This window comes from Ureibacillus terrenus, assembly GCF_006569205.1.
In the GTDB taxonomy this organism is placed as follows: domain Bacteria; phylum Bacillota; class Bacilli; order Bacillales_A; family Planococcaceae; genus Ureibacillus; species Ureibacillus terrenus.
In genome coordinates, this window is sequence record NZ_VIGD01000005.1 from 1 (window position 1) to 57671 (window position 57671).

The window sequence follows — 57671 nt, forward strand, 5'->3', positions numbered from 1 at the left end:
ATGGGGATTGCCTTAATGGCCGTGAATTTACGGAAATACACGGCCAACAAAGATCAACTGACCAAAAATAATGGAGAGAAATGGAAAAAGGAGAATTTGAGTTGGCTCAAATTCTCCTTTTTCCTATTTTGAAGCTAGTTTTGTCCCAGCCTCTTTTTATTACGATTTCAATAAGATAAATCTTTTATGGATAACCCCAATTTTTTCAACAATTCAATGGCGGTTTCCTTTTCTTCCGGAGTCAAAGCGCTCATCAATTCATGCAAGTTCTTTTCATGTTCGGGGAAAATCTTCTCCATAAACGCCGCGCCCTCTTCCGTAATTTCGGCATAAGTCACACGGCGGTCCGTCGGGCAAGAAACCCGCTTAATCAATCCCCTTTTTTCCAGTTTATCGACCACATAGGTAATGGAACCGCTCGCCAACAAAATTTTGCTTCCTATTTTTTGCAACGGCTGCCTTCCCTTATGATATAACAATTCCAGAACCGCAAATTCCGTAGGATTTAAGCCGTTTTGTTGAAAAAACTGGTTTGTCACTTCATTGATTGCTTTATTTGCCCGTGACAGCACTATATACAATTTTAGCGATTGTTTAATATCGTTATTTGGCGACAAGACAAATCATCCTCTTTATACTATATCTATAAAGCATTATAGCGATTTGGGAAAAGATTTGTCAAAGTCGCTCTATAACGGGCCGCGCCAAATCCCCTTTAAGCTGTTTATTTTCCTCAGTCGATTCAGCAATTCTCAATTTACTTGAATAGAATTATATTTTTGGGCATTCAGCCATTTTTTCAATTGATTGTCATCGTAATAAAACCTAGTATAATTCTCAGTATAACTATAAAATTCTAAAATAAAGGTAGAACCAACATCGACCTTGCTTTCTACTGCAATTTTTCCATGATGTTCGTCTACCACTTTTTTTACAAGCGAGAGTCCCAATCCTGTTCCGTCGTCTTTTGTCGTAAAAAATGGCGTAAATAATTTGTTTAAATATTCTTTTGGAATTCCGCTTCCTTCATCTTGTACGGAAACCTGGATCTTGTTATGGCGATGTTTGAGCTCTATTGTAATTGTTCCACCATTTGGCATGACTTCAATCGCATTTTTTACTAAATTGATGAACATCTGTTTTAAATGATTGACGCTGCCGATCATCGCATAATCGCAGTTTTCATCTGCAATCAACCGAATGGCAATATCATTTGAATCGGCTTGTGGCCGCATGATTTGAATGACTTCCTTTACCACATGGAGCAGCGAAATTTTTTCGTGGTACGTTTTTGACGGTTTCGCCAAATACAAGATTTCTGAAAGGGTGGATTCCATTCTTTCCATCTCATTTTCGATAATTTGGACATATCTTTTTCCGTCATCCGTTGTATTTCCTTTCAATAGTTCCATAAAACCCTTCAATGAAGTCACGACATTCCGGATTTCATGGGTAATGGTTGCCGACAATTTTCCGATTTCGCTAAGATGCTCCATTTCTTTCACTTTTTGCCGCAGCTTGACCGTTTCAGTTTTGTCGATGATGGATACGACCGTCAAATCCATATAATAAAAATACTTGCAATCCAATGATAAAAACTTGTCTTTATTTTCACGGTTCATTCGAGCAATTTCAAAAGATGCATGTCCGAATGTTTTTAATTCCGATATGAATTGCAACTTTTTAAAGCTATTATCAAAATATTGGGAAAGAAAAGCATCAAAGGATAGATGGAAAATGTTTTCCAAATCAAGGTTTAATAATTCAATCGCTTGCGAATTGATTTCAATGATTGAATTTCCTTTGAAAAATATGATGCCGCATGGCAAATCGTTCAGAAAACTTCTCCCATCCAATTGAAGCTTGCAATCAAAAGCTTCGTTCAATATTTTCAGGAAAATCAAATTCTTCTTTTTTATCAACATTCCGAATACTTTGATTTCTTTGTACCGTGAATCTTTTCCTTTGATGTTCAGTGAAGTAAAGGAATATTTTTCTTGCTGCACCCTTTTCAAAAATGAATGCCAACGGGACCGGGACAACTCGTCCATAGGAAGCGGCTTCCCGATTTCTTCATCCAAGTTGAGGATATTGGCGGCTTTATGATTGATGGACTCAATAATACCCGAAGAATTCAGTATTAAAAAAGGTTCTTCATATTGGAACAGTTCTTCCAACAGAGGTATGATTGTAGCGTTGCTCATCTTGAAACACCCACCCTTCCCCATTCACTCATCTCATTCTCATTTTCTCTCTATCTACAATCTATTCATTCAATTCCAACTTTACGAAATTTTCTTAATTTAGGTTTTGTACAAAAATTATTTCATAAAATAATTAAGAATAAAATAAGTATAATATACTGATTTTCAAATTTTGGACATTTTTTAATATCATTTATTTTATTTTCTATATATTTTTTTGATAATTATAGAACCAATGGTCTATGTAAAAATTACCTTTTATTAATTAATTGCAGAAACAGCTATAATACCTTTGAATCATTTTCATTTCAATCCATCTTCAAATCTTCACCTTATTAATTTACTTAAATTATTTTATTATAAAAAATTTTTCCTGCACAACATTATGACATAAGGCACAAAAGTATTCATATTCGCAAGAAAACTTTCAGATTATTCTAATAATGCGGTATCAGAATACAGGAAATACTGGCATGCTTGTATTTTATGTAAGTAATCATTGCGATTATAACTTTGGCCATTTATTATGGAAAAATTTTTTCTTGCGAGTATGCCATAAAAAAATCATCCAACCCATGATTGGATGATCGTTTTTGAATTTGCTCCATTTCCATTGCAATCTATTATCCCTTTATTTATGGATATTTTTTGCATGCACCATTAAGGTCTTAAGACTCAGATAGTTCATCCCAACTTATCCACTGACTTATCCACAAAAAATCCACAATCGGGCATTCTTTTTTCTTTCTACAGAAATATCAAATTTTTACAATCCTACAAAAAGAAACCCTACCTTCATCATCCCCTCGGATAAGCCGATGTTCCTTCTTCTAGCCAATAATGATACGTTCTCTCGGATATCGATACTTCGGTTTTTGAGCTTTCCCTCCCAAAGTGTATAGGAATGAAATCAAACCGACCCTTCCAATAAACATTAGCGCCATGATGATCAACTTTCCGGCGCCCGATAAATTTTCCGTAATTCCAAGGCTCATCCCGCAAGTACCGAAGGCGGATGTGATTTCAAAAATGATTTCCGTTGTTGTCGCATATGGCTCCGTCATTACCAATACCATAGTGGCCATCAACACCATGAAGGCGGCCAAAATGATCACCACAAACGACCGCAATATGTCATCCAGGCAGATTTCCCTGCCAAAAACCTGGATTTCTTTTCTTCCATTGGCAAAATTGATCAAAAACAACATGGCAATCGCAAAAGTGGTTGTCCGAATCCCGCCGCCTACAGAACTGGGAGATGAACCGATAAACATTAGAAAGCTCAAAAAAATGTCCGTCGCTTCATTGAACAATTCCACGTCTATCGTCGTCAAACCCGCAGATCTTGTAGAAACCGATTGGAACATCGCAGCAAAGAGTCTTTCATGCCACGGCAGGCCTCTCATTGAATAAAACGATTCGCTGATGAGAATCACAACGGCCCCTACCACAAACAATACGCCATATGTCGCCGTCGTAATTTTCGTGAATAAACTGAAGCGGAAGGCCGGATCTTTCTTCGTCAAATAATGCTTCACTTCGACAAGCACCGGAAACCCGATTGCCCCAAGCACAATTAAAATCATTGATATAAATTGGACAAAATAGTCATAGTAGAAAGGCTTATAACTTTCACCGGTAATGTCAAATCCGCTGTTTGTCGTTGCGGAAATCGCGGCAAACAAACCATGTTTAAAGGCTTCCGGCCAAGTATCGAAGTATCTCAAAAAATGGATGCTTAAAATCAGCGTGCCGACGGTTTCGATCAAAAACAAAATTTTGATGATTTCTTTCAAGAGCCGGACGACACCGGCAAGCTGAGGCTGATTAAAATCGATCATGATCAATTGTCTTTCCCTCAAACCGATCCGTTTGCCGATGAGCAGCCAGATAAAGGTGCCAAAAGACATTACACCGATCGCACCCAATTGCACGATGATCAATAATACAAGCACCCCAAAATTTGTAAACGTATCCGCTACATTAAAAACGGTCAGTCCCGTTACACTGATGGCGCTCACCGCCGTAAAAAGCGAATCAAGGGCCGATACTTCCTTTCCCTCCTGATAGACTGCCGGAATGCGCAATAACAAGAAGGAGAACAGTATGGCAAGAAAATAAAATGCCACCAGCAGCTGAAAAGGCGTTATTTGCTTAGTTTTTATGGACTTGGTTGCCATTGGTTTCGCCCTCTTTATCCTCAAAGATACATTTTAGTAGTATAAGTAGTATAAGAAAAAAATTACAGAAAATAAAGAGGGACAGCTGCTACAGCTGTCCCTCTCCTGATTTCGCCCCTTCTTTTTTATGCTTTTTTTTCTTGGCAACGCTCGTAATCCATCCCCCAAGAGCGATGGAAACTAAAACGACCCAGAATGTAATTTCCCAAGGAGCTGAATGTGGAAAATCATGGGGCAATACGCCGACTTTTTGATGGGATAATGTCAAAACAACCAGTTTAATGCCGACCCATCCCACAATCAAGAAAGCCGCCGTTTCCAACTCCGGATAGTTGTTCAACAATTTGACAAACCATTGCGCTGCAAAACGCATTAAAACCATCCCGATGATGCCGCCAAGAAACATCACTGTAAATTGCCCCGCATTGATTCCACCGATATGGAAATCCCCCACTTTCGGCAATGTAACTGCGATGGCTACGGCAGCAAGCATGGAATCCACCGCAAATGCGATGTCCGCAAACTCCACTTTTAAAACGGTCGCCCATAAGCCTTTCCCTTTTTGCAGATGTTGGTCAATCGCCTTTTCTTGTTCTTCTTTCTTGAATTTCTTTTCGTAAATATTTTTAACGGCAATAAACAACAAATAAGCGGCACCAATTGCCTGAATTTCCCAATAATTTACCAATACTGTAATTAAGAATAGCGCCACAAAGCGGAAAATAAATGCCCCAAACAGTCCATAAAACAGCGCTTTTCTTTGCTGGTCCTGCGGCAAATGTTTCACCATGACAGCCATGACCACTGCGTTATCCGCTGCCAATAACCCTTCCAGCATCACAAGAACAACCAAGACCCACAAATATTCCAAAATGATTGCTTCCACAGAATACTCCTCCTTAATGTTTGTATGCCCAACCGAATTCACTTCTACTTATTTTAGGAAGAAAGCATTTTTAGGCAAAAGAAAAAACCTTTGCCTAATAGGCAAAGGTCTTGCTAAGCAAATTTCAATCAATTTGCTTTCATATCCGATGGCAAACTGCCATGTAATGACGAATATGAAGTAAGTATTTAGACAGGCTAAATACTTATAGCTACTCCCCTTTGACAGTGTCAATGGCAATATTCGATTTTCCGTAAAACAAGTATACCAGCCGAAAAATCCAATTGCAATTGATTTTATTTGATGGGAATTTGAAATTGTGTATTGTGTTTATGTTCTTTGTAAAACCGCACCATTGCAGGTATTATTTTCAAAAAATCAGGGCATGTAATATTTCCTTTTGATAACAATGCCAAGGCAATCGAACAATCGAAATCCGCATGCCAAGTCAGGTAGTCGATCGTTTCTTTTTCCACTCCGAGCATCGTCCGAACGGATTTCATTTGCAGACCTGCTCTAGCGAATGAAAGCGGGATTCTTCCTTTCGGAAATTTTCCTGTCATTTCTTTTACCATCGTCCTGTATACTTCCTGTACCGGATGCGGATTCGGATCCGTCAAATGAACCGTTTTTCCGCTCGCTTCTTCATTTTGGCAAAGGTAAATGGCCGCTTTTGCAACATAATCGACAGGCACGACGTTAATCCTCGCCGTGGATTTCCCGATGTAAGGAATAAAGGGAAGGAAGCTGATACGATCGATCAAGTTTAAAAAGAAATATGGACCGTCAAATTTGTTTGTTTCCCCTGTAACCGAATGCCCGATTACAATGCCCGGCCGGATGATGGTCAACGGAATTTCATCCACCAAGTCATTCACCAACAGCTCCGCTTCAAATTTCGTTTCTTCATAATGGTTCTTAAAGGAATCGGGACGAATCAGCTCCGTTTCAAGAATAACCCCTTCCCTTCTCCCGGCCACATAAGCGGTGCTGAAATACATATACCGTTTCAAACGGGGCAGTGTTTTTACGAAATCATTCACATTGGAGGTTCCATGGACATTGATTTTCCATGCCACATCCCGTGGGACCGCCAAATCGTAAATCGCCGCCAAATGCCAGAAATATTGCGTTTCCTGAACAATTTTTTCTATCGCTTCTTCATTCAAATCCAAATTGGGCAATGTGATATCGCCTTCAAAAATTTCAATGGTCCGTCCGGGATATTCTTCCAATAGCTGCCTCCGCACCTCTTCCGCTTTTTCCCTTTCCGTTTTTAACACCAATACATAAACGGAGTCCGCCACATTTGCTGAAAACATTTCACGAACCAACTGTCTTGTTATAAAGCCGGGAAAACCTGTGAAAAAATGAACCGCCATCGCCGCATCCTCCATCACCTTTTTCTAGTAACTATATATTCTCTGAAATGTTTCCATTTTCCTTTTATTCTTCATTGTATTTTATATTTGTCAATAAATTTGAGATTGTTTATTTTCATCAGAAATAAGAGTGCAAGTTCACAATAAATCTTTACCCTTTGTCTTCAACTTTATTAGTCTATCCATAAAAAAAGGCGGATGGAAAAGGAATATTTCCACATCCGCTCTTTTTTATGAATAGAAAATACCGCTTGCTTATAACAAGCTATATAATTGGATATGCTCGTTTTTCTCGGAAAACCAGCGCAACGCAAAATCGTTTTCGAACAAAAAGACCAGTTTGCCGAAACGGTCTTTCACTAGCATGGAACGGGAAGAAGACATCGATTCTTTTACATCTTCCTCGTTTTTGATCCAACGGGCAATTTTGGATCCGATTGGCTGCATGACCACTTCCACGTTGTATTCATTCTTCATTCTGTGCTCAAACACTTCAAACTGCAATTGCCCTACCGCGCCAAGAATGATTTCTTCCGTATGAAGAGTTTTATAATACTGGATCGCTCCCTCTTGCACAAGCTGCAAGATTCCCTTATGGAACTGTTTCGATTTCATGACGTTTTTCGGACTGACTTTCACAAAAAGTTCCGGCGTAAACTGCGGCAATTTTTCAAATTGGAAAATTTTCTTGCCGCCAACGACCGTATCGCCAATTTGATATGTTCCCGTATCGTAAAGGCCGATGATGTCCCCCGCCACCGCTTCATCCACCGTCTCGCGGGTTTCCGCCAAAAATTGCGTGGATTGGGTCACTTTAAATGTCTTCCCGGTGCGGGCCAACGTAACGTTCATACCGCGTTCAAACTTTCCGGATACGATTCGGACAAAAGCAATCCGGTCACGATGGGCCGGGTTCATATTGGCCTGAATCTTAAAAATAAATCCGGAAAAATCTTCATGCTCCATCGGATCAATCAACTGTTCCTCATCCGTCGATCTCGGCTGCGGAGCAGGGGCAAACTGCAAGTAAGTTTCCAGGAAAGTTTGCACACCAAAGTTGGTCAAGGCGGAACCGAAAAATACCGGCGTCAACTCGCCGCGGAGAATATCTTCTTCTGAAAAAGGATTTCCCGCTTCGTCCAGCAGGCGGATATCATCCATTGCCTGTGTGTAATAGGAAGTTTCCTTCATCGGATGATCGACTGCCAATTCCCCATTTTCATCCAATGGCAAAAACCGGTCGCTTTCATCGGCGCGGAATTGTTCAATCCGCTGATGGAAGCGGTCATAAATGCCATAAAACTCTTTCTCCATCCCGATCGGCCAGTTCATTGGATAGGCTTGGATTTCAAGAACTTCCTCGATTTCTTCAATCAATTCAAGCGGTTCTTTCCCTTGGCGGTCCAATTTATTGATGAATGTGAAAATCGGGATTCCGCGCATGCGGCAAACTTTGAACAATTTAATCGTTTGCGATTCAATCCCCTTTGCCGCGTCAATCACCATGACCGCACTGTCCACCGCCATGAGCGTGCGGTATGTATCCTCCGAAAAGTCCTGGTGCCCAGGCGTATCCAAAATATTGACCCGATAACCGTCATAATCGAATTGCAGCACGGAGGATGTGACGGAAATTCCCCGTTGCTTTTCAATTTCCATCCAGTCACTTTTAGCAAATTTTCCGGTCTTTTTTCCTTTGACCGTTCCCGCGGCACGGATTGCTCCTCCAAAAAGCAGGAGCTTTTCCGTCAACGTCGTTTTTCCGGCATCCGGGTGGGAAATGATTGCAAAAGTTCTGCGTTTTAAAATTTCTTGTTTTACATCTGAGTTCATCTTTCTGCGTCTCCTTTTTTCATACGTAAACAATAATAAAAGAACGGCCCTGTTTCGACAACCTTTTTCTGCTTTCAGGGGTGAAAAACCCGGTTTGTGAATTGGATGTTATTTAGTTTTGGATGTTCACCATAATTTTAGCCGCCTCAATCTTTTTGAGACGGCTGGAAAGGGATTCTTTATCCTTTAACAAATTTTAATTTTGCTGCTTCCAATGCGATTTCCGCATCGCTGTGAGGATATTTTTTGTTGCCGATAATTTGGTAATCTTCGTGTCCTTTCCCTGCGAAAATGATGACATCTCCCGGTTCGGCAACGGAGATGGCATGGCGTACAGCCTCCGCCCGGTCGCCGATGCAGGCATAATTGTTGTGGAGCATTCCTTTTGCCAAATCCCCTGTAATACTGTCATAATCTTCAAAACGCGGGTCATCGGTTGTCAATACGACATAATCCGCTCTGGATGCCTTTTCAGCCATGGCAGGACGTTTCGATTTATCCCGGTTTCCGCCGGTTCCTACAAGGAAAATTAATTTATTTCCGGGCTTCTTATACGGCATGGCCGCATCGATGGCTTTTTCAATGGCATCAGGCGTATGCGCGTAATCGATAAATATATGTAGAGGCAAATCGGTCTTGATTTTTTGCATTCTTCCCCGTACCGGCTCCAGCACTTCAATTTGTTCAATGATTGCATCGATCGGATAACCGCGGGAATATAAGACAGCCGTGGCAGCCAACACGTTGTAGACATTAAATTCGCCCAACAATTGCATCGACACCGGGAATCTTCCTTCCGGCGTAATCATATCAAAGGTTGTGAGCCCATCTTTATATTCGCAGTTTTCCGAGCGGAAGTTCGCTTCGTTCTTCAATCCATACGTCCAAATCGGATAAGGCGTCATGGCCGCATATTTTTTGGACCACGGATCGTCCGCGTTTAACACCGCCGCTTTATTTTTCGTTAAATCTTGTCCCAATTGAGAGAATAACAAGCCTTTGGCATACCCGTACTCTTCCATGGTGCCATGGAAATCCAAATGATCGTGGGTCAAATTGGTAAATACGGCCACATCGAAATCAACTCCAGCAAGTCTTCCCAATGATAGACCATGGGAAGACACTTCCATGACCATGGAATAGCAGCCTTCCATCTTTGCCCGGAAAATCATCTGCTGCGTGCTCAACGCGTCGCTTGTCGTATTGGCCGTTTCATACAGAACGCCGTTTAAATTAAAACCGATCGTCCCTGACAAAGCGGATTTTTCCCCCAATCCGACATACATCTGGTGGATGATGTTCGAAACGCTCGTCTTGCCGTTTGTTCCCGTTACCCCGATCATCGTCAAATCTTTGGAGGGATAATCAAAAAATTTGGCGGATATAAGCCCCAATGCGCGATTGGTATCCGGTACAATCACCTGAGCCACGCTGCCTTCCAATTGCAGCGGTCTTTCGGCAAGCACCACCGTTGCCCCTTGGTTTACCGCATCTTGCGCAAAATCATGGCCGTCCACTGTATAACCTTTTATACAAACGAACAAACTTTTTGGTTGTACGCTTCTTGAATCGTTCGAAATATCTTTAATCGTATTCGGCAATTGTCCGATTACATGTTTTATTGGGATGACGCTCAATAATTCTTCTGTGATCATCTTTCTTCCTCCGTATTGACCAAATGCTTAGTTTGGATAAAAATCACTGTTAATTGAACCATGTACTTCCACTGTTCTTTTTAAAAAATATTATTTAATGTTAATTATCATATCAAAAATGGGGAATATCCGACAAAAGGAAAACGTCTAAAAAAACGAATTTTTTCGAAATATGTCGAATTGCGTTTGATTCCTTCCGTTTTTTTGGAATTTTCAATCAATATATTTTATAATATCCCGTTTTCCAGCACAATAGCTGCCCAATATTCCAATTATTTCAACACTTTTCTTACCAGCTTTACTTTTTGATTATAAGGCGGATATAATAAATCATTGGCGAATTTGGAGGAACGCTTCATGATGGATTTTGCATGGGTGAATGTTTCGAAACTTGCCTTTCCATGATATCGGTTGATTCCGGATGGGCCGACGCCGCCAAAAGGCAAATGGATGTTGGCGACATGAGTGACTGTATCATTGATGCAACCGCCGCCAAATGGCAACTCCCGGATAAAATAATCGATATGCCGTCCATTTTCCGAGAAGAGATAGGCTGCCAGCGGCTTGGGAAGCTTTCGGATGCGGCCAATCGCCGCTGCCAAATCTTCATATTGAATAACCGGCAAAAGAGGTCCAAAGATTTCATCCTCCATGATTGGGCTATCCCAACGGATATTCTTAAAAATGGTCGGCTCCATATATAAATCACTCCGGTCTGCTCTCCCTCCGAAAACGATATTATGTTTCTCCGATTGGAGCAATTTTGCAAGCCGGTCAAAATGGCGCTCATTAATAATCCGTCCATAATCTTTGCTTTTTTGGGGATCCTTTCCGTAAAAGCGGACAATGGTTTTCTTCAATCTTTGGATAAAGCGATCATGAATGGAAGAATGAACAAGCACATAATCCGGCGCCACACATGTCTGCCCGGCATTATTAAATTTTCCCCAAACAATTCTTTTTGCCGCAACGTCCAAATCGGCACTTTCATCCACAATCGCAGGGCTTTTTCCTCCCAGCTCAAGGGTGACGGGCGTCAAATTTTCCGCGGCGGCGCGCATCACAATTTTTCCGACGGACACACTACCGGTAAAGAAAATATAATCAAAAGGCGCATGAATCAAAAGGTTGACTTCCTCTTCCCCCCCTTCGACAACCCGCACGTAACGGGATTCGAAAGTATCTTCAATGATTTTTTTGATGATTTCCGTTGTATGAATGGCCGCTTCGGAAGGTTTAACGATTGCCGTATTTCCACCGATGAGGGCTCCAATCAACGGCTCCATGACCAACTGAAAAGGATAATTGTATGGGCCGATGATCAATACGGCGCCATAAGGTTCTCTGACAATGAAGCTTTTGGCCGGCTGAAAATGGAAAGGGGTTCTGACATCCACCGGTTTCGCCCACTCATCGATGTTATTGAGCATATGCCGGATGCTGTTGAGGACAAACCCCACTTCATTGGAATATGCTTCAAATTCGCTTTTTCCTAAATCCAGATTCAATGCTTTCAGTATTTCTTTTTCATGTTCTTGAATCGCCCTTTTCAGTTTCGCTAATTGCTTTTTTCGAAATTCAATCTCCTTCGTCTGCCCGGAATAAAAAAATTCTTTTTGCTCCTCAATCATCTTCTCTACTTCATGTGCATCGAGTTTCATGATTTCCCTCCAAAAATACATAAAAAAAATTTTTTTGCCCATACTGATTACTACAAGTTATATTACTACAACTTGCTGAAGAACTACCAGTTGACAAACAAGCATACTTCACAAGAACTTCCATGAAGAGGGGGCAAATGATGATGGTCACGACAAAATATTGGTGGGAAGACGTGTTTACAGGACCCTTGGCAATCGGTATCAATGAAGAAAAAATCCATCAGCTGGAGGACGAATCCTTTTTGTATTTCAAAGGGCAATCGACGAATGAAGATGAAGAAAATGATACAAATTTGGAAATGGCCAATTAAATATTGAAATAAATGGACAGGCTGGGCATCAAAACCCAGCCTGTTTTGCTGATCAAGGTTCATCATCGACCGGCAGCATTTCCCCTTCAGGTCCCAACTCATGCGGAGGAACGCTTTTGAAGGTTTCCCCCTCTTCTTCCAAGTCCCTCAATTTATGGGCAATCCGGCTTGCGGCACAAGCCGCGATGCTCGCCACCAGGTCATCCAAGAATGTATGGACTCCATTGCCGGATTTCGTGTCCAGCTTTTTAATAATGCCGATTTTATTTTTATCCAAATGGCCATAGGTAGTTAACGCAATACTGCCATACGTCAGTACAGAACTCAAGGCAATCGTTTCATCCACGCCAAAGAGCCCTTCATCGCTTTCCACGATGGATTGCAGCGGTTGGGAAAGCATCTTTTTCTCCGCCAGTTGATCCAATTCCACCCCAACCAGAATCGCATGCTGCACTTCCCGTTTTAAAAGAACCCGCTCAACGGATTTGATGCAATGTTCCAGCGTCAAGCCATCGTTATATGGATATTGCATTTCATAAACGATTTCCGCAATGTCTTCAATTTTTACTCCTCTTCTCAGCAATGCTTCCTTTGCTGCTTTCGTCACATCGTGAGAATGAACCCTTCTATTATTGTTTTTTTTCATATTTGAATCCCCGCTTCTTATTGGATTTTTCTATTTGTAATGTAAAAATATTCGCTTATTTCATAATACATGATATTTTCAAGTTGTGATACAATAATGAACTGGATTTAAAGGAGGACTAATGGTGGAAACAGGGACTATACAAAAAATTTCGCTACACAGCTTTCATCTTGATGAAACATTTGATTTATTCATATATATTCCGGCAAATTATACTCCATTCAATAAATACAACACTTTGATCGCGTCAGATGGAAAAGACTATTTCCAATTGGGGGGAATTTCCCATATCGCCGACGAATTAATTGAAGATTATGAAATCGAAAACCTGATTATTGTGGGAATTCCTTATAAGAATGCGCAAGATCGCAAACGGAAATACATCCCAACGGGAGATCAGCATGAAGCATATTTGAATTTTTTGGCCCATGAACTAGTGCCGTTCATCGACAAGGAATTTTCGACAGCAGGTACCGCAGCAAGCAGAGGGTTGATCGGAGATTCCATGGCCGCAACCGTTTCGCTTCTGGCCGCTTTAAAATATCCGAATATTTTTGGAAAAGTCATCTTGCAATCTCCCTATGTAGATGATTCGGTATTAAAAATTGTCGAAGAAACACCGACAAGGGACTCTTTGATTATTTATCATACGGTCGGAAAGCAAGAAGACGAAGCCGTCACTTTTTACAAAGACATCAAAGATTTCCTTACACCGAACCGGAAATTGCATCAATTGCTGGTATCCAAAAATTATCGGCATATGATTTATGAAGAGCTGGAAGGAAATCATACGTGGAAAACGTGGAAACCGGAACTAAGAAAAGCCCTCAGCAATACTTTTGGAATATAAAAATCGTGCATCTTCCGAGCATATTTTGCTATACTTAAGTAAAATTTGCATTTCAGGGAGGAAAGCGGATGAAGTTGAGCGTTGTGGCTTTTCCATCTAAAAAATTGCAGGATTTGGCGAATACTTACCGGAAGCGATACGATTCCCATTATACAAAAATCACGCCCTATATCACGTTGAAAGAGCCTTTTGATGTGGAAGAATCGCAAATCGAAGAAATTTCCAATAAAATCAAATCCATCGCCGATCAATATGGTCCGCTCGAAATTCACGCTTCGAAAGTCAGTTCGTTTTTCCCGGCGACAAACGTGATTTATTTTAAAATCGAACTGACAGAGCAATTGCAAAAAATTCACGAAGATTTATATAACAAGATTAATATCGGCAAACCAAAACATGTCTTCATTCCCCACATCACCATCGCCAGAGATTTGACCGAAACGGAACATGATGACATTTTTCCGCAATTGCGCATGATCGGCATCAACGAAAAAGAAGAAATTGACCGGATACATCTCATCTATCAATTGGAAGACGGATCCTGGACGACATATGAAACCTATAAATTAACCGGAGAATCATGATGAAAACCTGCGAACTCCAACCCGGCCGCCGGAAATCGCCCATTTATTCAAATTATAATGGAGAAAATGAACTGCACCCCGACAATCAGGGTGCAGTTTTTCAATTCTCCATCCGGGAATGTTGCGTCGGAGCAAAATTTTGCTCCCCTGCGCAGAAGAGGGGAGCTTTTTCCTTTAGTTTTAGTATATCAAATCGGATATTCGCGGTAGCCGCTTTGAACTCCGATCCATTTTGTTGTCGTGAATTTATCAATTGCCCACTCACCGTTGAAGCGTCCAATGCCCGAATCTTTCTCCCCGCCGAATGCGACATGGGCCTCGTCATTGACCGACTGATCATTGATGTGGACCATTCCTGTCTTCATTTTTTTGCCCACTTCCACGCCCCGGTGGATATCGGCTGTAAATACCGAGCCGCTTAAACCATAAGGAGTATCATTTGCAATCCTGATCGCGTCCTCTTCATCTTTCGCTTTAATGATGCAAGCAACAGGACCGAAAATTTCATTTTTTGCAATCGGCATATCATTTGTCACGTTTGTCAGCACGATTGGCGACATAACCAGATTTTTCACCGGCCCGTCCAATACAATCATTGCCCCTTGCGCTACGCTGTCCCGCACGTCCTTTTGAATGCGCTCGATTTGCTGCTGATTGATCAGCGGACCAATAAAAGTCGTTTTTTCCACCGGATTGCCCGCCCGGAGCTTCTTGACGATGTCAACAAATTTTTCAACGAATTCATCATGGACGGACTCGTCTACGATAATGCGGTTCAAAGCCATACAAATCTGGCCCTGATGCATAAATTTCCCGAAAGCCGCTGCCTTTGCCGCCTTTTCAATATTCGCATCATCCAGTACAATCATGGCGTTATTCCCGCCCAGTTCAAGCGCCACATCCTTCAAATACTTGCCTGCCAGCTCACCTACCCGGCGGCCCACTTCCGTCGAGCCGGTAAATGATATCATCGATGGGATTGGATGGGATACAAAAGCGTCTCCGACTTCAGAGCCCCGGCCAACGATCACATTGACAAGCCCTTCCGGAAAACCTGCCTGCTCAAATATTACGCCAAACATCAATCCCGATGTGACAGGCGTATCTGAAGCGGGTTTAATGACCACGCTGTTTCCGACAGCTATCGCAGGCGCAACGGAACGCATCGTCAATAAGAACGGAAAGTTCCAGGGGCCGATCACGCCAATAACGCCTTTGGCCGTGCGGTAAACCCGGTTTTCTTTATTAGGAATATGGGAAGGCAGAATTTCGCCTTTTATGCGCGTCAAAAAACTTGCGGATTCCTTCACCATCCTTAAGGAAGATTCAAATTCGGACGTCGCTTTCAACAAAGTGCTGCCCGATTCCTGAATCAGCCATTGGATAATTTCTTCCCTTTTTTCCTGCAGCACATCGATTAAACGTTCAAACAGCCGTTTTTTTTCGATTAACGGCATCGACTCCCAGATGGGCTGAGCCTTTTGCGCCGCACTGTATGCATCGTCCAAATCAGCATGGTTTGCCCCTTTGATGGTCAAAAGTTCCTCACCTGTGTAAGGGTTGATATTTTTTATGATGCCGCTGCTTCCCCCTTCCCTCCACTGGCCATTAATATATTGTCTTGTGAAATTTTGCACCGTTATTGTCATTCTTTCTCCCCCATCCCGCTTGTTTTTTAAACGGCTTGAGCCGCTATACTTTCACTTGTTGTTTCCATTTTTGAATTATGCTTCTGAAAATCCCTCTTTTTCGGTAAAGTTCAATTTCATGTTTCGTATCCAAACGCAAAACGGCCTGGAAGACCCGCTTCGAGCCATCCTGTTTCACCGCTTCCACTTCCACTTTTTTGAATGGAGCGAGCGGCTCCTCCAAACCGTAAATGTTATACAGTTCTTCACCGGTCAACTGCAGGGATTCAGCGTTTTCACCCGGCATAAATTGAACGGGAAGAACGCCCATCATGACCAGATTGCTCCGGTGAATGCGCTCGAAGCTTTCCGCAATCACCGCTTTGACACCGAGTAAATACGTTCCTTTCGCCGCCCAGTCGCGGGCGCTTCCTGTGCCGTATTCTTGTCCTGCAATGATGATCAACGGAATATTGTCCTTTTTGTACAATTGGGCTGCCGTATAAACATCCATTTCTTTCCCGCTCGGAAAATGGCGGGTATAGCCGCCCGTCCTGCTGCTGAGAGCATTTTTCAGCCGTATATTTGAAAACGTTCCCCGGACAAGCACTTCATGATTTCCTCTCCTGGAACCGAAAGTGTTGAATTCGGATGCCGCAACCCCTTGTTCCAATAAATATTTTCCGGCAATGCTGTCTTTTGGGATGCTGCCTACAGGGGAAATATGATCCGTTGTAATCGAATCGCCTAGCACCAATAACACACGGGCATCGGCAATATTGCCGGCCCTTTCTCCTTCCGCATCGCCGAAAAACGGGGATGGCTTAAAGTAGGAGGATCGTTCATCCCATTCAAACACCGGCTGTTCTTTGTACGGAAGGGCCTGCCATTTTTCATTTCCGGCGAAGATATTCCGATAAGCCGTTTGGAACAAATCCGATGATATGGATTGGCCGATCAGGCGGATGATTTCTTCGGATTTCGGCCAAATATCCTTCAAATATACATCTTCGCCATTTTTTCCTTTTCCGATGGGCTCGCTTGTCAAATCGATATTCATCGTTCCGGCTATCGCATATGCAATGACGAGCGGCGGGGAAGCCAAATAATTCGCTTTGACAAGGGGGTGGATGCGCCCTTCAAAATTGCGGTTACCGCTCAGCACGGCCGCGACGGTCAAATCCGATTGCTGAACAGCGTGTTCAACGGCAGGATCCAGGCTTCCCGTATTTCCGACGCAAACCGAACAACCGTAACCGGTCAAATGAAATCCCAATTTTTCTAAATACGGCATCAATCCCGTCTTTTCCAAATAACCCGTCACCACTTTGGAACCGGGCGATAGGCTGGTCTGAATCGCCGAAGAAACCGACAATCCCCGTTCAACCGCCTTTTTGGCCAGCAATCCCGCCCCAATCATATTGAAAGGATTGGATGTGTTCGTGCAGCTCGTGATCGCCGCGATAACAATCGATCCGTCTTCAAGCGTCACCCCATTGACGATTGCCTTTTTCCCGCTTCCCGAAGATAGGGGAACGGGAAACGAATCTTTTGTCAATTGCAGCGGAATCCGGTCTTGCGGACGTTTCGGCCCGGCAACGCTCGGCTCAACCATTCCCAAGTCAAAATCCAAAACGTCGTCATATTGTTTATTTCGGGAATTTTCCCCTGTATAGAACAATCCCTGGGCTTTGCAATAGTGTTCGACGCGGGCCACATCCTCTTCCGGTTTGCCCGTCAAGCGCAAATATTTTAATGTTTCCTCATCCACCGGGAAGAAACCGCAAGTCGCCCCATATTCGGGAGCCATATTCGAAATGGTCGCGCGATCGGGAACCGAAAGTTCTTTTAATCCGGGACCAAAAAATTCCACAAATTTTCCGACTACGTTGCGCTTGCGAAGCATCTGCGTCAACGTCAAAGCAATGTCCGTTGCGGTTACTCCCTCCTTGGGCCGTCCCTTTATTTCAACGCCTATCACTTCCGGCATTGCGATGCTGATCGGAAGCCCCAGCATCGCGGCCTCCGCTTCAATGCCCCCGACTCCCCAGCCGAGAACCCCCAAAGCATTGACCATTGTCGTATGGGAATCAGTACCGATGATCAATTCCGGATAAGCCATATTGGTTTTTGAATCCAGTTCAATAATTTTCGTCAAATACTCCAAATTTACCTGATGGATGATTCCGTTTCCAGGAGGGACGACGGATAAACCTTTGAAGGCGTTTTGGGCCCATTTCAATAACCCGTAGCGTTCCTTGTTGCGTGCGTATTCAAGGTTCAAGTTTCTCTCAAAGGACCCTTCAGATCCGTAATCATCCACTTGGACGGAGTGATCGATCACCAGGGCGACCGGTATTTCCGGATGGACATGTGAGGGATCCATCCCCCAATCCCTCACTTTCCCCCTCAATGAAACCAGATCGACCAAAGCGGGAATCCCCGAAGCGTCCTGCATTATCACCCTCGTCGGAACAAACGGGATATCCATCCTTTTTTTCTCCGCTGCAGATTTCAATATTTCTTCCAGCTCTTCCTCGCCAATCCCGGTCTTTTCCCGGTTCCGGATGATGGATTCCAGCAAAATCAGAACTGTATAGGGCAGCTCCGAAAATGAGGCGGAACTTCCCAACCGGCGAAGACTATTGATTTGGAAGCTTTCAAATTCCGTCACAATGGTTTCCTTGTTCATTCATTTCCCCCCAATTTACACGCCCACTTTTTTCTGCCCTTTCGGTTTTGCGGACAGATCGGAGCATTTCCCTGCTTTCAAAAGGAAGCTGTCCACCGCATGTGGGAGCAATTGTTGAATATATTTCGCCGCGTCCAGCACCTTATCAATCGATACATTCGTCCTGATGCCCATCTCTTCGAATCCGTGGATCAAATCTTCGGAGGCGATATTGCCGCTTGCTCCAGGGGCGTATGGACAGCCGCCCAAGCCTCCCGCCGAGCTGTCAAAGTGGATGATTCCCTCCTCATAGCCTGCAACCGCATTGGCGAAGGCCATGCCGCGCGTATTGTGCAAATGCAATGAAAACGTAAAATCCGGAAAAGACTCTTTTAACCGGCGTACGGTGTTTTTAATTTTTGCCGGGTTCGCCATGCCCGTTGTATCCGCAAGGGATACTTCGGTGACGCCGAATGATTCGTACCGCTCACAAATCATGGTTAAGCGTTCAATCGGCACTTCCCCTTCAAAAGGGCAGCCAAAAGCCACCGAGATGGATCCCGAAACGTCCATCTTCTTTTCCTTGGCCAGTTCAATGAGGGGGGTAAATCGTTCCAGCGCCTGTTCCGTGGTGCAGTTTGCATTGCTCAGACTGTGGGAATCCGAAGCGGACAGCATGAGCTTCACTTTATCCACACCGGCGGCGATGGCCCTTTCCAATCCCCGGACATTCGGGACGAGCGCACGCAGCTTCACATTCTTTGAACGTTTAATCCGTTTCAATACTTCATCCGCATCCTGCAATTGGGGAATTGCCTTTGGATGAACAAATGACGTCACCTCTATTTGCCGGTAACCGCAGTCGATCAGCCGATTGATAATTTCCACTTTTGTCCCGGTCGGAATCCATTCTTTGACGCTTTGGAAACCGTCGCGGGGACAGACTTCCGTAATGATGACATCCCGTTTATAATCCAACTGCACCACTCCTCTAAATCACATTTTTTTCTTTCAATCTTTCAATCGTTTCATCATCAAGTTCCAATAGATTTTTTAAAATGTCTTCCGTATGTTCGCCCAAATCCGGGGCGATTTGCCGGATGGCTCCAGGCGTTTCCGAAAATTTCGGTACAACGCCAGGAATTTTTACCTTGCCCAGCCGAGGATGATCCACTTCCACGATGTTTTCCCGCGCTTTGTAATGCGGATCTTCAAAAATATCCTTAATGCTGTAAATCGGGCTCATTGGAACCCCGTACTCATCCAACAGTTTCTGCAATTCTTCTTTTGTTTTCGTTTTGACCCAGTCCGCCACGATGCCGTTGACTTCATCAAAACGTTTCAACCGTTCGGAATTTGTATAATATCTTTCGTCCGTGAGCATGTCTTCCCGTCCCATCGCCTTTGCCAGCCGCTCGAATGTCTTATCGGAGCTTGTGACCAAAATGACCCAGCTTCCGTCTTTCGTTAAAAAATTCCCTGCCGGCGCGGAATGTCCGCTCAATCCCGGCGTCCGTTCTTTAATATTTCCGGTCACATCATAATCCGCGACCAAAAATTCCATCATTCTGAACATAGATTCATATAGGCTGACATCTATATATTGGCCTGTGCCATCTTCATGGCAATCGCGATGATACAGCGCCATCACCGCCGAGAACGCCACATAAATTCCCGTCACATAATCCGTCAATGAAAATGACGGGCTGATTGGCGGACGATCCGGATAGCCGTGCAGATAGGTGAATCCGCTGAACGCAGTGGCCGGCGTACCGAAGCCGGCCTTATAAGCATACGGCCCCGTTTGACCATATCCGGTAACCCGGATCATGATCAGGTCGGGATTGATTTTTTTCAAATCTTGATAGCCGATCCCCCATTTTTCGAGGGTGCCGGTCCGGAAGTTTTCGATGAGGATGTCCGTTTTTTTGACAAGTTTGCGCAAAATTTCTTTTCCTTCCTCATGGTGCAAATCCAGCGTCAAGGATTTTTTATTGCGGGAAAGCCCTGGCCAACGCAGCCCTTCACCGTTGTAATAAGGCCCCAAATTTCGAAGCGGATCCCCTTTTTTGGGCATCTCCACCTTAATGACATCAGCTCCAAAATCCGCCAGAAGTGTTGCACCAAAAGGAGCGGCAATGACCGTCGATAAATCAATCACGCGCACCCCTTCTAATGGACCTTTCCTTGTTCTTCCCATATTGATTCCCCTTTGTTGATAATCATTGTTTTATAATAAGCGCCTTCATTTCCATGGCAGGACCGCTTTTTATGTAAAATATGGGTCCTTGCAATTTCCGGAACAATTTTTACTTCCATTTGCCGCAAATGGGACGCCTAAATCCCTTTAAGACGCCCCATCCTTCAATTCCGTGTATTCATTATTAAACCGATGCCAATTTCCGGTCTTTGTACAGCCATTCCAAATATGTGTAATCGTCCGGCGTGCGGTTCAACATGATCGTATCCCGCAGCAATCTTGCATGATCTTCTTTTGCATGTTTGATTTTTCCCCACATCCGCGCGCCCCGTTGGACCTGGGAAGCTCTCGGAATTCGCTCTTTTTGATATTCATCCAATGCTTTCGCCAAATCCGCTTCATGTTCTTTCAATTTTTCCACCAGGCAAACGGTGTCTTCCAATGCCTGGCAGGCACCTTGCGCTAAATATTGCAACATGGCATGGGCGCTGTCGCCCAATAGGGTTACACGCTTTGTTGACCATTTTTCCAATGGATTGATGTCATGCAACTTTGAAACAAAGCCTCTCTCGGCAAATTTGATGGACTCTTTCACCGTCGGACAGCAATCTTTGAACATGTCATAGAGTTCATCGATTGTTCCCCAATCATCGTTTTCCTCGTTATAGTTTTGGCTTTCGAATACCGCAACCTGGTTGATGACGCTCTTATGGCGCACCGGGTACTGTACAAGGTGGATGCCGGGGCCGATCCAAGTAAGTTTTTCATCCCAATCGATATTAATGGTCATTTCGGACATCGGTACCGTGAAACGGTATGCCACATAACGGGCAGGCACCGGCTTGGAATTGCGGTTGATCAGTTTCTGCCGGACAACGGAGCGGATGCCGTCCGCGCCAATCACCAATTTTCCCTTCAAGGTTGCCCCGTTTTCACACCGCAGTTCCACATAATCGTCAAATTCTTCGACCGATTCGAGCCGATGATTTGTCAAAAATCGGATATTATTCAACTTTTCGCATGCTTTCAATAAGACGCTGTGCAAATCGGACCGGTGAATCACAATATATGGATAGCCAAATGTTTTTTCAAAAGCCTCCCCGAATTGCACGGAGGATAATTCTTTTCCGCTTAATGCATCCATGAATACATGGCGCCGAGGGAAGACGGCATGTTGATACACTTCATCCAAAACGCCCAAGGCATCCAATGCGCGCAGCCCGTTTGGTCCAAGCTGCAATCCCGCGCCGACTTCACCAAATGCAGGTGCCTGCTCGATCACCGTCACTTTTTTTCCCAATTTGCCGATGCCATATGCAGCCGCCAACCCGCCTATGCCTCCGCCGACAACAATTACCTCTTCAATGTTTCCCATTCACACCACTCCTTTAAATGTTTTCATTTTATATAAACTGAATTTTTCGAATATTCAGGAACGAATTCGGACTTGATTTCCTGATGCCCTCCGTTTTCTGTATACGCCTCTTCCCGTTCAAACCCGAACGCTTCCATAATCGGCAAATCATTGGCGGAGAACAGCACGGCATCCTCGGTCCCGGATGTGTTGACATGCTCATGCCATGTCCATGCCGGCAATACGAAGATGTCTCCCGCTTTCCAGTCAAAACGGACGCCGTTCATCACCGTATAGCCCGATCCCTTGTAAACGTTATACACGACGCTATGGGTGTGGCGGTGCGCTTTCCCTTTGAATTTTGGAGGCAATTTTTGCATCCGCGCGCCGATGCGTCCGTTCGCGTCTTTTCCGTTCGATGGGTTGATGTATTCCACGATATATGCATCGAACGGATCCGGTTCCAATTCTTTCAGACCATCGATTGCCTGTATTGTTAAATCATATTTATAGCGTCCAAGGGGAGCCGGAGACGGACGGCGGTCGGAAATCGGGCGCACCATTCCCCCGGCATAGCGCTTTGTGCCAAAATCCACCGGATGCTCAACCGGCTGCCTGCTTTCCGGATACATTTCCAAAAACGAACTTGTCAACGCAGAAGTAAACGGAATATCCAAAACGTCCATCCAAAATACCGTTTCGTTGCCCTCATTGACATGGTCATGCCAGCACCATTCCGGCGTAATGACAAAGTCTCCCGGTTCAAAAGTGTATTTCACGCCGTTGACAACCCCTGACGCCCCTTTGCCTTTCATAATGAAGCGCATGGCGGATGTCATGTGGCGGTGCGGTGGTGCGAGCTCCCCGGGATTCAATGCCTGCACAGCCGCATAGAGTGTTTGCGTCGCTCCTCCCCAACCATGGGGCTCCAAATGCTTCATCCCGGGATTGATGAGATACACCGCCCGCCGGTCAATGGAACCTACCCCGACTTTCAACAATTCTTTCGCTTTTTCAAGCATTTCCAAAATCAATTCGCCTTTCCACAAATACGGTACCGCTCTCGGCTTTGGCTCCGGGGCGCTGAATACGGAAGCCCATAACGGCCCCATATTTTTATCCCCCAGTTCTTTGTGGAATTCGGCCAATTCCGGCGTCCATTGTTGTTTTTTGATTTCTGCCATCATAACCCCCGCTTTCAGATTTTTTATTGATTTAGTTGCAACTGAACATTGCAACCCTTGAGACCAGGCAAATAGAAACATGGATGATCGGGTTTATACACCCGGTTTGTATTCCACTTGAACCGAAAACTCTCCGATTCGTTCGATTTGGATGCGCACCGTGTCTCCCTCAGTGATTGGACCTACGCCTTCCGGGGTGCCGGTTGTAACGATGTCGCCCGGAAGCAATGTCATAACGCTGGATGCCGCTTCCAAAAACTTGTAGCAATCATAGATCAGGTCCCTTGTGTTCGCGTTTTGACGCAATTCATCATTGACCCACAACTTCAATTGGACTTCATTCGGATTACCGATTTCATCTCCTGTGACAATCCATGGCCCGATTGGCGTAAATGTATCAAAGGATTTGCGCCAAGGACGATCTTCTTTTCCCCTCACCGTGATATCCATTAATGCGAGATAGCCGAAAATGTAATTTGGCGCGTCTTCCGCTTTTACATCTTTTGCTTTTTTTCCGATGACAAAGGCGATTTCCGCCTCATGATCGATCCGGCGGTCCCTGAACGGCAATAATACCTTTTCGTTCGGACCGATAATGGATGAAGGCGCTTTCAGGAAGAAACCGAGGCGATCGACCGTCAAAGCGGCATTCATTTCCTCCTGGTGCAAAAGATAATTGACCGGAGCCGCGACAATTTTGCCAGGATTGGGAACCGGAGCGCGCAACGCCACTTCTTCCAATGGACGGGAAGGGCACGAATCCAGGTTTGCTTCAATTTTGGATTTTAAGTGCCCATAATCTTCCATGAATTTCACCAATGAAGCCTGAGGATCCGTATGATCCCACTCCACGATATCCGAGACGTCATAAATCTTTTCACCGACTACAACTCCGACTTGATGATCATTGAACAACGCAATTTTCATTTCATACTCTTCCCCTTCTTTTCCCTGAATGTTTAAACCGATTGTCCGGCTTTGCAGTCAGACAACTTTTCTTGCATTTCATGCAACCACCCGCCAAAATGGGTATATCCTTCCAATTTCAAACCGTTTTCATAAATTTCATTTGCCGCAGCTTCGATTTCCTCCGATTCCGTTCCGATAAAAAAGGCGACGCAGCTGCTCCATTTTTCCCGATGTTCTTCATCGCTCAACGGAATCTCGATCGAACCCGGAGGATGCTGAACGGATGTTTCGAAAACTTTTCCATCCTTCGTTCTGATTTGGATTTCAACCGGCAAACGCCGGTTGAGTTTCCAGTCTTCCACCGTTTCCTCCAGCTTTGACACCCGGACTTTCGGAAGGCGGCTTTGAATTTCCGGACGCTGCACACGGGCATCCGTAAAACTGGATAAACGGACATAGCCGTCCAATAATGCGGCCAGTACTGTATATTCGGCGCTGAATTTTGCCTCAAGCCCCGTCTTTGGCCTTGAATGGATCAGCGGCAGCAAACTTCTTTCTTGTGCCTTCAAAATAATTTCATCTATCTGATCGATTTGAAGATGGTGTTCATTCTTTAATAGCAACGCACCATGAATAAACCGGTGCGTGGCGAAACAGCACGGGTACTTTTTCACCGACAAGCCCGTCGGCAAATCGAAAGGCCGGCCGAACTGAACAGCCTGTTTTCGACTGCGGATTTCATCATCGTCCAAATCGCTGAATGCATGGAAAAATCCCCGTTCCTCAAAAATTTCATGATTGCCTGTAAAATCCTGGCCGGCAAGTCGGACAGCCTGTATGGCGCCTGCCGCTGCCAAGCCGACATGGAGCGGCTTCACCATCGAACCGAAATTCTTTTGAAGCCCTCCGGCAAGGGAAGCGGCGATGGCAATCGCATTTTTGCACTGCTCCCCGTTCAGGCGTTGCAAATATGCGCAGGCGCTGGCAGCACCAATCACGCCAAGGGTGCTTGTCGCATGCCAGCCGCTGTGATAATGCCGGATGCCCATCACTTCTCCGGTGCGTACCATTGCTTCTGTCCCGATTGCATAGGCGGTGATCACTTCTTTCCCGGAACTTTTCAGATGTTCGGCAATCGGCGTAATCGCTGCAAGGATCGGCGCGCTCGGGTGGATGATTACGCCCGGAGAAGCATCATCATAATCCAATACATGGGATGCGGTTCCGTTGATGATCGCCGCACGCTCCAACTCCGCTTTGGTGCGCTCTCCCCAAAGGGAAGCGTCCCCTTGCTGATCTTTATAGATGCTCTTCACTTTTTCCACCGCAGGTTCATGCCATCCCGCCAAGGAGACGCCGATTGTGTCGATGATTGCCTGTTTCGCCAGCACTTTTAAGTTTTCCGGGAGCTCTTCATAGGCGGTTTCTTGAATGAACGCCACCAGTTTATCCAGAAAATCTTTACCGGTTTTTCCATTTCGGTTTGCGCTTCTCATTAAAGGCAGCCACCCCTTCTAACCGGTCTTCAGAAGTAACCAACAAATTGTAGGCCGCAATATCCAGTGCATAAGCTGTATGGAAGTCCGTATCCGAACCTTTATTGATCGACACTTTGGCCGCCCGGACCGCCATTGGGGCGCTTTCCGTGATTTCCTTGGCAATTTCGATCGCCGTCTCCAGCGCTTTGCCTTTTGGGACCACCCGGTTCACCATCCCCCATTCATAGGCCAAAGCCGCATTGATTTTGCGTCCGGTATAAATCAATTCTTTCGCTCTCCGGATTCCGATGGCGCGAGACAAATTCTGCAATCCGCCGCCGCCCGGCAAAATTCCGCGCAATGCTTCGGACAATCCGAAGACGGCCGTTTCGGAGGCGATGATGAAATCAGCCGACAAAGCCAATTCACAGCCTCCTGCAAGGGCATATCCTTCCACAGCCGCGATTACGGGAACCGGAAAATCCCGGGTCAACAGCACCAATTCTTCGATGATTTGATGCTGCCTTCTCCAATTTGAGTTGCTCATGCCATTCCGCTCTTTTAAATCGCCGCCTGTACTGAACGCTTTGTCTCCCGCTCCCGTAATGACCACGCAGCGCAACGACTCGTTATAGGCCTGTTCCCTGAACAATTCGAGCCTTTCTTCCAAAAGCTGCGTATTCATGGCATTCAATACTTCCGGACGGTTTAAAGTGACGACCAAAATTTCATCGTTTTCACCGAGAAACTCCACTTTCAACATTTCGTACTTTGTATCCACTTTCACCGGCTGCGCCTCCTTCCTTAAAAAGAACGCGGCATTTTCAACACATGTTGGCCCACGTAACTTAAGATCAGATTTGAAGAAATTGGGGCAATTTTCATCATTCTGGTTTGCATCCATTTGCGGTTAATATGGTATTCATTTGCCGCCGCATAGCCTCCGAAAGTCTGCATGCATGCTTCCGCCGCGTTGTACGCCGCTTCGGAGCATAAGTATTTTGCCATGTTCGCGTCCGCTCCGGCCGTCGGATCTTTTTCGTCGAATTTTCTTGCGGCTTCATACAGCAATGCTTCCGCGGCGCGGAGTTCCATGTATGCTTTGGCAATCGGGAACTGGATGCCCTGGTTCTGCGTAATCGGACGGTCGAAAACGATTCGCTGGTTTCCATAATTAACCGCCTGATCAATGAAATATTTTCCATTTCCCAATGCCGAACCGGATACCAAAATCCGTTCGGCAACCATGCCGTCCATGACGCAATATAAACCGCGACCTTCTTCGCCGATCAAGTTTTCCGCCGGCACTTCAAGATCATTGAAGAACAATTGGTTCGTATCTCCTCCCAGCATTGTATCGATCGGTGTCGCCTCGATCTGCCCTTCCGGAACTTCGCGTTTATCGACAAGGAACAAGCTGATTCCGTGGGTTTTCTTTTGCACCTGGTCAAGCGGCGTCGTACGCGCCAAAAGCAGCAGCAAATCCGTATTATTGAAGCGTGAAATAAAGATTTTTTGCCCGTTGATGATGTATTTGTCGCCTTTTTTTACGGCTCTCGTTTTAATCTTTGTCGTATCTGTGCCCGCATCCGGCTCCGTTACCGCAAATGTCTGAAGGCGAAGCTCTCCGCTTGCAATTTGAGGCAGATATCTGCGTTTCAATTCTTCGCTTCCGTGGCGAAGCAATGCGCCCATTGTATACAATTGGGCGTGCACCTGGTTGGCATTGCCGCCGGAACGGTTGATTTCCTCCAAAATGATTGCGCCTTCAAGAAAACCTAAACCGGATCCTCCGTACTCTTCCGGAATCAATGCGCCCAGCCAGCCGGCATCGCTCATGGCTTTTACAAATTCTGTCGGATAACGGTGCTCCTCATGCGATTTTCTCCAATAATCCTGGTCGAAGCGCGAACAAATTTCGCGCACTCCTTCACGAATGTCCTGATGTAAATCAGTTAATGCTACACCCATTGCGATTTCCCCCATCCTTTTGTTTTTGAGTTTTTATGATCCTTGCACTGCCATCCAAGATTTTGGACGAATTTCCGGCAGTACTCCGCCTTTTGCCAGGTGTCCGGGCAATTGGCGGCCTACAATTTGTTCGGCCAATTTAGCGCATTCCACCAATGCTTCAAGATTCAACCCTGTTTCGATGCCCATTTCTTCGCATAAAAAGGCGACATCCTCTGTTGCGACATTGCCCGGCGCCCCTTTTACGGCGGCAAATGGACATCCGCCAAGGCCGCCAATGGCCGTATCAAATTCCCAAATTCCTTCCTGCAATGCCGCATACACATTGGCCAAGCCGAGACCGCGAGTATCGTGCAAATGCAAATGAATGTTCAAATCCGGCCACTTATCCTGGATTGTGCGTATTGTGCGTTTGATTTGTTCGGGATTTGCCCACCCCATCGTATCCGCCAATTTCACTTTTTCGATATTTTCTCCGTAGCTGGCAGCGAGATTGATGACATCTTCCATGAGCCGGATTAAATGATCCAGATAAATGTAGCCTTCAAAGTTGCATCCAAAGGCTGCCATAAATCCCATCTGCTTTACCCGGATATTCGCGGCCTTGTATGCTTCAATCCATTCCGGCAACGTTTCAAACATTTCATCCGTGGTTTTGTTCATGTTCCGTTTTGAAAACGTATTGCTCGCGGACAGCACGAGGCTGCCGTCCAGCGTGACGCCGCTTTGAATCGCCCGTTCAAGTCCCTTCAGATTCAAAAAGGCTGCCCTATATGCCACTCCAGGCACACGGTCAATTCCTGAGAGCACTTGTTCCGCATCCGCCATTTGGGGAACCCATTTGGGACTGACAAACGAAGTGACTTCAATATGTCTGAGGCCTGCACCGCTTAAGGCGTTGACAAATTTGATTTTAGCTTCCGTTGAAATGGGGTTCGTTTCCGATTGAAAACCTTCCCTCGGTCCAACCTCATATAATTCCACATGCCGGGGCAAACCCATGTCCCTTCACCTCCTAACCGACGACACTCGCGCTTTTCAATTGTTCAAGCTCGTCTTCTGTCATGTTCAATGAAGCTAATACTTCTTCGGTATGCTCGCCAAGCAGCGGCGGCAATGATTGCAATTGTCCGCGTTCATCATTGATCCGGAACGGCAGGTCGATGATCCGGAAATCTTTCACGCGGAAGCCTTCAATTTTCTTGATGATTTCAAGGGCATTTACCTGCTCGTCATTTAACACCCTGTCCAGGGTGTTGATCGGACAGCACGGCACGCTATGTTTCTCCATCAGATCCACAAGCTCATCCAATTCGTATCGGACAGTGCGTTCTTCAATCAGCTTCCGCAGCTCATCCCTGTGCCGAACCCGGTCCGCATTCGTTTCAAAGCGGGGATCCTCCACTAGCTCCGGCATTTGGAGAGCAGTACACAGGTTTTTAAATAAGCGATTGTTTCCGGCCGCAATGATCGCCCATTGCCCTCCCTTCGTTTTGAAGGCCTGATATGGCACGGTCGTCGACATACCGGTTCCCCATTTTCTGGGCAATTTGCCGGATGCGAGGTAAGTGGACATTTGCAACGTCACCCATGCGATGCCTGTTTCAAGGAGGCTGCTTGAGACTTTGCTGCCCTTGCCGGTTTTGTTCCTCTCATGCAATGCGCTTAAAATGCCGATCAGACACCACATGCCCGTAGCCATATCCACGATGGACACTCCTACCCGGACCGGATCTTCCCCTTCATGCCCAGTCAAGCTCATGATGCCGCTGTATGCCTGAATCAACGGGTCGTAACCCGGCTTATGTTTCATCTTTCCTTTATCGCCGAATGCGCTGATGGACGCATAAATCAAAGAAGGGTTGATCTCCTTCAGCGTTTCATAATCCAAGTTCCTGGATTCTTCGCTGCCCGGCTTCAGGCTGTGGATGAATATATCCGCTTTTTTGCAAAGTTCATGGATGATTTGTTGCCCTTTCGGATCATTCAAATCGACGCATACACTTTTTTTGTTCCGGTTCAATGCCAAAAATGTGGAAGATTCTTCCCCCCATAGCGGCGGGTGCCAATGTCTTGTATCATCCCCGTGAACCGGCCGTTCGATTTTGATCACCGTCGCCCCCAAATCGCCCAGCAGCTGGGAACAAAAGGGGCCCGCCACATTCTGCGTAATGTCAATGACCGTAATGCCTGAAAGAACATTCACCATTTTTCTTCTCCCCTCAAACCAAAACTTTTTTGAATTCTTCCGTTAATAAAGGAACCACCTCAAAAAGATCGCCGACTATGCCGTAATCCGCCACTTTGAAAATCGGGGCATCCGGATCTTTGTTAATCGCGACGATGATTTTAGAGTTGGACATTCCCGCCAAATGCTGCACAGCTCCCGAAATCCCGCAGGCGATGTACAAATCCGGCGTAACGACTTTGCCGGTTTGTCCGACTTGCATGGAATAATCGCAATATCCCGCATCGCATGCCGCACGGGATGCCCCGACGGCCGCCCCGAGCACTTCCGCCAATTCATAAAGGGGCTTGAATCCTTCCGCACTTTTCACTCCTCGTCCCCCGGAAACGATGATTTTCGCTTCCGTCAAGTCGACCTTTCCGGCAGTCTTCTTGACAACTTCTTTGATCACCGTACGAATATCCGCAATCTGCGCTCTTACTTCGGTCACTTCCGCATTGCGCCCTGTATCCGGTTCTGATACCGGAAGATTGTTGGGACGGATGGTTGCAAAAATGATGCCTTCCTTCACCCTTTTCTTTTGGAACAGCTTGCCCGCATATACCGGGCGAATGAAAACAACATCATCGCCATTTACTTCAAGTCCTGTACAGTCGGAGATCAGCCCTGCATTCAGACGCGCCGCGACCCTCGGAGCCAAGTCCCTTCCCGTTGCCGTATGGCCGATCAGCACCGCATCGGGCTCCACAATACTAAACACTTCCATGAACGCCTGGGAATAGGCATCCGTCGAATAGGCATTCAGTTCCTCATTCGTCACGACATACACCCGATCCGCTCCATGCCGGGCCAATTGCTGCGCTTCGCCTCCGGGACCTTTTCCGAAGACTACCGCCGTGACTGTTCCTCCATTTGCAATTTTCCGTGCCGCAGATAGCACTTCCAGCGAAACATTTCTTAAAACTCCGTCACGTCTTTCCGCTACGACCAGTACGTTTTTACTCATTTCCATCTCCCTTTCAACATCGACTAAAGCTGTTAAATAATGACTTTCGCTTCGTTTCTCAATAATTCCACCAATTCAAATACTTGTTCGCCGATGTCTCCCTTTAAGACTTTTCCGGCTTTCTTTCTCTCCGGCAAATATTGCCCAACAATCTCGGTTTTAGGCGCAATTTCTTCTATATCGATGTCCAAATCTTCCGCTTCCAGACGCTCGATTGTTTTTTTCTTCGCTTTCATAATCCCCGGAAGCGAAGGATAACGGGGTTCGTTTAATCCCTGCTGGGCTGTTACCAATACAGGCATATCCGCTTCAATCACTTCCACATCGCCTTCAACGTCTTTCTCCACCTTGACTTTTCCGTCTTCGATTTCGAAATTGGTGATGGTGGTGATATGCGGGATTCCCAATTCCTCCGCCAAACGCGGGCCTACCTGTGCGGCGCCGTCATCAACGGCCATATGTCCACAGAAAATCAAATCATAGGAATCCTGCTTTGCGACTGCAGCCAATACTTTGGAGATGGTATATTCATCGCCGAATAGCGACTCGTCATTGACGATGATCGCCCGGTCCACCCCCACCGCCAAAGCATGTCGCAATGCCGATTCCGCCCGGTCAGGGCCGACCGTCACCGCCGTCACTTCCCCGCCATATTTCTCTTTCACCGCAACCGCTTCTTCCAGCGCGTATTCATCATAGGGATTAATGATATATTTGACACCGTTTTCATTTACTTCCCCATCGAAAAGCTCAATCTGTTCTTCTGTATCAAATGTTTGTTTAAGTAAAACTAAGATTTTCATAGATACCTCCTGCGTCTAGGAAACTTTAAAGTTTCGAATATTCTGTTTATTAAAAAATTTAGCACGGTTCAATTCATATTACCAATATCTGTTTTATAGCCGTACTATATGAAAAATATATGGTTATTTTTTCCTCCTAAGTCATCGGAGGAGATACCGGTACTGCGATTTTGCCTCTCTTGCCCGCCATAAAAATACATAAAGACATTGACAATACCGGCAAAAAAAGAAAGGAGGGTTTGAACAGCCTCAAACTCTCCTTTCTTTCATTTTCCAACTATTATCTTTTTCATATACTTCCAAATTCACATATCAAAAAAATACCCCCTGCCAATCAGAACATTTCAATGAAGCGCTGCGCAACTTTCGAGAGGGGGCGTTTTTTGTCCCATATGAGGGAGGTCTTATTGTACAGAGTGCAATCTTCAATTTCAACGATTTGAATGTCCAGTTTCGTTTTTAGATAATAAGTGGATTGGGGCATTACTGTCGCTCCCAGTCCGGAAGAGACAAGCGAAAAAATGGTGGCGGCATCATGGCATTCGCCGATGATGTTTAATTTGATTCCCTGCTTCAGGCATAAATCGTAAAAAGAATTATAGACGGCATCATCCTGGACCACCGTGATGAGCGGGATACCCTCCAGTTCCTTCATCGATATTGATCCCCGGCCTGAATCCCAATTCCATTGCTTTGGGACAAATAAAACATAAGGTTCGATTTTCAGCGTTTTGGACTCAAAATCCAAATGCTGGTCGGAAGCAAATCGGACAACCGCCATTTCCACCAATCTTTCTTCCAAAAACTTGACCACTTGGTACGGATGCCCGTCCAATATTTTAAAAGTAGTCAACGGATACTTGTTCCGAAATTCCTTGATGCGATCCGGCAGGTAATTTAATGCGCACGATTTGGAAGCTCCCAGCGACAGCATCCCCCTTAATCCGTCCCCGGTCTCCTTCACTTCGACAAGGGCATCTTCCAATTGATGAAGTATGCTGACGGCCCGCTTGTACAACAATGCACCCGCTTCCGTCAATTCGACATTTCTGCTGTTCCGGTAAAACAGATTCGTACCTAATTCTTCCTCGATGGATTTTAATTGCTGGCTGAGCGGCGGCTGCGCCATATTCAATTTTCTGGCAGCCCTCGTAATCTGCCCTTCCTCCGCCACCGTAACAAAATATCTCAGTTGCCTAATATCCAAAATCCGACACCCCTCCCATATGAGTTGCATATCCCAACCATATATAACAGATATTTGAAGTATAGTATACGCAATGCTAGGATATTTGTAAAGAATTTTCAGAATACTGTTAAACCGCAATTTTTTAGAAAAATAAAAACACGGAGCAGAAAAAAGTCTACATAATTATCATTCGATATATCAACCGGCGGGTTGATGGATTATTTTTCCATATACAGAAATGATATATGAAACTTATCAAACATATCAGGAATTTAAGCCTTTTTTATGGCTTTCAATATTTGAAACCAATTTTGTGACAAAAAGGGTGATTGTTAGATGGATAAAAATATAAGCTGCACAGCGGCCGACTTGTTAATGGAAGCGCTTCAGGAGACAGGGGTTTCGCATATATTCTGCAACTTGGGAAGCGATCATCCATCGATCATAGAAGCGTTGGCAAAAGCGAAGCAGGAAGGCAGGAAGCTGCCGCGGGCAATCATTTGTCCCCATGAAAGCGTCGCCTTCTCCGCCGCCCAGGGATATGCGATGGCGACGGGACAGGCCCAGGGGGTATTCATTCATACGGATGTCGGCACCCAAAATATCGGCGGAGCAATCCACAACGCCTTCCGCGCCCGTGTGCCGGTCTTTGTCTTTGCCGGGGAAACCCCGTTTACGATGGGCGGTGAACTGCCGGGCACCCGCAATTCTTATGTGAATTATTTGCAAAACGTATATGACCAGCGGGGAATTGTCCGTTCGTACGTAAAATGGGAAGCGGATCTTCGGACCGGCAAAAATGTGAAACAGATGGTTTATCGAGCAATGCAAATGGCGCAAAGCGATCCCCCCGGTCCGGTATATTTGACGGCTGCCCGGGAAGTGCTCGAGGAACAGGTGGATTCCTTGCCGAACAATTGGAAAAACTGGTCGCTCATCGAACAGTCGACGCCGAACCATGGCGGCTTTGAAGAAATACTGGATGCGCTCATGTCAGCGGTAAATCCATTAGTAATTACCACTTACCTGGGAAGAAAAGCCGAAGCGGTGGAAGAATTGGTGAAATTTTGCGAACGATTGGCCGTTCCGGTGGTGGAACAGATTCCGACATATTTAAATTTTCCGAGAAACCATCCATTGCATGCCGGATATGATCCGATGCCATACATCAAAGAAGCGGATGTCATCATTGCATTGGATACCGATGTTCCCTGGGTAACATCACAAGCAAACCCGAAAGAGGATTGCCGGGTATTTTTCATTGACCCGGACCCGATCAAGGAAAATATTCCGCTATGGCACATACCCCAGGCCAAAAATTTCCGTGCGGATGCATATGAAACACTGCGCCAACTAAACAAAATGTTGGAGCAAATCAATCCGGATGAGCGTCCCATCCGGAAGCGATACAAGCATCTGGCGAAACGCCATGAAATGGAGCGCAAATCCTGGTCCAGACAGGAATCTCCAAAAAATGGCATGATTACACCTGAATGGCTGACCGCCTGCATCCGGGAAGTGGTGGATGAAGACACGATCATTTTGGATGAAACCATCACGAATACCATGACCGTCTGCAAGCATCTACCCAGGACAAAAGCTTCCACATATTTCACAAGCGGCGGCACGTCCCTGGGATGGAACGGAGGTGCGGCCATAGGGATCAAATTGGCAAATCCGTCCAAAACCGTGGTCAGCTTGACAGGCGACGGTTCCTATTTCTTCAGTTCCCCGTCATCCGTCCATTGGATGTCCCGCCGTTATGATGCGCCATTTTTGACGGTCATTTACAACAACGAGGGGTGGAATGCGACGAAAATGAATTATTTAAAACGGTACCCGGAAGGAATAGCCAAAAAAACCGACAGCTTCTGGGTCAATTTCAGCCGGCCTGCCGATTTGGCGAAAATAGCGGAAGCCGCGGGAGGCGCCTTTGCACAAACGGTATCCGATCCGGAAGCGTTGCCTCTTGCATTGCGGGAAGCGATGGAAACCGTGAAAACCGGGCGTTCAGCCGTTGTGGATGTACGCATCGGGAAAATTTCCTGTCAAGCCGATGATTAACATCCAACCTGGAATTGGTTGGACGGAAAAAAACATTAAATTGCAACTTGGCTGTTTCTCGTTGGTTTGGTTGAAAGACAATTTTTATATTCAGGGGGATGGGAATATGAAACAAATGGGCTCATTGTTAAAAAAGAAAAACCTTCTTGTACTCATATCGATATTGCTTCTGCTATTGTCGGCATGTTCGAACAATGAAGCAAAAGGAAATGCCGAAGAACCGGCCTTAGATTATCCAAAAAAGCCGATCCAGCTGATTGTGCCGTTTGCTGCAGGCGGTTCAACCGATATCGGCGCCCGAATTTTGGAGAAATATTTGCCTCAATATTTGGAAGGGGCAAAAATCGTCGTGGTCAACAAACCGGGAGGCAGCGGCACAGTCGCCTTATCGGATCTCTATGCATCGAAAGCGGACGGCTATACGTTGGCCTTGACGACTCACCGGGCGGTGGCGATGCAGCCGCTGTATGGGAAAACAAAGTATTCCCATGACAGTTTCCAGCCGATTGCGAAAGTGTTTGGCAACCAGCAAATTTTAGTCGTCCGGGGCGATGCACCATGGAAAACATTTGAAGATTGGTTCGACTACGTAAAAAATAATCCCGGACAGTTTACATTCGGCGTAGCCGGCGGTATCGGTTCGGGTTCGCATCTTCCGATGGCAGAGCTTGAAAGACTGGCGGGCATCAAAGTGAAACCGGTGCCATTCGAAGGGACATCCCCTGCCATCACAGCCTTGTTGGGGGGACATGTGGACGGCGTCATTTTACAGCCGAGCGATGCAAAAGCGATGATCGAATCCGGTGAGCTGCGCGCGATTTTCAATGCAGCCAGCACGCCTGTTCCGTATTTTCCGGATATCCCGCTTTTAAAAGACAAAGGCTATGATATCGCATATGACAGCAACACATCACTTCTTGCACCAAAAGGCGTGCCGCAGGAAATCATTGAAAAATTGCAGGAAGCGGTAAAGAAGACATTGGAAGATCCGGCAGTCATCGCAGAATTCGAAAAAGTGAATCTTCAAATCCAGCCGGGGGATGACAAAAGTGTACAAAAAGAGCTCGATGAAGAAAATCGGCGGTCAAAAGAAATTCTGACCGAGCTTGGATTAATCAAATAATCGATGGGGAATTGGAATTCAATTCCCCTTCTGTTTCCGGATGTGTGCAAAGGGGGAGGAACGAAAATTGACAAATGCAAAAACGGGCATCATTGCGGGAGTAGCCGTTCTGACTTTGGGAATCGTGTCGTTGATCATTTCCTTCGATTATGGTTATTACTCCGAAATCGGTCCCGGTCCGGGATTTTTCCCTGTCTGGATCAGCGGGATTTTGATTGTGCTGGCAATCCTGTACATTATCGAAAACTTGAGGGGAAAAAATGTCAGCAGCGAGGAATGGCCGGCCGGGCAATCCCTGAAACAGGTTTTATTTATCATCATGAGTCTCCTCGTATTTTTTGTATTGTTCCTGCTGGCCGGCTATATCGTTGCGGGAATCGTCTTTTTGTCCATGGTATTCTGGAAGGAATATAAATGGTATGTTGCCGTCTTGTTATCCGCAGGGATTACGCTCATTTTCTACGTACTTTTCAATCATCTGTTAAAAGTGCACTTGCCGATAGGCGGAATGCTGTTTTAAATGGGGAGGAGAAAATATGATCGATTCGCTCTTTTCGCTATTGGAAGGCTTTCTGGTAGCGCTTACGTGGCAAAATCTGCTGTATTGCTTTATCGGTGTCATGCTCGGAATGATCATCGGTATATTGCCGGGGCTCGGGCCGGTTTCAGGAACCGCCCTGCTCATCCCGATTACCTTCGGGATGGAACCGGTATCGGCGATTATCATGTTATCGGGCATTTTTTACGGCTCCATGTATGGCGGCACCATCACTTCGGTATTGGTCAACGTGCCGGGAGAAGCGGCTTCCGTTATTACATGCATCGACGGTTATGAAATGACGAAACAGGGGCGTGCCGGGACGGCTCTCGGCGTTGCGGCAATCGGTTCCTTCATCGGCGGAATCGTCGCGGTGATGGTCCTCACATTTGTGGGTCCTTTTTTATCAAGCGTCGCATTGAAATTCGGCCCTCCTGAATTTTTTTCCATCATGCTGCTTGGAATGCTCATGATTGTGGCTTTAATGGGGAAATCGCTTATACGGGGGCTGATTGCCGCCTTCATCGGGCTTCTATTGTCCATGGTCGGCCAGGATATCGTTTCCGGGGAGTATCGATTTACCTTCAATTCCTTTCATTTAATGGAGGGCATCGACTTTGCCGTGATGGCCATGGGGCTGTTCGGAATATCTGAAATTCTGATTAATGCGGAAAATCCTGCGAGAGTTGGCAAACCTCCAAAGGTAAAGGGTCTTTTGCCAAGAAGGGAAGAATGGCCGTCAACGTTGAAAGCTGTAGGCCGCGGGACAGGCATTGGCATGATTCTCGGTCTGATTCCCGGAGCCAATTCCATTATCGCATCTACATTCTCATATATTTTGGAGAAAAAGGTTTCGAAAGATCCATCCCGGTTTGGAAAAGGAGCGATTGAAGGGGTGGCGGGCCCTGAAACGGCGAACAACGCCCATAGCGGCGCAGCATTGATTCCCCTCTTTTCGTTGGGGCTGCCAAGTTCGCCGACAATGGCCGTCATTTTAGGGGCATTTATTATGCACGGATTAACACCGGGTCCGACATTATTCACGAACAATCCGGATTTTGTGTGGGGACTTATCGCCAGCATGTTTATCGGCAATGTGATGCTATTAATTTTGAATTTGCCATTGGTCGGCATGTGGGCGAAAATCGCAATGGTTCCATACAAATTGCTGTTCCCGATCATCCTGATGGTGATTTTCCTTGGCACTTACAGTTTGAACGGCAGCTTATGGGATGTGGGAATGATGATGGTCTTCGGCATCATCGGATATATTATGAAAAAATTGGACATCCCGATTTCCGCCATGATCGTCACATTCATCCTCGGTTCCCAATTGGAATCTTCCATGCTGCAATCCTTATCGATTTCCACGGAAGGATTCCTGATTTTCTTCCTGCGCCCGATTTCAACGGTCATCATGCTCATTACCATCGTTGTTTTTGCCATGAGCATTTACAGTACAATAAAAAATAAACGGAGTAACTTGGAAGCGGATGTAGAAATTTAATTCAAACAAATCCATTTTGCATAATAAAAGCTGTCTAGAAACCGCTTTTTCTAGACAGCTGTCCTTTTATCCCAACATTCTTTGAATGCTGCTCAAATCGAGTGAATGGCCGTTTTGAATAATGGACTTCACGATCTGATCTTCCAATTCCTTCGTGATCGGCTTATTGGCCAATTGGCTCACACGGCGGACAATTTTGCGCACCTGTTTTTCATTTGTAAAGTCTGCATGCTGGATTGCATTGGCTAGTGCAAAAATTTCTTCCATGCTTACGCCGGTCTTTTTTTCGATTTGCCTAAAAAACTGGTTCATGATTCCCCTCCTTACCATTTACAGCTACCTACGATGATCAATAAGATGAATAATACAACGATTAGTACAAAAAGGTCACCGTTGTATTTCCATTTCCCTCTATAATATGCAGGACTTACGTAAGAAGGTGCACAATAGTCATAAGCAGGGAGCGTGTACATTGGCCACATTTGCATCGGGCCTGATTGCATCTGACCGTGCTGGGATTGACAACCGCATTTATCCCACATAAAAAATCCCCTCCTTTCTTTACAGTTGTAGTGTATGCACCACTACAGCCGCCTGGAGGGGTATTCGTCTAGTTCACTTTTCCTTTTGATTTAAAAAGTAGTGCCGCGATAAAACCGAAAACGATTGCGGAACTGATTCCGGAACTTGTTACTTCAAACATTCCGGTCAACACGCCGACCCACCCATGTTTTTGCGCCTCCGCGATGGCTCCCTGCGTCAATGAGTGGCCAAAGGAAGTGATGGGAATCGTTGCACCGGCGCCGGCCAAATCAATCAACGGCTGATACCAGCCTAAACCTGAAATGATTGATCCGGCAACGACCATGATCGATAGAGTTTTGCCCGGGGTCATTTTTCCCACATCCATCAGCACTTGTCCAATCGCGCAAATTAGTCCGCCTATTATAAATGCAAAAAGAAAATCCATGAATATCATATGTTTGTCCTCACTCCATCGTCACTTCAATTGCATGGGCCGTGCAGGGAATGGATTCGCCTTGCTGAAACGTCAGCGGCGAATGGAGGGAACCGGTTGCAACAAGCAACACCCTCTTAAAACGCCCGCTTTTCAATTGCTGAAGCACATAGCTGAAATAAACGGACGCGGAACAGCCCGAACCGCTGGCGCCCGCTAAAAAGGACGGATCTTCCCCGTAAAACTCTGCCCCTGCATCCCGGAAGATGTTGCATTCTTCGCGGGTCGCCCCGGTCTCGGCAAACATTTTTTTCAAAATTTGCAACCCGATTTTTCCCAAATCCCCCGTCATAATTAAGTCATAATCCTTGATTTGCTGCTTCCTTTTCTCCAGATGCCTTGAAATCGTATCATATGCGGCGGGCGCCATCGCTGCCCCCATATGAAACGGATCCTTCTGTCCATAATCGATGACTTTTCCTACTGTTGCCGCAACAATGGAGGGATTTTTCGGATTATGTTTTCCAATCAAAGTGAATCCCGCCGCCGTAACCGTCCATTGGGCTGTAGCCGGTTTTTGTGAACCATAATAAATCGGATACCGGAATTGCCGTTCGATTGCGTTATGATGGCTGGAAGCGCCTGCAATCGCATATTGGGAGGCGCCCAATTCCGTTAATAGACAAGCAACAATGACGGAAGAGACGGATGTCGCACAGGCTGAAAACAGCCCGATGAAAGAAGCGGCAATTTCCCTTGCAGCAAAATTCGTTGGCGTCATTTGGTTCACTAAATCGCCCGCCAAAAAGAAATCGATATCCAAACGGTTTAAACCGGTTTTATTCAGAAGAATTTGGCATGCTTCCTGGATCATTTTGACGTTTCCCTGTTCATTCGTGGCCTGATTCCATCGCTCATCCTCGACAACCGAATCAAAATAGGAATAAAACACGCTCTTTCTTTCCAGCGGACCTGCGACAGCTGCGCTTGCGATGATGGAAGGTTTTTGTCCGAATACGATTACCATTCAATAACACCCGTCGATACAAGAATTAATTTCACTAAAGCCACGACAAAAGCGGAAGTGACACCGAATAAAATGACAGACCCCGCCAATTTAAACATATTGCCTCCCACTCCAAGCACAAAACCTTCCGTCCGATGTTCAATTGCCGCAGAAATCACCGCATTCCCGAATCCCGAAACCGGCACCGCGCTTCCTGCCCCGGCAAATTGTCCAAGTTTTTGATATAAACCGAAGCCGGTAAGCAGCATGGAGAGAAAAATCATCGTCGCGACAGTCGGGTTTCCAACGGTTTTTTCCGTAAAATCAAAAAAAATGATGTAAAAATACGTAATGGCATGTCCGATCGTACAAATCAGTCCGCCGACAAAAAAAGCTTTTAAAACATTTTTTACATAGGGGGTGCGGGGCGTAATTTCCTGTTCGATCTTATCGAATTTTTCCTGTTCCATTATGTTTCCTCCTTCTTCAATTTTTTCAGTTTCTCCACTTTTTTCTTGAGTTTTTCGCCATCGTCTTCTTTCAACAACTTTTGCGCTTCCCAATAAAGTTTATAGTCTGAGGAAACAGTGATGTCATATTCAGGAAAACTTTCTTCCAGCTTCTTTTTTAAATTCTTTTCGATTTTGGTTTTCTTATAATCGAGCCACGGTTTTGCCTGCACCGCCACCAGCAATTGATCTTCCACGAAAATGGCCCGCCCGCTGTAGATTTCCTCTTCATTTTCCATGATGATTTTCACTTTTTCCGATTCTTCTCCTCCGATATCATTTACTTCAAGGGTTTTTTGATCATCATTGCAGCCCGTTAAAAACATGAACAGCAACAAGGGAAGTACCAATTTTTTCAATCCACATCCCCCTTTTTAATGTCATTATGCGTTTACATAAAAAAAACTATTCAAGAAAAATGACCTAATCGTTCCGCCCATAGACTTTCGCCCGATTGTCATCCATGATTTTTCATATTGTAGATTGAACAAAAATAAGTGAGGTGAAAGATAATGGGTTGTGGAAGAAAACATTTTGACAGCTCTTCACATGGTCGTCGTCATGAGGGTTGCATTTGTGAAGTAGTAGAAACAATTTTAGAACTTCAAAATCACATAGTGGATGATGAGGATGATACTTGCGGCACAAGCTGTTTCCTCGAACCTCTTGGAGGAATCAACAACAAACATCGCAGAAGCCACGCAGATACCCGCGTATTCATGTTATTGAATGAAGACGGTACTCCTTTTAAAGTAATGTTTTTCGATAAAGAATACGGATGGTATAAAACACCGTTCTTCAGAGTAGAGGATATGTTCGGTGATTGCTGTGCAACTTTGCGTGCAATCGCTCCGGCAAGCGATGCCTATGAACCAATTTCTACTGTCGACGGAGAATCAATGGATACTAGCGCAATGATGGAATTCTGCCACTTTAAGAAAACGGATACTTGCGTAACAGTCGATCTCTCCCGTTTCGCCGGTATCCAATGCGTTGCCGATGTAAATTTGCACATCCACGATAAGAAGAAATAATTGATGAAGGGGCAAACGCTCCTTCTTTTTTGTTATTTTTTGCACAAATCCCCCGATCATAACCATTCCAAAATCCATTAATGGCTATCTTGGATGCAACCGACTAGACAATAGTCACGAAAAAAATCCCGTTGCATATTTTATGAAAAAAAGGATGTGTTCGATTGGAAGAACCACTGCTATTCATTCAGACTCCACCCTTCTACTACATTGATGTAGAGGAAGATGCGGAAGAAGCGTGTCTGGAAGAAAGCACTTCAGTGTATGAGATTTCCCGAAGAGAGCGAATTAAAAATCCGGTCATCGCAAGACAGCTGCATTATTTCTCCCAGCCCGGCAACCGCAAACATCGCCATTTGACCTTCCATCTCACCAATGGAGAAAAAATTACAGGATTGATTGAAGGCTTGGACGGAATCAATATCAAAATCCGCACAAAAAACGCTATCACAACTATACATGCCAACGATATCGCTTCCATTTCATTGGCGTCGAAGGGATTAAAATAACCGCTCCTGAGGGAATTTTCCAGCCACTTTTTTCAATTTCCACTCCCCCCCATTCCTTTTTAAATAAAGAAAAAATCTGCCCGCCTTTTCGCAAGCAGATTTTTTCTTTTTCTTTTTTGGATTTTAAAGCTGTCCAAGCAGCAAGGTAGCCAATCCCAAATATATCAATATGCTCGTGATGTCATTTAAAGTGGTGATAAAGGGTCCCGATGCCACCGCCGGATCGATGCCCAATTTATGAATGAGCAGCGGTATAAATGAACCGGCAAGGGTCGCCACGAAAATGGAGCAGAAAATGGCTGTTCCAACAAGAAGTCCAATCATCATGGAGTGCTTCCACAAAAACACCACCAACACAACAATCAAACCACAAGCAAGTCCGGTAATGAGTCCGGTACCCATTTCACGGAAAATCATTTTCAATTTGCTTTTTTCATCAATTTCCCCCGTGGCAATCCCGCGCACCACGACGGCCAATGCCTGCGTTCCGCTGTTTCCGCTCGTTCCGGAAATGAGCGGGATGAACACCGCAAGCAATGCAACCTTTTCAAGGGTCGATTCAAACTGTCCCATCAAGGTTGCCGTCAGCATTCCCAAAAACAACAGCATCACAAGCCACGGCAATCGTTGTCTTGCCGCCTTGAAAGGCCCGGCATCTATATCATCGATATCGGAAATCCCCGCCAGTTTCGAATAGTCGTCGCTGGCTTCTTCATCGATGACGTCAATGATATCGTCGACCGTGATGATTCCTTGCAAAACAAGATTGTCGTCGACAACAGGAAAAGCCAGGAAATTATAATCTTTAAAGATTTGGGCAATTTTTTCCTGATCATCTGTCACCTTCGCATAAACGACCCGATTGTTCATGATATCACGGATCAGGGCATCTTCATCGGCAACAATGAGATCCCTCAGCGATAAAACACCTGTCAAACGGTGATTTTCATCGACGACAAATATATAGTAAATCGTCTCTGCATCCGGCGCTTCCCGGCGAAGCACATTCATCGCAGAACGCACTGTGGAATTTTCCTGGACGGACACATATTCCGTCGTCATGAGAGAACCGGCTGTATGTTTTTCATAGCCCAGAAGTTCCGTTACTTCTTCAGCCGTCTCTTCATCCATCAGTTTAAGAAATTGATCGCGATCCGCTTTATCCAGCTCATTCAATACATCGACCACATCATCGGTATACATGTAAGACAGCATATTGGCTGCATATGTCGGATCCATTTCTTTGATAAATCCTTGAACTTCCTCATCGTCGAGCTCAAGGGCCTCAAAAATTTCCGCCATTTCCTCGGGAGACAAAAAATGATACATCGTCCTGCGTATGTCAGGTCCCACCTTCATATAAAACCGGGCTTGATCATACGCATGCAGTGCCAAAAAATTTTCACGGAATTCATCGATCTTTTCTTCCGTCAGCCATTTCAGCAACTGCCCTTCTTCATTATTGGACAAATCTCGTTTTTCTTTTTCTTCGATCATTTTGTCCCCCTCCTTTCAATATCAATACAATGATAGGTTTCATCCGTTCTCTCGGCAATAGATTTTTTATGAACATCTTGTCCATTAAAAAGAAAAAAGATGTCCGAAAATCTCGAACATCTAATTATGGATTATTTTTTTCATTGAATCAACTATTTCGCTGGAAAAAATGAATTTTTTCCTAGTTAATGGATGGAACAATTCCAAATGTACGCAATGAAGGGCTTGCCGGTCATAGAAATCCTTGCTACCCCCATACAGCTCGTCCCCGACGAGCGGATGGCCGATATGGGACATATGGACTCGGATTTGATGGGTTCTCCCTGTATGTAAATGGAGACGTACATGGGTAAGGGGCTCTTTTTGATGGACAAAATGTTTCAACACTTTCACATCGGTACGGGCGAATTGTCCATCACTTCTGACTTCCCGTTCAATGATGCTTGAACTTTTCCTGCCGATCGGGAGGATGATGGAGGCATCTTTCCGGACATGTCCATGGACGATGGCTTCATATTCTTTTTTGATGAGCCCTTTTTGCATTTGCAGACTCATTAAATGATGAATATGCCGGTGCTTGGCAATGCAGACAAGGCCGGAAGTATCCCGGTCGAGTCTTGTCACGACATGGACGGTGGAATCGATTCCCCTCTCCTGAAAATAGCCGTACACAAAATTGGCGATGCTTCCCGACGGATGTTCCCTTGATGGAATGGTGTTCACATATGGGGGTTTATCGAGGATCAGCAATGCCTCATCTTCATAGACGATATTCAATTCCCCCTGCTCCGGCTCAAGGGATTCGCTCGCTTTTTCTTCCGGAAAGATGATGGTGATGACGTCACCTTTTGACAAAAGGTGGCGCACCGTTTTTTCTTCGCCGTTTACTAAAATTTTTCCGCCGCCATATTTGATGTCCGTCAACGCTCTACTGGAAATCTCCTGCTTTTGAATCGCTTCCCTGAGCAATTCCCCATCTTTCATTGCCTTAAACTGCAATTGAAAAGGCATGGTCATCACTCGCTTGCAATGAAGGAATCATGGACTCTTTCCCAAAAGGGAAACGGACGGAATCTTGCAAAACGCACTTTTTCCTTTGCCACCCGGAAAATTACATGATCCAATTCGCCATGGTCCAGTTGCAAGTGGTCTACCGTCATTGTAAAGGTTTGGTTTTTTACCGGTTTTAACTTGCATGTATGGTGGGCAGGCAGGACGAGAGGCGAACCGATGGTACGGAACACGCGGTTGTTGATGGATGCCATTTCCGTCACCTGGATTGCTTGCAACGTCGGATGGATGATGGCGCCTCCCAATGCTTTATTGTAGGCGGTACTTCCCGACGGAGTGGAAATACATAAACCGTCGCCGCGAAACCGTTCAAAATGTCGGTCATTTAAAAACACATCCATCACAAGGGTGACATTAGGAGATTTAATCGTCGCCTCATTCAATGCCAGATAAGTGCTGACTTCCGAACTATTGTTGCGCACATTCACTTCCAGCAAAGGATATTCAACGACCCGATATTGATTTTTCGCAATACATAACACCAGCTTTTCCAATTCGGACGGCTTCCAGTCTGCGTAAAACCCCAAATGGCCGGTGTGAATCCCGACAAACGCCACTTTATCAAGCCTCTTCACATGATTGTGGAAAGCATGCAGCAGGGTGCCATCCCCGCCGATGGAAATGACGATGTCCGGTTCTTTCTCGTCCATGATCAGGCCAAAATCTTGCAAATAGCCTTGGGCAAGCTCCTTTAATTCATTCGATATAGCATCATTGCGTGATTGTATGGAAAATTTCAATATTACTCACGCTCCTTTTCCTCTCGGATCATTGGGTTTTGGGCTTCTTTGTTTTCGCTGAAGAAGGCCTGGGCTTCCTGAATTTCGTAACGTATCGAAGACATTTCTTCATCCAGCCGGAAAGCCGCTTCAGCTGCCCGCTGCAGGCGCAATTTAATCTCTTCCGGAAAGTCGCCCTTGTATTTATAATTTAAAGAATGTTCGATAGAGGCCCAAAAATTCATGGCCAACGTGCGGATCTGGATTTCCACGGGCACCGTCATTTTTCCTTTGACCGTCTCCACCGGATACTCTGCAATGATATGATAAGAGCGGTAGCCGCTCGGTTTTTTATTGGTGATATAATCCTTTTCTTCAATGATCTTTAAATCATCCCGTTGCCGAATTAAATTGACCACGGTCGCGATATCATCGACAAACTGGCACATGATGCGGATGCCGGCGATGTCCTGCAGTGTTCTGGCCAATTGCTCGGAAGGTTCGAAGGGAATGCCTTTTTCCATGCTTTTATCGTATATGCTTGCCAACGGTTTTACCCGTCCCGTCACAAATTCAATGGGGGAAGTCATGCCTTCCGCCTGATATTGGGATCTCATCCCGCGAAATTTCACTTTCAGCTCGTCCACCGCTTGTTTATACGGTCCAAGAAAACGTTCCCATTGCCCCATTGTACATTCCTCCCATCAACTTCACTTCAACAGCGACTATTCGCTCTTCAATATTTCCCGGAAAGCTGCTTCGACCTTTTCCACAAAAGTATCGCCGTAATTGCCGTTTCCTTCTATATTGAAGACGAGCATTTCCAATTCGTCTGCAAAATTACGTAATGGAATGGTTTTCCCTTTTACCGTCAAAAAAGGATCTTTCTTCGTTTTCAAGATATCGGCAAGCGCTCCCCATACTTTTTCAGGAAAGCGCAAATAACTATACCCGCCGTTTTCTTCCACGACATAGACAAAAGCCGCTCCATCAGAATCTGCCAACATTTGGCCCGCCGGCTTGAGTTGTATTTCCAATGTCCTTTCGTTTAGACTAAAATAGTAAGCATCATTTTCCATACGAACTTCATCGATGTCATATATATTGCGCATTCAAATAACAATCCCTTCCCTACCAGTTCTCCTCATATTTTAACACAGCTGGAACTTTTTTCGATAAAAAGGTTTCCATAAAATCCATAAACGAGAGGGAAAAACGGATGAACCAACAATACGAAATCGAATTCAAAAATGTATTGACGAAAGAACAATATGAACAACTGTTGAAAGAATTCAACATCAAACCGCATCAGATCGTGCGCCAAATCAACCATTACTTGGATACGGAAGAAGGCCACTTGAAAAAATTATCGAGCGCCCTCCGTGTCCGGGAAGAGAATGGAACCATTGTATGCACTTTGAAGGAACAAACATCGGAACACATTCATCTGGAAACGACAGATCAGCTGACAGAACAGCAAAGGGACGAAATTCTTTCCGGCCAAAACTTTGCGGCCCCCTCCGTCAAAGAAAGGCTCATTCAAATGCAAGTGCCAATTGAAGATTTGCGTCCATTCGGCACACTGACAACGGACCGGGCAGAAATCCCCTATAAAGGCGGAGTCCTTGTTTTCGACCACTCCTTCTATTTGCACTGCGACGATTATGAGGTAGAATATGAAACAAAAGATTCAAAATTGGGGAAAGAAGTATTCTTATCATTCTTGCAAGAGCGAAATATAAATATACAAACAGCCGATAAAAAAATTGCCCGATTCATGAAAGCTTTGAAAGGAAAGGGGGATCTTGATTGGAAGCGGCAATGATCAAAGCGATCCTCGAACTCGATGCGCTGCGCTCGTTAAACAACGGCTCCGCCATCAATTCAGCGGACGGGGAGAGCCTGTTTACGGAAATTTTCAATGAAATATTGGCCAACGCCGGGGCGGACGGCTATACGGAACAGGCGCTATTGGATGCGATTGACGAGTTTTCTTCCCAAAACGGTTTGAACGCGGAAGCCAAAGATTATTTATCCCAATTTGCATTACAAAATCAATCTTACATAACGAAAGTGTACAATCAGTACAAATCATTGTCTTCCGTTTCCGCTCAGCAGGCGGAAGCCCCATCGGACGCCCCTTATCGGGAGATTGTCAAGAAAGCCTCCGCCAGATACGGAGTTCCTGAAAAGCTTATATTGGCCGTCATGAAGCAGGAATCCAATTTCAACCCGAATGCGGTAAGTTCCGCCGGGGCGGCAGGACTGATGCAGCTGATGCCCGGCACCGCAAAATATCTGGGGGTAACGGATGCAAAGGACCCCGAACAGAATATCATGGGCGGCACAAAGTATTTGCGCCAATTGTTGGATCAATTCAACAACAACTTAGAATTGGCTTTGGCCGCCTATAACGCCGGACCGGGCAATGTGAAAAAATACGGGGGCATTCCCCCATTCAGAGAGACGCAAAACTATGTAAAGAAGGTACTAAATTACTATAATAATATGTGAATGAAAAAGTTTTCCCCTTTTCGGCGTCATAACTTGCTTAAAGCGATTTGATTGAAAAAAACGTTCAGCCGTTGATAGAATGGATTATAACTAAGTGCAGGTCTTCATCATATGGCCACAATTTCGAATATGCGCAAATACGTATATTAAAAGGAGTTTTTTCACCTATGAACCAAAAATACAAAGTTCCATATGAAGAAATTGGTGCTGAAAAATTAAAGGAATTGATTCATGCCTTTTATAGACGTGTCGATGTGCATCCGTTGCTGCGGCCTTTATTCCCGGATGACTTGACGGAGACCATCCGGAAACAAATCCAATTCCAAACCCAATACCTAGGAGGCCCGAATTTATATACGCAAGAGCACGGTCATCCGATGATGCGCGCAAGGCATATGCGTTTCAAAATCACGCCCGATCATGCCCAGGCCTGGCTTGAATGCATGAGCGAAGCAATGGATGAAGTGGGGCTGGAAGGACCGTTGCGCGAACAATATTTCCAACGGCTCGTGTTGACTGCGCATCATATGATTAATTCTCCGAACGAGGATGAGGGGGGATTCGATTGAATAATATCCAGCTTGTATCAGAGCCTGTCGCATCCGATAAAACGTCGAAACCGATTGAATTGTATGTTTTTATTGACCCGCTTTGCCCCAATGCCTTCAAATTGCAGTCCCTGTTGAAAAAACTGCAATTGGAGTACGAGCATTATTTCACATGGAGATATGTACTCAGTACCGAGTTGACCGCTTTAAACTGTGTCACTCGGCGCATCAAAGGGTGCTTTACAGGTGCTGATGTGGATATTACTCATCCCGCCTTGCCCTCGCTAGCCATCAAAGCGGCCGAATTGCAAGGGAAAAAGGCGGCCAACCGATACATCCGAAAGTTGCAGGAACACGCATTATTGGGAACAAAAAACGTCCATTCTTATACCGCGTTAGTGAAAATGGCCAAAGAAGCCAATCTGGATCAGGAAGAATTCGTCAAAGATTTCGGATCAAAAGAAGCGGTGCGCGCATTTCAATGCGATTTGTATATCACAAGGGAGATGGAAATCGACGAAGTTCCGAGCATCGTCTTTTTCAATGAATATATCGAAGAAGAGGGATTGAAAGTCAGCGGAATTTATTCCTATGAGATTTACGTACACATCCTGCAGGAAATGCTGGATGAAAAAATAGTCCGCAAGCCTCTTCCGTCCTTTGATGAATTGTTCCAGCGTTTCCACTATTTAACGACGGACGAAGTGGCCAGCATTTATTCCATATCTATAAGCGATGCCGAACGGGAATTGAAAAAACGCATGCTGCAGCAAAAAATAGAGCGCGTGTCGAACGAAACGGTGACCCTTTGGCGGTTAAAGCAGCCATCCTTCTCATTCTAGCAATCATGAACCATCATTTGATATTAATAGAATCTTTCCGTGTAGACATGAAAAATGTCTACTTTTTTTCGCGCTTTTTTCGGGAAGGATTCTGCGAAGCGCTTCTTCAATTCCTTGAAACCGGCCGTTTTTCATTTGACGGAAGTCTTCCGCAAAATATCGGAACATGGGGATTTACAAACATGTAAAAGAGGCATTTGCCATTTGCAAATGCCTCTTTACACAAAGGGGATGGGAGAAATGTTCACGTTCAAACAAAGGGGTGTATGTTTGATATGTGATTTATTTCACGTTTATAATTTATCATGGAATAATAATTAATGCAAGGTTTGCGACTCGAAATTCACAAATTCGACATAATGAAAACACTTTCATTAAACTTTCAAAAAATATTGAAAAATTAAGAAAAAATATCCCTATTAAGTTGATTTTCCCAGCACGGAAATCATACGCTTTCCATATAAATATTCGACAAAAAAATATTATACAAAAAAAGTTTTAATCCGAGAAAAAAATGCTTCAAAAGAGAATCCACCCTCTTTTAAAGCATTTTTGATGAGCCCTTATGCAATTTGTACTATTCCCCGCGGGAAAACTTATTTTAATAATAAAGATTCCAATTCGTCCAGCTTTTCTTCGAATACTCTGCAGGCCTGGGCGATCGGTTCCCGGGATTCCATATCCACTCCTGCTTTTCTTAATACTTCGATTGGGAAATCGGAGCATCCGGCTTTCAAGAAGTGGTTGATGTAGCGGTCCACTGCCGGTTTTCCTTCTTCTAAAATTTGCCGGCTCAAAGCCACTGCCGCGCTTTGTCCCGTCGCATATTGATATACGTAGTAGTTGTAATAGAAGTGCGGGATTCTCGCCCATTCGAGGCCGATCTCTTCATCGACCGTCATTTCTTCTCCGAAATATTGTTTATTCAAATCATAATAAATTTCCGTCAAACGTTCCGCCGTGATGGCTTCCCCGTTGCGGTCCATTTCGTGGATCATATGTTCAAACTCCGCAAACATGGTTTGCCGGTAAACGGTGCTTCTGAAGCTGTCGAGCCAATGGTTGAGAAGATAAAGCTTCATTTGTTTATCGTCCGTATGTTTCAATAAATAATCGAATAACAGCTCCTCATTGCATGTGGAAGCCACTTCCGCCACGAAAATGGAGTAATCCGCATATGGATACGGCTGCGTTTTTCTCGTATAGTAGCTGTGCATGCTGTGGCCGAATTCATGGGCCAACGTGAACAAGTTGTCGAGATTGTTTTGCCAGTTCAACAAGACATATGGATTTGTTCCATATGTGCCGGAAGAGTAGGCGCCGCTCCGTTTGCCCTTGTTTTCCATCACGTCCACCCATCGGCTGTTCAATCCTTCCTGCACGATGGACTGATATTCTTCCCCTAATGGCGCAAAGCTTTTCACCATAATGTCTTTCGCCTTTTCATAAGGCATGTCGATTTTCACTTTCTTCACAAGGGGAACAAACAGGTCGTACATATGCAATTCATCGAGTTCCAGCGCCTTTTTGCGCAATTTTACATATCGGTGGAGCGCCGGCAAATATTCATGGATCGTTTCAATTAATTGATCGTACACTTTTTCCGGTATATGGTTGCCGGCAAGTGCGCGGTGTCGGGCTGACTTGTAGTTGCGGATTCTCGCATACACATTGTGCGCTTTGACATTGCCTGCCAGCGTGGAGGCAAAGGTGTTGATAAACTTGCCATACGTATCGTACATTGCTTTGAAGGCGCTTTTTCTCACTTCGCGGTCTTCGCTTTCCAAAAACGTGATGTAATTGCCGTGAGTGAGCTGCACTTCTTCGCCTTCTTCATTTTTGATCACAGGGAATTCGAGATCCGCGTTGTTCAAAGCGCTGAATGTCGTACCCGGCGAGCTTGACACTTCCGAAAACTGCGCCAGGATCTCCTCTTTGTCCGCAGACAACACATGAGGCCGCTGCAAGTTCAATTCCTTGAACATTTGCGTATAGAGGCGCAACGGTTCATATTCATCAAGATATCGCTGAATTTGTTCCTCTGACAGCGTCAAAATTTCCGGAGTCAGGAATGACCATGCCGCATTGATTTTCGCGCCCAATGAGCGCGCGCGGCTTTCCATGCCCTGATATTTGCTCTTCGTCGTATCTTCATCGTGTTTGAGATGGCTGTAGACATAGAGTCTTCCGAAGCGTTCGGAAATTTGATCGCTGAATTGCAGCGTTTCATATAAAGATTGGGCGCTTTCCGTTGCTTTCCCTTTATACTTTTCAGCTTCTGAGACCAATTTTTCCAAATCCTTGAATTCCTGTTCCCATGCCTCATCGGAAGGGAAAATGGTCGTCAAATCCCAAGTCAATTCTTTCGGCACTTCTTCGCGTGTAATCAATTTTTTTGCCATATGAATGCCCCCGTCCTGAAAAAATTTGGTACCAACCATATTTTCTCAATCTTTGACGTTTGTTGCAAGAAATTGCCTGTACAGAAGTTCCTCCAGTTGCGGCTGTTTCACGGAACTTTCGGCATTTTCCACCCCCAGTTCCTGCAGAAGCCGCACAAATCGGAGGACCGGCAAAAGCGCATCCTCCGTGCAGATCCGATTGGACCAGCGGAAAAAATCCGAAATCACCGCCCGGTTGATGGCATGCACTTTTATTCCGCAAAGCCCAATAAAATACATCAGCTCCGTCTGCCATTCAACTGCGCAAACCTTCAGCGCTTCATTGCCGCAGATCGGCACGCCGAGAAAGGATGGAAGATGTTCAAGATTCAGCCGAAGTTCATAAACGCTTCTTAAAAATAAATCATTGACACCTTTTCGGCTAAGTAAAACCCTTGACCGCAAAAAATGTTTGATAAAAAGATGGTATGCTTTTAATACTTTGGAAAATTCATCGGTCGAGTAAGACTTTGGCAAATAAAACGGGAAATGCTGCCTGAATAGAGGAAGGGGAATGACTTTTGAAAAAAACGTGATGCCTTTCAGATGAATGAGATTGGAGAGATACACAAACTGTTTGGATAAAGGATCGTAGGTCATGAGAAATTTCGGCCCATTTTCGCCGCAAGCAAATTGCTGGAGTTGATGAGGAAGGGTCACTTTTTGGAAGCCTTTTGTTCCATTGAGTTTATTGACAGGAGTTAACGGAATCCAAATGGGCATAATCTTTTTTTGAAGATATCCTTGATTTCGTTCCATCAAACGTTTATGATGAATGGGACTGCATTGGAACTCGATGGCATAAATGGAATCGTTCTTATTGACCAATAAATCGGGCCTCTGTCTTAGTTCCGGCAAATAGGATTCCAGTTCCACCCGGAGCTCCAGGGAGCGGAAAAAACCAAATAGCTGCTCTTTTCCCAGCAGATGCTCCATCGTTTCGCCTTCCGAAAACGTTGAATCGCATCGGCTTTTTGTTATATGGGCAAAGTGGGGAATCCTGATATGGCCGATTTTCAATTGAAGCGGTCCGCCGCATTGGGGACAGTAAAACTTTTTTTCTTCCCTTAAACGTCTCAAGGTTGTATGAGGGATCTTGGAATCAATGATAAATTTCTCCTGATTTTCAGTTACTGCTACCAGCACAAAATCCCCCCTTTTCAACCATTTTATGTAATGAGGGAGCCGCCCGCAAGAGAAAAAATTGTTTTGCATCCAAGAAAAAAGGGTAAGGAAAAAAAGGCAAAAAAACAAAAGTGCCCAAATATAGGCACATATTAATCAAAGTAGTGGACAATTGTTTCGAAGCAATCTTCTTCCATAATTGCCGTACCATATTCTTTTAGCCGGTAAATCGTCATTTTGGAACTTGTTAAATATTCATCCAAAATGGAACGTATATTTTGGCGTGTAGCACTGTCATTGATGCCGGTGAAATCGATGGCAACATAGTAATCATTTTCATATTTATATAAAGAGCTGTTTAAGCCGTAATCCACTAAACGGTTCGCCACTGGAACGATCTCATCGATATCCTTGAATTTATATATGGACATATTCTTTATTCCTTCATAATTTAGCACATCATCATCTTCGAAGGGATTGAACGGTTCTTTTTGGCCGATTGCCGCTTCATGTTCTTCAAAGCTGGAGAACAATGCGCCCGGATCCCCGTCATTGACGTTTGCCCGTGTAACGATGACTTCCAAGCCTTGTTCGGAAGCATTCACATGGATCCAGATTGGGCCATCCAAGTCGAAATATTCTTCCGTATTGATTTCACCAATCATATCCCAAAACAATTCTTCGCCTTTTGCTCTGTTGTACCAAATTTCTTCACGGGTGTATCCGCGGTCCTCAATATCACGGTATGTGATAAAGAGCTTGATTGTATTTTCATTTACGCGTTCGATGTCCATGAGACTTCAACTCCCTTCACAGTCATTGGTTGAAAACCCGAAAGCGTGTATTTAGTATGTTTGAATCGGGGGGAAATTACACCCCAATTCGACAGTGCCTTTCCCCTAATCCTTTCCTTTGGCAAACAGAACAAAACGCTTTCTATATTTATATGTCTCATTCTATGATTCTATTGTATGATGAAGGAAGAGAAAATGAAAAGGAAAAACACCCTCGAATTAAAATTATTTGAATTATTGAACATTGTAGATGACAACCTAAATTAAATCAAGTATTAAGTGAAAAATGATGAATTTTCGTCAGGATTTTTTCGCAAATAAAAAAAGCGTAATCAAGTCAAACAGAGTTGACTGATTTACACTTTTTTCTGCAAAATTTTATGATTAATTGACCATTTTTTGCGCTTCCATCAATTGGTAAGCACGGACTTTCCGAGGCAAGAAACGTCGGATTTCGTCCTCATTAAAACCGACTTGGAGGCGTTTTTCATCCAAAATGATCGGGCGGCGCAAAAGTCCTGGATGTTCCTGGATCAATTCATACAATTTTTGCAAAGGCAGGCTTTCCACATCGATGTTCAACTTTTGAAAAACCTTTGAACGAGTGGAAATAATCTCATCCGTTCCGTCCTCGGTCATTCGCAAAATTTCTTTGATTTCACTGATTGTAAGAGGTTCCGAAAAGATGTTCCGTTCTCTATATGGGATATCATGCTCTTCAAGCCATGCTTTCGCTTTTCTGCATGATGTGCAGCTCGGTGAAGTATATAATGTTACAATCATTGTTCCACTTCCCTTCTATTATTGATTGTTCTATATTCATCAAAAGCATTTACTTCTGAGTAAGCATTTATCAATTTAGAATTAGTATTATTTTAAATTCTGTATCAATTATACACTATTCTTCCCGATTTGAATATAGTTAATTTAAAAAATTATATATTTTATGGTAAATTTCTTAAAAAATTCGTTGATTTTGCTTTGTTGAAGACAAAAATCCTTTTTCTGCAATAGTGAAATTGCGCCGATGCCTCCCTGATGTCCATGCTTTTCATTTCTCAATTAACTTACAATAATCGAGAATATTCTTAATTTATTGACAAAATGCATCTTTTATGTTTCTACTACAGTATTACCCAATTCTGTTTATTCTCATTCCAGGATGAATAAATTTTCATGTTTGATTTTTCCTATAAATTACTTTATAATTCACTCATAATTTATCGATGAAAATGCATAATGAAACAGCGATGACGAAGGAGAGTACATTTGCCTTCTGCGCCAAGAGAGTCTGTGGCTGGTGCGAACAGATCGCAGCGGCAAATGGAATGGGCTTCCGAGCTAGCTTTACGAAAGAAGAGTAGTAAAGCACGTCCACTTCACGTTACGAAGAACCAAGTGGCCTCTTTAGGCAAACTGGGTGGTACCGCGGATACACATCATTCGTCCCAATACAACTGTATTGGCCGTTTGATGTTTTTTTATGGAACAAAATAGGAGGTAATGTTGATGAAAACCATTTTCTCAGGGGTTCAACCAACAGGAGTCATTACATTAGGAAACTATATCGGAGCATTCATGCAATTCCCTGCGCTGCAAGATGAAGGAAACGCCATTTACTGCATCGTGGACCAACATGCCATCACCGTTCCGCAAGATCCCCAAGAATTGCGGCAAAACATTCGCACTCTTGCTGCCACTTATCTTGCAACGGGCATCGATCCGAAAAAAGCGACGTTATTTATCCAATCGGAAGTTCCTGCCCACACGAAAGCCGGCTGGATGCTGCAATGCATCACATCCATTGGGGAACTGGAACGAATGACGCAATTTAAAGATAAATCGGCGAAAGTCGGAAAAGAATTCGTTTCAGTCGGTCTTTTGACATATCCTCCATTAATGGCGGCAGATATCTTGCTTTATAATACAGATATCGTCCCTGTCGGAGAGGACCAAAAACAACATCTTGAATTGACCCGCGACTTGGCGGAACGCTTCAACAAACGCTTCGGCGAAGTGTTCAAAATTCCGGAAATCCGGCTTCCGAAAGCGGGGGCACGCATCAAATCATTGCAGGAACCGACGAAAAAAATGAGCAAGTCCGATGCGAATACAAAAGCGACCATCCGTTTATTGGATACGCCAAAAGAAATCATGAAAAAAATCAAATCGGCCGTGACGGATTCGGAAAACGTGATTGCCTTCGACGAAGAAAGAAAACCGGGCATTTCCAACCTTTTGACCATCGAAGCGGCCATCACCAACAAATCCATCGATGAAGTGGTGAAAAAATATCAGGGTCTCGGCTACGGCGCCTTTAAAGAAGGAGTTGCGACGGCTTTGATCGAGCATTTGACGCCAATCCAGGAACGTTTCCGCGAAATCGTCGACTCCGAAGAATTGGATAAAATTTTGGATGAAGGTGCCGAAAAGGCAAATGCGATTGCCAACGAAACGGTTAAGAAAATGGAGATCGCGATGGGAATAGGCCGAATATCAAGACAAAAATAATGACCAAAGAAGCCGAAGCCAAATATAGTTCAGGAGCGCTTAAAATATAGGAAATAACGGCGCGCCAGGAATATCCGAGCGTCCGGAAGTTCAGGTACAGAAGAAGATTGCTGACGGAAATGACGCAAATGCCGTAGCTAAAGAGAAACAGCATAAACCTGAAAATCATGCCACCATCCCTTCTTTTCCCTTTTTATTCATCAATGAAAATAAAAATGCGTTTAGCACCGGGCTAAACGCATTTTTATTTTATTATTCCTCGATCTTTTTGAAAACGAGGCTTGCATTATGTCCTCCGAAACCTAGCGAGTTGCTCATCGCATAACGGATGTCCGCTTTGCGCGCTTCATTTGGTACATAGTCAAGATCGCATTCAGGATCCGGATTGTGCAAGTTGATTGTCGGAGGCAGGATGCCCTCCTTCAATGCCAAAACCGTGAAAATCGCTTCCACACCGCCGGCAGCGCCAAGCAAATGGCCTGTCATGGATTTTGTGGAACTCATCGCAAGTTTATAGGCATGGTCGCCAAATACTGTTTTGACCGCCATTGTTTCATATAAGTCATTGTATGGCGTGCTTGTTCCATGGGCATTAATATAATCGATATCTGTCGGGTCAATGCCGGCATCATCAATGGCATGCTTGATCGCACGGGCGGCGCCTTCCCCATTTGGAGCCGGAGCCGTAATATGGTAAGCATCGCCCGTTGCACCATAGCCGATGATTTCCGCATAAATTTTTGCACCGCGCGCTTTGGCAAATTCATATTCCTCGAGTACCAGCACTCCTGCCCCTTCGCCCATGACAAATCCGTCGCGGTCTTTATCAAACGGGCGGGATGCCGTATTTGGGTCAGGATTCAATGAAAGAGCAGTGGCTGAACAGAAACCGGCAAGCGCCATTTTAACGATTGGGGCTTCTGTTCCTCCCGTAATCATCACATCTGCGTCGCCGCGCTGAATGACCTTAAACGCGTCTCCAATCGAATTCGTTCCTGATGCGCATGCAGTCACTGTACATGCATTTGGACCTTTGGCGCCCAAATAGATGGAAACTTGTCCGCTCGCCATATCCGGAATCATCATCGGAACAAAAAATGGACTTACGCGGCGAGGACCACGCTTTTGAAACGTCTCAAATTGCTCCTCGTATGTTTCCATTCCGCCGATGCCGGAGCCGATCCATACGCCGACCCGATCGGCAATTTCATCCGTAATCTCCAAATTCGCATCTTTCACGGCCATCAAGGCGGAAGCGACGGCAAAATGGGTGAAACGGTCCATTCTTCTTGCTTCTTTTCGCTCAATAAATTGTTCAATATCAAAATCTTTAACTTCCGCAGCCACTTTCGCCGGGAATAAATCCGCATCCACTCTTGTCAACGGCCCAATGCCGGATTTGCCTTCTTTGATTGCAGACCATGTTTCTTCCACTGTATTTCCAAGCGGAGTAACGGCACCAACGCCGGTTACAACTACTCTCCTTTTCATGTCTCTCTTGAACCCCCTTACAAATCACTATAATTATAAATTACTATAACTCGATGGGGAAAATCTATATCATTTATTTTCCCCAACGGATGACAGC

55 protein-coding genes and 1 other annotated feature (1 of these 56 running past the window's edge) are annotated in these 57671 nt (G+C 45.0%); of the genes, 14 read left to right on the forward strand and 41 right to left on the reverse strand.

Annotated elements, in window-relative coordinates:
- Positions 1–167: 167 nt before the first annotated feature.
- The 8 genes from FKZ59_RS04875 to FKZ59_RS04910 all read right to left on the reverse strand — a co-directional run bounded on the left by FKZ59_RS04875 (position 168) and on the right by FKZ59_RS04910 (position 11801).
- Complete coding sequence (locus FKZ59_RS04875; RefSeq protein ID WP_141601632.1) at positions 168–617, reverse strand: MarR family winged helix-turn-helix transcriptional regulator; 450 nt, start codon at positions 615–617, stop codon at positions 168–170.
- Between the two features lie 135 nt (positions 618–752).
- Complete coding sequence (locus FKZ59_RS04880; RefSeq protein ID WP_181733180.1) at positions 753–2204, reverse strand: ATP-binding protein; 1452 nt, start codon at positions 2202–2204, stop codon at positions 753–755.
- An 830-nt stretch (positions 2205–3034) separates the two neighbouring features.
- Positions 3035–4384, reverse strand: coding sequence for a TrkH family potassium uptake protein (locus tag FKZ59_RS04885; RefSeq protein WP_141601634.1), 1350 nt, complete (start codon positions 4382–4384; stop codon positions 3035–3037).
- A gap of 88 nt (positions 4385–4472) precedes the next feature.
- Positions 4473–5270, reverse strand: coding sequence for a TerC family protein (locus FKZ59_RS04890; RefSeq protein ID WP_141601635.1), 798 nt, complete (start codon positions 5268–5270; stop codon positions 4473–4475).
- 296 nt (positions 5271–5566) lie between these two features.
- Positions 5567–6652: an SDR family oxidoreductase gene (locus FKZ59_RS04895; protein ID WP_141601636.1), complete on the reverse strand. Its 1086-nt coding sequence runs from the start codon at positions 6650–6652 to the stop codon at positions 5567–5569.
- Positions 6653–6907: 255 nt separating this feature from the next.
- Complete coding sequence (locus FKZ59_RS04900; protein ID WP_141601637.1) at positions 6908–8485, reverse strand: peptide chain release factor 3; 1578 nt, start codon at positions 8483–8485, stop codon at positions 6908–6910.
- A 179-nt stretch (positions 8486–8664) separates the two neighbouring features.
- Positions 8665–10140: a UDP-N-acetylmuramoyl-L-alanyl-D-glutamate--2,6-diaminopimelate ligase gene (locus FKZ59_RS04905; protein ID WP_141601638.1), complete on the reverse strand. Its 1476-nt coding sequence runs from the start codon at positions 10138–10140 to the stop codon at positions 8665–8667.
- A 272-nt stretch (positions 10141–10412) separates the two neighbouring features.
- Positions 10413–11801 carry an aldehyde dehydrogenase gene (locus tag FKZ59_RS04910; protein WP_141601639.1) on the reverse strand — a complete coding sequence of 463 codons (1389 nt, stop codon included), beginning with the start codon at positions 11799–11801 and terminating at the stop codon, positions 10413–10415.
- 140 nt (positions 11802–11941) lie between these two features.
- Here FKZ59_RS04910 and FKZ59_RS14670 point away from each other — a divergent pair, with 140 nt between their 5' ends.
- Positions 11942–12112, forward strand: a complete 171-nt coding sequence (locus FKZ59_RS14670) for a hypothetical protein (protein ID WP_181733197.1) — start codon at positions 11942–11944, stop codon at positions 12110–12112.
- A 52-nt stretch (positions 12113–12164) separates the two neighbouring features.
- Here FKZ59_RS14670 and FKZ59_RS04915 read toward each other — a convergent pair whose 3' ends face one another.
- Positions 12165–12758, reverse strand: coding sequence for a phosphatidylglycerophosphatase A family protein (locus FKZ59_RS04915; protein WP_141601640.1), 594 nt, complete (start codon positions 12756–12758; stop codon positions 12165–12167).
- A gap of 124 nt (positions 12759–12882) precedes the next feature.
- Here FKZ59_RS04915 and FKZ59_RS04920 point away from each other — a divergent pair, with 124 nt between their 5' ends.
- Positions 12883–13608, forward strand: a complete 726-nt coding sequence (locus FKZ59_RS04920; protein ID WP_141601641.1) for an alpha/beta hydrolase — start codon at positions 12883–12885, stop codon at positions 13606–13608.
- A gap of 68 nt (positions 13609–13676) precedes the next feature.
- Positions 13677–14192, forward strand: a complete 516-nt coding sequence (locus tag FKZ59_RS04925; protein WP_141601642.1) for a 2'-5' RNA ligase family protein — start codon at positions 13677–13679, stop codon at positions 14190–14192.
- A 188-nt stretch (positions 14193–14380) separates the two neighbouring features.
- On the opposite strand, the gene FKZ59_RS04930 is transcribed toward FKZ59_RS04925, so the two are convergent.
- The 15 genes from FKZ59_RS04930 to FKZ59_RS05000 all read right to left on the reverse strand — a co-directional run bounded on the left by FKZ59_RS04930 (position 14381) and on the right by FKZ59_RS05000 (position 32791).
- Positions 14381–15841: an aldehyde dehydrogenase family protein gene (locus FKZ59_RS04930; protein ID WP_141601643.1), complete on the reverse strand. Its 1461-nt coding sequence runs from the start codon at positions 15839–15841 to the stop codon at positions 14381–14383.
- A 43-nt stretch (positions 15842–15884) separates the two neighbouring features.
- A complete protein-coding gene (acnA, locus tag FKZ59_RS04935; RefSeq protein ID WP_141601644.1) occupies positions 15885–18512 on the reverse strand; it encodes an aconitate hydratase AcnA in 2628 nt (875 codons plus the stop codon).
- A 15-nt stretch (positions 18513–18527) separates the two neighbouring features.
- On the reverse strand, positions 18528–19475 hold the full coding sequence (locus FKZ59_RS04940) for a hydroxymethylglutaryl-CoA lyase (protein WP_408057449.1): 948 nt from the start codon (positions 19473–19475) through the stop codon (positions 18528–18530).
- Positions 19476–19482: 7 nt separating this feature from the next.
- Positions 19483–20691 carry a CaiB/BaiF CoA transferase family protein gene (locus FKZ59_RS04945; RefSeq protein ID WP_141601646.1) on the reverse strand — a complete coding sequence of 403 codons (1209 nt, stop codon included), beginning with the start codon at positions 20689–20691 and terminating at the stop codon, positions 19483–19485.
- Between the two features lie 184 nt (positions 20692–20875).
- A complete protein-coding gene (locus FKZ59_RS04950; RefSeq protein WP_141601647.1) occupies positions 20876–22066 on the reverse strand; it encodes an FAD-dependent monooxygenase in 1191 nt (396 codons plus the stop codon).
- 23 nt (positions 22067–22089) lie between these two features.
- On the reverse strand, positions 22090–23229 hold the full coding sequence (locus tag FKZ59_RS04955) for a cupin domain-containing protein (RefSeq protein WP_141601648.1): 1140 nt from the start codon (positions 23227–23229) through the stop codon (positions 22090–22092).
- Positions 23230–23322: 93 nt separating this feature from the next.
- Entirely contained in the window at positions 23323–24156 is an 834-nt protein-coding gene (locus FKZ59_RS04960; RefSeq protein WP_141601649.1) for a fumarylacetoacetate hydrolase family protein, read from the reverse strand.
- 32 nt (positions 24157–24188) lie between these two features.
- Positions 24189–25634 (reverse strand): MmgE/PrpD family protein, encoded by a 1446-nt coding sequence (locus FKZ59_RS04965; RefSeq protein ID WP_141601650.1) that lies wholly within the window; start codon positions 25632–25634, stop codon positions 24189–24191.
- Positions 25600–26403 (reverse strand): enoyl-CoA hydratase/isomerase family protein, encoded by an 804-nt coding sequence (locus FKZ59_RS04970; RefSeq protein ID WP_246045821.1) that lies wholly within the window; start codon positions 26401–26403, stop codon positions 25600–25602. The genes FKZ59_RS04965 and FKZ59_RS04970 overlap by 35 nt, the downstream gene beginning before the upstream one ends.
- A gap of 17 nt (positions 26404–26420) precedes the next feature.
- A complete protein-coding gene (locus FKZ59_RS04975) occupies positions 26421–27587 on the reverse strand; it encodes an acyl-CoA dehydrogenase family protein (RefSeq protein ID WP_141601651.1) in 1167 nt (388 codons plus the stop codon).
- A 33-nt stretch (positions 27588–27620) separates the two neighbouring features.
- Positions 27621–28589 (reverse strand): hydroxymethylglutaryl-CoA lyase, encoded by a 969-nt coding sequence (locus FKZ59_RS04980; protein ID WP_141601652.1) that lies wholly within the window; start codon positions 28587–28589, stop codon positions 27621–27623.
- Positions 28590–28602: 13 nt separating this feature from the next.
- Positions 28603–29796, reverse strand: a complete 1194-nt coding sequence (locus FKZ59_RS04985; RefSeq protein ID WP_141601653.1) for a CaiB/BaiF CoA transferase family protein — start codon at positions 29794–29796, stop codon at positions 28603–28605.
- 13 nt (positions 29797–29809) lie between these two features.
- A complete protein-coding gene (locus tag FKZ59_RS04990) occupies positions 29810–30781 on the reverse strand; it encodes an electron transfer flavoprotein subunit alpha/FixB family protein (RefSeq protein ID WP_141601654.1) in 972 nt (323 codons plus the stop codon).
- Positions 30782–30813: 32 nt separating this feature from the next.
- Positions 30814–31584 carry an electron transfer flavoprotein subunit beta/FixA family protein gene (locus FKZ59_RS04995; RefSeq protein ID WP_141601655.1) on the reverse strand — a complete coding sequence of 257 codons (771 nt, stop codon included), beginning with the start codon at positions 31582–31584 and terminating at the stop codon, positions 30814–30816.
- A gap of 334 nt (positions 31585–31918) precedes the next feature.
- Entirely contained in the window at positions 31919–32791 is an 873-nt protein-coding gene (locus FKZ59_RS05000) for a LysR family transcriptional regulator (RefSeq protein ID WP_181733181.1), read from the reverse strand.
- A 318-nt stretch (positions 32792–33109) separates the two neighbouring features.
- Between FKZ59_RS05000 and FKZ59_RS05005 the strand changes: the two genes are divergently transcribed.
- From FKZ59_RS05005 to FKZ59_RS05020, 4 genes are all read left to right on the forward strand, one after another.
- The gene (locus FKZ59_RS05005) at positions 33110–34837 is read left to right on the forward strand and encodes a thiamine pyrophosphate-requiring protein (RefSeq protein WP_141601657.1); all 1728 of its coding nucleotides are present in this window, start codon (positions 33110–33112) and stop codon (positions 34835–34837) included.
- A gap of 106 nt (positions 34838–34943) precedes the next feature.
- Positions 34944–35960 (forward strand): Bug family tripartite tricarboxylate transporter substrate binding protein, encoded by a 1017-nt coding sequence (locus FKZ59_RS05010; protein ID WP_181733182.1) that lies wholly within the window; start codon positions 34944–34946, stop codon positions 35958–35960.
- Between the two features lie 67 nt (positions 35961–36027).
- On the forward strand, positions 36028–36480 hold the full coding sequence (locus FKZ59_RS05015) for a tripartite tricarboxylate transporter TctB family protein (protein ID WP_181733183.1): 453 nt from the start codon (positions 36028–36030) through the stop codon (positions 36478–36480).
- Between the two features lie 16 nt (positions 36481–36496).
- Entirely contained in the window at positions 36497–38005 is a 1509-nt protein-coding gene (locus FKZ59_RS05020) for a tripartite tricarboxylate transporter permease (RefSeq protein ID WP_141601660.1), read from the forward strand.
- A 66-nt stretch (positions 38006–38071) separates the two neighbouring features.
- Here the strand turns inward: FKZ59_RS05020 and FKZ59_RS05025 are convergent, their stop codons facing one another.
- From FKZ59_RS05025 to FKZ59_RS05050, 6 genes are all read right to left on the reverse strand, one after another.
- Positions 38072–38317 (reverse strand): stage VI sporulation protein F, encoded by a 246-nt coding sequence (locus tag FKZ59_RS05025; protein ID WP_141601661.1) that lies wholly within the window; start codon positions 38315–38317, stop codon positions 38072–38074.
- Positions 38318–38328: 11 nt separating this feature from the next.
- A complete protein-coding gene (locus tag FKZ59_RS05030) occupies positions 38329–38478 on the reverse strand; it encodes a YjcZ family sporulation protein (protein ID WP_141601784.1) in 150 nt (49 codons plus the stop codon).
- Between the two features lie 137 nt (positions 38479–38615).
- Positions 38616–38975: a stage V sporulation protein AE gene (gene spoVAE, locus FKZ59_RS05035; protein ID WP_408057450.1), complete on the reverse strand. Its 360-nt coding sequence runs from the start codon at positions 38973–38975 to the stop codon at positions 38616–38618.
- A 19-nt stretch (positions 38976–38994) separates the two neighbouring features.
- Positions 38995–39990, reverse strand: coding sequence for a stage V sporulation protein AD (locus tag FKZ59_RS05040; protein WP_141601663.1), 996 nt, complete (start codon positions 39988–39990; stop codon positions 38995–38997).
- Entirely contained in the window at positions 39984–40439 is a 456-nt protein-coding gene (gene spoVAC / locus FKZ59_RS05045) for a stage V sporulation protein AC (RefSeq protein WP_141601664.1), read from the reverse strand. The genes FKZ59_RS05040 and spoVAC overlap by 7 nt, the downstream gene beginning before the upstream one ends.
- Positions 40439–40837: a hypothetical protein gene (locus FKZ59_RS05050; RefSeq protein ID WP_141601665.1), complete on the reverse strand. Its 399-nt coding sequence runs from the start codon at positions 40835–40837 to the stop codon at positions 40439–40441. Before FKZ59_RS05050 ends, spoVAC begins: the two co-directional genes overlap by 1 nt.
- A 153-nt stretch (positions 40838–40990) precedes the next feature.
- On the opposite strand from FKZ59_RS05050, the gene FKZ59_RS05055 reads away from it, so the two are divergent.
- Positions 40991–41512 (forward strand): CotY/CotZ family spore coat protein, encoded by a 522-nt coding sequence (locus FKZ59_RS05055; RefSeq protein WP_141601666.1) that lies wholly within the window; start codon positions 40991–40993, stop codon positions 41510–41512.
- A gap of 164 nt (positions 41513–41676) precedes the next feature.
- Positions 41677–42021: a 4-diphosphocytidyl-2C-methyl-D-erythritol kinase gene (locus FKZ59_RS05060; protein ID WP_141601667.1), complete on the forward strand. Its 345-nt coding sequence runs from the start codon at positions 41677–41679 to the stop codon at positions 42019–42021.
- Positions 42022–42144: 123 nt separating this feature from the next.
- Here the strand turns inward: FKZ59_RS05060 and mgtE are convergent, their stop codons facing one another.
- The 5 genes from mgtE to FKZ59_RS05085 all read right to left on the reverse strand — a co-directional run bounded on the left by mgtE (position 42145) and on the right by FKZ59_RS05085 (position 46420).
- The gene (gene mgtE / locus FKZ59_RS05065; protein WP_141601668.1) at positions 42145–43518 is read right to left on the reverse strand and encodes a magnesium transporter; all 1374 of its coding nucleotides are present in this window, start codon (positions 43516–43518) and stop codon (positions 42145–42147) included.
- A 120-nt stretch (positions 43519–43638) separates the two neighbouring features.
- Positions 43639–44535 carry an RluA family pseudouridine synthase gene (locus FKZ59_RS05070; protein WP_141601669.1) on the reverse strand — a complete coding sequence of 299 codons (897 nt, stop codon included), beginning with the start codon at positions 44533–44535 and terminating at the stop codon, positions 43639–43641.
- A complete protein-coding gene (locus FKZ59_RS05075) occupies positions 44535–45329 on the reverse strand; it encodes an NAD kinase (RefSeq protein WP_141601670.1) in 795 nt (264 codons plus the stop codon). The genes FKZ59_RS05070 and FKZ59_RS05075 overlap by 1 nt, the downstream gene beginning before the upstream one ends.
- Positions 45330–45331: 2 nt before the next feature.
- The gene (locus FKZ59_RS05080; RefSeq protein ID WP_141601671.1) at positions 45332–45997 is read right to left on the reverse strand and encodes a GTP pyrophosphokinase; all 666 of its coding nucleotides are present in this window, start codon (positions 45995–45997) and stop codon (positions 45332–45334) included.
- Between the two features lie 36 nt (positions 45998–46033).
- A complete protein-coding gene (locus tag FKZ59_RS05085; protein WP_141601672.1) occupies positions 46034–46420 on the reverse strand; it encodes a UPF0738 family protein in 387 nt (128 codons plus the stop codon).
- 107 nt (positions 46421–46527) lie between these two features.
- Between FKZ59_RS05085 and FKZ59_RS05090 the strand changes: the two genes are divergently transcribed.
- The 4 genes from FKZ59_RS05090 (at position 46528) to FKZ59_RS05105 (ending at position 49212) form a co-directional block, all read left to right on the forward strand.
- Positions 46528–47133 (forward strand): CYTH domain-containing protein, encoded by a 606-nt coding sequence (locus tag FKZ59_RS05090; RefSeq protein ID WP_141601673.1) that lies wholly within the window; start codon positions 46528–46530, stop codon positions 47131–47133.
- The gene (locus FKZ59_RS05095; RefSeq protein WP_246045822.1) at positions 47118–47822 is read left to right on the forward strand and encodes a lytic transglycosylase domain-containing protein; all 705 of its coding nucleotides are present in this window, start codon (positions 47118–47120) and stop codon (positions 47820–47822) included. The genes FKZ59_RS05090 and FKZ59_RS05095 overlap by 16 nt, the downstream gene beginning before the upstream one ends.
- Positions 47823–47989: 167 nt before the next feature.
- Positions 47990–48391, forward strand: coding sequence for a globin domain-containing protein (locus FKZ59_RS05100; RefSeq protein WP_141601674.1), 402 nt, complete (start codon positions 47990–47992; stop codon positions 48389–48391).
- Positions 48388–49212 carry a DsbA family protein gene (locus FKZ59_RS05105; protein ID WP_141601675.1) on the forward strand — a complete coding sequence of 275 codons (825 nt, stop codon included), beginning with the start codon at positions 48388–48390 and terminating at the stop codon, positions 49210–49212. Before FKZ59_RS05100 ends, FKZ59_RS05105 begins: the two co-directional genes overlap by 4 nt.
- A 596-nt stretch (positions 49213–49808) precedes the next feature.
- On the opposite strand, the gene pepF is transcribed toward FKZ59_RS05105, so the two are convergent.
- From pepF to spxA, 4 genes are all read right to left on the reverse strand, one after another.
- Entirely contained in the window at positions 49809–51614 is a 1806-nt protein-coding gene (gene pepF, locus FKZ59_RS05110; protein WP_141601676.1) for an oligoendopeptidase F, read from the reverse strand.
- Positions 51615–51659: 45 nt separating this feature from the next.
- Positions 51660–52799 carry a competence protein CoiA gene (locus tag FKZ59_RS05115; protein ID WP_181733184.1) on the reverse strand — a complete coding sequence of 380 codons (1140 nt, stop codon included), beginning with the start codon at positions 52797–52799 and terminating at the stop codon, positions 51660–51662.
- A 131-nt stretch (positions 52800–52930) separates the two neighbouring features.
- Complete coding sequence (gene mecA, locus FKZ59_RS05120) at positions 52931–53572, reverse strand: adaptor protein MecA (protein WP_141601678.1); 642 nt, start codon at positions 53570–53572, stop codon at positions 52931–52933.
- 384 nt (positions 53573–53956) lie between these two features.
- Positions 53957–54352 (reverse strand): transcriptional regulator SpxA, encoded by a 396-nt coding sequence (gene spxA / locus FKZ59_RS05125; protein ID WP_181733193.1) that lies wholly within the window; start codon positions 54350–54352, stop codon positions 53957–53959.
- Positions 54353–54813: 461 nt separating this feature from the next.
- Positions 54814–55026 (forward strand) — a binding site (T-box leader).
- A gap of 55 nt (positions 55027–55081) precedes the next feature.
- Between spxA and trpS the strand changes: the two genes are divergently transcribed.
- Positions 55082–56083, forward strand: a complete 1002-nt coding sequence (gene trpS / locus FKZ59_RS05130; protein ID WP_141601680.1) for a tryptophan--tRNA ligase — start codon at positions 55082–55084, stop codon at positions 56081–56083.
- 252 nt (positions 56084–56335) lie between these two features.
- On the opposite strand, the gene fabF is transcribed toward trpS, so the two are convergent.
- Together fabF and FKZ59_RS05140 are read right to left on the reverse strand one after the other, a co-directional pair.
- The gene (gene fabF, locus FKZ59_RS05135) at positions 56336–57574 is read right to left on the reverse strand and encodes a beta-ketoacyl-ACP synthase II (RefSeq protein WP_141601681.1); all 1239 of its coding nucleotides are present in this window, start codon (positions 57572–57574) and stop codon (positions 56336–56338) included.
- A gap of 73 nt (positions 57575–57647) precedes the next feature.
- Positions 57648–57671: the end of a beta-ketoacyl-ACP synthase III gene (locus FKZ59_RS05140; RefSeq protein ID WP_141601682.1), read on the reverse strand. It continues 915 nt past the right edge of the window; 24 of the gene's 939 nt are visible here — the last part of the coding sequence; its start codon lies off the right edge, out of view; it ends in the stop codon at positions 57648–57650.

Coding starts and splice junctions, on each gene's coding strand:
- FKZ59_RS04880 (WP_181733180.1), bottom strand. CDS start 2,204: ATGAGCAACGCTACAATCATACCTCTGTTGGAAGAACTGTTCCAATAT.
- FKZ59_RS04885 (WP_141601634.1), bottom strand. CDS start 4,384: ATGGCAACCAAGTCCATAAAAACTAAGCAAATAACGCCTTTTCAGCTG.
- FKZ59_RS04895 (WP_141601636.1), bottom strand. CDS start 6,652: ATGGCGGTTCATTTTTTCACAGGTTTTCCCGGCTTTATAACAAGACAG.
- FKZ59_RS04900 (WP_141601637.1), bottom strand. CDS start 8,485: ATGAACTCAGATGTAAAACAAGAAATTTTAAAACGCAGAACTTTTGCA.
- FKZ59_RS04905 (WP_141601638.1), bottom strand. CDS start 10,140: ATGATCACAGAAGAATTATTGAGCGTCATCCCAATAAAACATGTAATC.
- FKZ59_RS04910 (WP_141601639.1), bottom strand. CDS start 11,801: ATGAAACTCGATGCACATGAAGTAGAGAAGATGATTGAGGAGCAAAAA.
- FKZ59_RS14670 (WP_181733197.1), top strand. CDS start 11,942: ATGATGGTCACGACAAAATATTGGTGGGAAGACGTGTTTACAGGACCC.
- FKZ59_RS04915 (WP_141601640.1), bottom strand. CDS start 12,758: ATGAAAAAAAACAATAATAGAAGGGTTCATTCTCACGATGTGACGAAA.
- FKZ59_RS04925 (WP_141601642.1), top strand. CDS start 13,677: ATGAAGTTGAGCGTTGTGGCTTTTCCATCTAAAAAATTGCAGGATTTG.
- FKZ59_RS04930 (WP_141601643.1), bottom strand. CDS start 15,841: ATGACAATAACGGTGCAAAATTTCACAAGACAATATATTAATGGCCAG.
- acnA (WP_141601644.1), bottom strand. CDS start 18,512: ATGAACAAGGAAACCATTGTGACGGAATTTGAAAGCTTCCAAATCAAT.
- FKZ59_RS04945 (WP_141601646.1), bottom strand. CDS start 20,691: ATGGGAAGAACAAGGAAAGGTCCATTAGAAGGGGTGCGCGTGATTGAT.
- FKZ59_RS04950 (WP_141601647.1), bottom strand. CDS start 22,066: ATGGGAAACATTGAAGAGGTAATTGTTGTCGGCGGAGGCATAGGCGGG.
- FKZ59_RS04955 (WP_141601648.1), bottom strand. CDS start 23,229: ATGGCAGAAATCAAAAAACAACAATGGACGCCGGAATTGGCCGAATTC.
- FKZ59_RS04960 (WP_141601649.1), bottom strand. CDS start 24,156: ATGAAAATTGCGTTGTTCAATGATCATCAAGTCGGAGTTGTAGTCGGT.
- FKZ59_RS04965 (WP_141601650.1), bottom strand. CDS start 25,634: ATGAGAAGCGCAAACCGAAATGGAAAAACCGGTAAAGATTTTCTGGAT.
- FKZ59_RS04975 (WP_141601651.1), bottom strand. CDS start 27,587: ATGGGTGTAGCATTAACTGATTTACATCAGGACATTCGTGAAGGAGTG.
- FKZ59_RS04980 (WP_141601652.1), bottom strand. CDS start 28,589: ATGGGTTTGCCCCGGCATGTGGAATTATATGAGGTTGGACCGAGGGAA.
- FKZ59_RS04985 (WP_141601653.1), bottom strand. CDS start 29,796: ATGGTGAATGTTCTTTCAGGCATTACGGTCATTGACATTACGCAGAAT.
- FKZ59_RS04990 (WP_141601654.1), bottom strand. CDS start 30,781: ATGAGTAAAAACGTACTGGTCGTAGCGGAAAGACGTGACGGAGTTTTA.
- FKZ59_RS04995 (WP_141601655.1), bottom strand. CDS start 31,584: ATGAAAATCTTAGTTTTACTTAAACAAACATTTGATACAGAAGAACAG.
- FKZ59_RS05005 (WP_141601657.1), top strand. CDS start 33,110: ATGGATAAAAATATAAGCTGCACAGCGGCCGACTTGTTAATGGAAGCG.
- FKZ59_RS05010 (WP_181733182.1), top strand. CDS start 34,944: ATGAAACAAATGGGCTCATTGTTAAAAAAGAAAAACCTTCTTGTACTC.
- FKZ59_RS05020 (WP_141601660.1), top strand. CDS start 36,497: ATGATCGATTCGCTCTTTTCGCTATTGGAAGGCTTTCTGGTAGCGCTT.
- FKZ59_RS05025 (WP_141601661.1), bottom strand. CDS start 38,317: ATGAACCAGTTTTTTAGGCAAATCGAAAAAAAGACCGGCGTAAGCATG.
- FKZ59_RS05030 (WP_141601784.1), bottom strand. CDS start 38,478: ATGTACACGCTCCCTGCTTATGACTATTGTGCACCTTCTTACGTAAGT.
- spoVAE (WP_408057450.1), bottom strand. CDS start 38,975: ATGGATTTTCTTTTTGCATTTATAATAGGCGGACTAATTTGCGCGATT.
- FKZ59_RS05040 (WP_141601663.1), bottom strand. CDS start 39,990: ATGGTAATCGTATTCGGACAAAAACCTTCCATCATCGCAAGCGCAGCT.
- spoVAC (WP_141601664.1), bottom strand. CDS start 40,439: ATGGAACAGGAAAAATTCGATAAGATCGAACAGGAAATTACGCCCCGC.
- FKZ59_RS05055 (WP_141601666.1), top strand. CDS start 40,991: ATGGGTTGTGGAAGAAAACATTTTGACAGCTCTTCACATGGTCGTCGT.
- mgtE (WP_141601668.1), bottom strand. CDS start 43,518: ATGATCGAAGAAAAAGAAAAACGAGATTTGTCCAATAATGAAGAAGGG.
- FKZ59_RS05070 (WP_141601669.1), bottom strand. CDS start 44,535: ATGACCATGCCTTTTCAATTGCAGTTTAAGGCAATGAAAGATGGGGAA.
- FKZ59_RS05080 (WP_141601671.1), bottom strand. CDS start 45,997: ATGGGGCAATGGGAACGTTTTCTTGGACCGTATAAACAAGCGGTGGAC.
- FKZ59_RS05085 (WP_141601672.1), bottom strand. CDS start 46,420: ATGCGCAATATATATGACATCGATGAAGTTCGTATGGAAAATGATGCT.
- FKZ59_RS05090 (WP_141601673.1), top strand. CDS start 46,528: ATGAACCAACAATACGAAATCGAATTCAAAAATGTATTGACGAAAGAA.
- FKZ59_RS05100 (WP_141601674.1), top strand. CDS start 47,990: ATGAACCAAAAATACAAAGTTCCATATGAAGAAATTGGTGCTGAAAAA.
- pepF (WP_141601676.1), bottom strand. CDS start 51,614: ATGGCAAAAAAATTGATTACACGCGAAGAAGTGCCGAAAGAATTGACT.
- mecA (WP_141601678.1), bottom strand. CDS start 53,572: ATGGACATCGAACGCGTAAATGAAAATACAATCAAGCTCTTTATCACA.
- trpS (WP_141601680.1), top strand. CDS start 55,082: ATGAAAACCATTTTCTCAGGGGTTCAACCAACAGGAGTCATTACATTA.
- fabF (WP_141601681.1), bottom strand. CDS start 57,574: ATGAAAAGGAGAGTAGTTGTAACCGGCGTTGGTGCCGTTACTCCGCTT.